Consider the following 56078-nt stretch of genomic DNA (forward strand, 5'->3'; position numbering starts at 1 on the left):
GAGTTGGCACTCTCGTTCAATCAACCAAAGGAATCCCTCACGACACCCGAAGATGCCGCTGGGGGTTTGTTACTTGGCACTGACTTTCGGCACGCTGTTGAGTTCTCAAGGAGCGGACGCGCACGTTCCCCGACCAATTTCTTGGCCGTTCTCCGTGGCGGCTTGTCCCACAGTACGCTGAGCACGGCTCGCTGTCACACCCTGGGGGTCTGACCTCGCGGCTCCCGGCCCTTCCGGCCCGGTCTCGCTCGGCGCAAAGAGAAAGTTACGCGGCGGGGAACGGGCCGTCAAGCCGGTCGGGGCGACCGGACCCCCGATTCGACCGTCCCGCGCGGTCCCGGAGCACGAAACCGCACGTCAGACCAGTTCGGCGCCTACGAAATTGCGGCGCAGGTCACGTGAATGCGGGGTGTCCGGACGCCTCAGCAGTCACACGAGCCCCACCTGTCACAGGCTCACAGGCCGAGCAGGCCCTCGATGCCGAGTGTCAGCCCCGGGCGTCGGCCGATCTCCCGTACGGCCAGCAGCACTCCCGGCATGAACGAGGCCCGGTCGTAGGAGTCGTGCCGGAGGGTGAGGGTCTCCCCCGCTGCCCCCATGAGCACCTCCTGGTGGGCGACCAGTCCGCTGAGCCGGACGGCGTGCACCGGGATGCCGTCGACGTCGGCACCGCGGGCACCCGGCAGCGAGTCCTCCTCGCGGGTGGCGTCGGGCGCTGCCGGCAGGCCGGCTTCCCGCCGCGCCTCGGCGACGAGCCGGGCGGTGCGTGCGGCGGTCCCGGACGGGGCGTCGACCTTGTTCGGGTGGTGCAGCTCGACGATCTCCACCGAGGGGAAGAACCGCGCCGCCTCCTGGGCGAAGCGCATCAGGAGGACCGCACCGATCCCGAAGTTGGGGGCGATGAGCACACCGACGTCCGGCTTGGGCTCGAGCCACTGGGCGATCGTCGCCAGCCGCTCCTCGTCGAACCCCGTCGTCCCGACGACGCAGTGGATGTTCTGGTCGATGCAGAAGCGGATGTTCTCCATGACGGAGTCGGGCCGGGTGAAGTCCACGACCACCTGCGCGCCGGCGTCGGCGACGTTGAACAGCCAGTCCCGCTCGTCGACCATCGCGACCAGCTCGAGGTCGTCCGCTGCGTCGACCGCGCGGCAGACCTCGGCGCCCATGCGGCCGCGGGCCCCGAGCACCCCCACGGAGATGAGCGGAGAGTCCCCGGTCGCGGTGCCGGAGGGAGCGGGGACGGCGGTCGTGGAGCTGGTGGTCATGCCGCGATGCTCAGCGAGGACGCGAGCGGATGCAAGGGCAGGACCCCGGGCGGGTCAGCGCGTCGCGCGTCGCCGGGTGATCACGGCGTAGAGGGCGAGGCCGGCGAGCACCCCGACGGAGTCGGCGACCCAGTCGAGGAGCTCAGCGTCCCGACCGACCAGGTAGGTGCCCTGGAGCACCTCGCTGACCGCGGCGTAGACCAGCAGGGAGACGGCGGCCACCTGCCGCCCGACCCCGGCCCACCGGGCGGTGAGGGCCAGGGCCAGGAAGAGCGACAGGTGGACCACCTTGTCCACGCCCGGGGGCGCCGACGGCACGTCCGACGGCGGGGCGAAGAGCACCGCCAGCGACACGAGGACGGCGACGGCGAAGGACCCGCGGGCCAGGACGCCGTGCTGTGCGGACCGGGACGTCATGCGGTCAGGCGGCGAGGAGCCGCTCGAGGTCGCGCTCCCGGTAGGGACCGACGACCGCCAGGCACGTGGGCCGGGTGAACAGGTCGCCCGCGACCGCCCGCACCTGGGCCTCGTCGACACCGTCGAGCAGGTCGAGCACCGCCCGCACGGGCAGGTACTCCCCGAAGGACAGCTCGCTCTTGCCCAGCCGGCTCATCCGGGAGCCGGTGTCCTCCAGCCCCAGGACCAGGCCGCCCTTGAGCTGGCCCTTCGCGCGGGCCACCTCCTCGGGGGTCAGTCCGGTGTCGGCCACCTCGGCCAGGCCCTCGCGCACCAGCCGCAGGACCTCGGGCACACGCTTGGGCGAGCAGCCGGCGTAGACGGAGAAGCTGCCCGCGCCGGCGTAGTGGGTCAGCGAGGACCCCACGCTGTAGACCAGGCCCCGCTTCTCCCGGATCTCCTGGAACAGCCGTGAGCTCATGCCCCCACCGACCGCGGCGTCGAGCACCGCGGCGGCGTACCGCCGCTCGTCCAGCCGGCCCATGCCCAGGCTGCCCAGCAGCAGGTGGGTCTGCTCGGTCGTCCGGCGGATGAGCCCGCCCGGCCGGGCCGGTGCGGTGAGGGCGACGTCCTCCCCCCGTCGCAGCGGGTCGGGTCGTGCGTCGCCGGACAGCCGGTCGCCGAAGGCCGCGGTGACCAGGTCGAGCACCTGCTGGTGGTCGACCCGCCCCGCGGCGGAGACGACGATCGAGGGCACCGCGTAGCGCTCGCGGTACCAGCCGTCGACGTCGTCCCGGGTGAGCGCCTCGATCGAGGCGACCGTGCCGAGCACCGACCGCCCCAGCGGGGTGTCGCCGAACAGCGTCTCGGCGAACAGGTCGTGCACGGCGTCGGCGGGCTCGTCGTCGCGCATCGCGATCTCCTCGAGCACCACCGTGCGCTCGGACTCCAGGTCCGGCGCGGTGTTCAGCGCCTCGGTGACCAGGTCACCCAGGAGCGTCACCGCCAGCGGCAGGTCGCTGGCGAGCACGTTCGCGTAGTAGCAGGTGTGCTCCTTGGCGGTGAAGGCGTTCATCTCACCGCCCACGGCGTCCATCGCGGTGGCGATCTCCAGCGCGCTGCGGCTGCGCGTCCCCTTGAACAGCAGGTGCTCGAGGAAGTGCGAGGATCCGCCCACCGCCGGGCTCTCGTCCCGGGAACCGACGCCCACCCAGATCCCCAGGGTCGCCGACAGCACCCCGGGCATCGTCTCGGTGATCACGCGCAGGCCGCCGGGCAGCTCGGTGCGCTCCACCCGACCGCCGACCTCGTCGACGTCGAGCACCGCCGTGGTGCCGACCGGGGCCGGGACGGACGCCGCAGCGCCCACCCCGGCCCCGGTCAGGCCGTACGACGTGGTCACGCCTCCGCGGGAGCGGTGGCGTCGGCCGGGGCGGCGTCGCCGGCAGCGGCGGCCTCGCCCTCGACCACGGGCACCAGGCTGATCTTGCCGCGGGCGTCGATGTCGGTGATCTCGACCTGCAGCTTGTCGCCGACGTTGGCGACGTCCTCGACCTTGGCGATCCGCTTGCCGTTGCCCAGCTTGCTGATGTGCACCAGGCCGTCGCGGCCGGGCAGCAGCGAGACGAAGGCACCGAAGGCGGTCGTCTTCACCACGGTGCCGAGGAACCGCTCGCCGACCTTGGGCAGCGTCGGGTTGGCGATGGCGTTGATCCGGTCCACCGCCGCCTGGGCCGAGGGGCCGTCGGAGGCGCCGACGTAGATCGTGCCGTCGTCCTCGATGGTGATGTCGGCGCCGGTCTCGTCCTGGATGGCGTTGATCATCTGGCCCTTCGGGCCGATGACCGCGCCGATCTTGTCGACCGGGATGCGCACCGTGGTCACCCGGGGGGCGAACGGGCTCATCTCGTCGGGGCCGTCGATCGCCTCGAGCATGACGTCGAGGATGTGGAGCCGGGCCGCGCGGGCCTGGGTCAGCGCACCGGCGAGGACGTCGGAGGGGATGCCGTCGAGCTTGGTGTCCAGCTGGAGGGCCGTGACGAAGTCCTTGGTGCCGGCGACCTTGAAGTCCATGTCACCGAAGGCGTCCTCCGCACCGAGGATGTCGGTCAGCGCGACGTACTCGGTCTTGCCGTCGACCTCGTCGGAGACCAGGCCCATGGCGATGCCGGCGACCGGGGCCTTCAGCGGCACACCGGCGTTGAGCAGGGCCAGCGTCGAGGCGCAGACCGAGCCCATCGAGGTGGACCCGTTGGAGCCGAGGGCCTCGGACACCTGACGGATCGCGTAGGGGAACTCCTCGCGGTCGGGCAGCACCGGCAGCAGGGCCCGCTCGGCGAGTGCGCCGTGGCCGATCTCGCGGCGCTTGGGCGAGCCCACGCGGCCGGTCTCACCCGTGGAGTACGGCGGGAAGTTGTAGTTGTGCATGTAGCGCTTGCGGGTGACCGGGTTCAGCGTGTCCAGCTGCTGCTCCATGCGGAGCATGTTCAGCGTGGTGACGCCCATGATCTGGGTCTCGCCGCGCTCGAACAGCGCCGAGCCGTGCACCCGGGGCAGGACCTCGACCTCGGCCGACAGCGGCCGGATGTCGGTCAGGCCGCGACCGTCGATGCGGATCTTGTCGCGGAGGATGCGCTGGCGGACGACCTTCTTGGTGACCGCGCGGAAGGCTCCGGAGATCTCCTTCTCGCGGCCCTCGAACTGGCCGGCGAGGGCGGCCTTGACCTCGTCCTTGAGGGCGTCGGTCGCCTCCTCGCGCTCCTGCTTGCCGGCGATGGCCTGGGCCACGGTCAGCTTCTCGGTGGCGTGCGCCTCGACGGCGGCGTAGACGTCGTCCTGGTAGTCGAGGAAGCGGGGGAAGTGCGCCTCGGGCTTGGCGGCCTTGCCGGCCAGCTCGGCCTGCGCCTGGCACAGGGCCTTGATGAACGGCTTGGCGGCCTCGAGGCCCTGGGCCACGACCTCCTCGGTCGGGGCGGTGGCGCCACCGGCGACGAGCTCGATCGTCTTCTCGGTGGCCTCGGCCTCGACCATCATGATCGCGACGTCGCCGTCGGGCAGGACCCGGCCGGCCACGACCATGTCGAAGACGGCGTCCTCGAGCTCGGCGTGGGTCGGGAAGCCGACCCACTGGCCGTTGATCAGCGCGACACGGGTGCCGCCGACCGGACCGGAGAACGGCAGGCCGGACAGCTGGGTCGAGGCCGATGCGGCGTTGATCGCGAGCACGTCGTAGACGTGGTCGGGGTCCAGCGACAGGACGGTGATGACGACCTGGACCTCGTTGCGCAGGCCCTTGGCGAAGGTCGGGCGCAGCGGGCGGTCGATCAGGCGGCAGGTGAGGATCGCGTCCTCGGAGGGCCGGCCCTCGCGGCGGAAGAACGAACCGGGGATCTTCCCGATCGCGTACATCCGCTCCTCGACGTCGACCGTCAGCGGGAAGAAGTCGAACTGGTCCTTGGGCTGGCGGCCGGCCGTGGTGGCCGACAGCAGCGTGGTGTCGCCCATGGTGGCGACGACGGAGCCGGCGGCCTGCTTGGCCAGCCGGCCGGTCTCGAAGGTGACGGTGCGGGACCCGAGGGCCCCGTTGTCGATCACCGCGGAGGCGGTGAAGACGCCGTCCTCGGCGTCGAAGTCGGTGGTGTCGGTGCTGGGTGAAGACATCGTGTCCTCTTCCTACGTCGCATGCGGCGACGTCCTCTTCGCGGCGGGTGCGCCGTCGGCGTCCGGGGCGACCGGTGCTCGATCGAAGCCCTCGGGGCGCGGGGTCCTGCGTTCAGGCTCGCTGTCCCGGGGGCCACTACCGAGGACCGGCCCACGCGGGGCGGGCGGTGCGGTCTCGCCGGTGGTCCCGTGCGGCGGGCGCCGCACGAGTGAGGGGACCGGCCCGGCGTGCCGGAACGGTCCCCTCGGTGGTGCTAGCGGCGCAGGCCGAGCCGCTCGATGAGCGAGCGGTACCGGTTGATGTCGGTCTTGGCCAGGTAGTTCAGCAGGCGGCGACGACGGCCCACCAGCAGGAGCAGGCCCCGCCGGCTGTGGTGGTCGTGCTTGTGCATCTTGAGGTGCTCGGTCAGGTCACTGATCCGTCGGGTCAGCATCGCGACCTGCACCTCGGGGGAACCGGTGTCGCCCTCGACCGTCGCGTACTCGGTCATGATCTGCTTCTTCGTCGCGCTCTCGAGCGCCATTCTTGCCTCCAGGGCAGGTCACGTGTGGCCCCCGGTCTGTGTCACGGGGGCAGCAAGCACACACGTCGGTCACCCGACGCCACTGCCGAGATTACACGGACCTGCCGGGGAGCCGGTGCGCCGAGTCGCCCGCGGACGGCGACGCGCGGTTCACAGCCCCAGCAGGACCCGGGTGCGCGCGACGTCGTCGGCCATCGCGACCAGCAGCTCCGGGATGCCGGGGAACGTCGTCATCGGCCGCAGCCGCTCGACGAACTCCACCCCGACGTGCTCGCCGTAGAGGTCACCGTCGAAGTCGAGCAGGAACGCCTCGACCGTGCGCCGGGCGCCGGAGAAGGTGGGGTTGCTGCCGACCGAGATCGCTGCCGGGTGCCGGCTGCGGGTGACGCCGCGGTGGTCGCGCAGCACCAGGTGGCCGGCGTAGACGCCGTCGGCGGGGACCGCGGTGTACCGCGGGCTCTCGACGTTGGCCGTCGGGTAGCCGAGCTCGCGGCCGCGGCGGTCGCCGCGCACCACGATGCCGTCGACCCGGTGCGGGCGGCCCAGGGCCAGCGCCGCCGAGGCCATGTCGCCGGCGGCCACGCAGGCGCGGATGTAGGTCGAGGAGATGGTGACCTCGCCGTCGCCGGTCAGGTCGGGGGCCGAGCCGACGCTGGTGAGGTCGACGCCCTCGACGCCGAAGCCGAAGCGCCGGCCCTCGTCCGTGAGGGTCCCGACGTCTCCCTCGGCCCGGTGCCCGTAGGTGAAGTTGCGCCCGACCACGACCTGGGCCGCGTGCAGGTGCTCGACCAGGACGGTGTGCGTGAACTCGCCCGGGGTCAGCCGGCTGAACGCCGGGGTGAACGGCAGCACGCACATCGCGTCGACGCCGAGGGAGGCGACCAGCTCGGCCTTGCGGTCGGCCGCGGTGAGGATCGCCGGGTGCGAGCCGGGGCGGACGACCTCGGCCGGGTGCGGGTCGAAGGTCAGCAGCAGCGCCGGACGGCGCATCGCCCGGGCCCGGGCCACCGCGGCACCGATGAGGTGCTGGTGGCCGCGGTGGACCCCGTCGTACATGCCGATGGTGACGACCGCCCGGCCCAGGTCACCCGGGGCGGCGTCCAACCCACGCCAGCGCAGCACTCGACTCCCCTGCCGGCCGACGGCTCAGGAGGCCGGGACGACGCGGTGCAGCCAGCCGTGCGGGTCGGCGACCCGGCCGTGCTGGACGTCGAGCAGGTGCTCCCGCAGCTGCATGGTCAGCGGCCCGGGCTCCCCGTCGCCGACCGTGAAGTCGCCGGTGCGCGCCTTGACCGAGCCGACGGGGGTGATGACCGCGGCGGTGCCGCAGGCGAAGGTCTCGGTGACCGTGCCGTCGGCGACGCCGGCCCGCCACTCCTCGACGCTGAACTTCCGCTCGGTCACCCGGTGCCCCAGCTCGCGGGCCACGGTGATCAGCGAGTCGCGGGTGATGCCGGGCAGCAGCGTGCCGGTGAGCTCGGGGGTGACCAGCTCGGCGTCCGCGCCGGAACCGAGGACGAAGAACAGGTTCATCCCGCCCATCTCCTCGACGTACTTCTTCTCCACCGCGTCGAGCCAGACCACCTGGTCGCAGCCGGCGGCGATGGCCTGCTCCTGGGCCAGCAGGCTGGCGGCGTAGTTGCCGGCGCACTTGACGTCGCCGGTGCCGCCGGGAGCCGCCCGGATGTAGTCCTCGGAGAGGTAGACCGACACCGGGTGGACGCCGCGCGGGAAGTAGGCGCCGGCCGGGCTGGCGATGACGACGAAGAGGTACTCGTGCGCCGGCCGCACGCCCAGGAACGGCTCGACCGCCAGCTGGTAGGGCCGGATGTAGAGGGTCTGGTCGGGGCCGGTGGGCACCCAGTCGCGGTCGGCGTCGACGAGGGCGTCGACGGCGGTGAGGAACGCCTCCTCGGGCACCGGCGGCATGGCCAGCCGCCGGGCGCCGCGGGCGAAACGCGCGGCGTTGGCCTCGGGGCGGAAGGTGGCCACCGTGCCGTCGGGCTGCGCGTAGGCCTTGAGGCCCTCGAAGATCGACTGTGCGTAGTGCAGCGCGGCCGCGCTGGGGTCCATCTGCAGCGGCGCGTAGCGGGTGAGCCGGGCGTCGACCCAGCCCTCCCCGGCGCGGTACCGCGCGAGGAACATCGAGTCGGTGAAGTAGCGGCCGAAGCCCGGGTCCGCCAGCTGCTCGGCGCGCTCGGTGACCGAGCGGCGCGGCACGTCCTCCACGACCAGCGGCACGCCCTCGACGAACGTCCGGGAGGAGGTGCGGCTGTCGTTGAGCGTGTCGGTCATGGCTCCCACCTGAGGTGCTGGTGCTGGCGTCCCGGCGGGTGCCGGTCTGCAGCAGGAGCCTAGCCCGCGCCCGGGGCCGCCCCCGGGCGCGGGCGGGGCGTCAGCTCTTCTCGCCGTGCGGGCCCGAGGACTGCACGACCTCGTAGCTCTCCAGGTGGTTCTGCGACCGCTCGGCGGCCGGGGCCAGGGTGTCGCCCCCGCCGTCGTGGGCCCGGTCGAAGTCCTGCCCGCTCTGCCAGGCGTCGTAGGCCTCCTGGCTCTCCCAGCGGGTGTAGACGAGGTAGCGGTCGGTGCCCTCGGCCGGGCGGAGCAGCTCGAACCACTCGAAGCCCGGGGTGGTCTCCACGGCACCGGCACGGCCACGGAACCGCTCCTCGAACCGCTCACGCTTGTCCGCCGGCACGGTCACTGAGTTGATCTTCACGACGCTCATGGGCCCTCCCTGCCCAGCCGGGGCGGCGGTGACACAGGCGTCAGGCCTGGGGGAAGCCGACGACCACCTTGGCCATCGGGCCGGCGTCCTCCACCAGGGCGACCAGCCGGCCGTCGGGGGCGATCGCCGCGTGCAGCCCGGCCGCGCCGGTGGCCGGCACCCGCTGACCGAAACCGAGCGCCACGGCGTCGGCGGCGGTGAGCTCGCGGGCCGGGAAGACCGCGCGGGCGGCGTCGGCCAGGGCCACCACGCCGGGCCCGCTGCCGGGGCCGGCCAGCGCGGCGGCGGCGTCCTCCACCGGGCGGGCCTGCTCGGTGCCGAACGGGCCCGAGGACGTACGGCGCAGCGCGGTCAGGTGCCCGCCGACGCCCAGCGCCGTCCCGGCGTCCCGGGCGATGGCCCGGACGTAGGTGCCGGTGCTGCAGGAGACGGTGACGTCGACGTCGACCACGTCGGGCGTGGGCCGGGCGATGCGGTGGACGTCGATCGCGTGCACGGTGACCGAGCGGGCGGCCAGCTCGAACTCCTCGCCGGCCCGCACCCGGTCGTAGGAGCGCTTGCCATCGACCTTGACCGCGCTCACCGAGGACGGCACCTGCTGCAGCGGCCCGACCTGCGCGGCCAGGGCGGTCCGGACGGCGTCCTCGGTGACCTCCGCGGCCGACGTGGTCGCGGTGACCTCGCCCTCCCGGTCGTCGGTCACCGTGCGCTGGCCCAGCCGGATGGTGGCCTCGTAGGTCTTGTCCGAGCCGGAGAGGTACCCGAGCAGCCGGGTGGCCGCGCCGACGCCGAGCACCAGCAGGCCGGTGGCCATCGGGTCCAGGGTGCCGGCGTGCCCGACCTTGCGCACGCCCATCACCCGCCGGGCGATCGCGACGACGTCGTGCGAGGTCATGCCGCCGGGCTTGTCGACCAGCAGCAGGGACGGCGGGACGTCGGCGTCGGGCTTCTTCGGGCTCATCCGACCTCCTCGCCGGCGCTCGTCGGCCGGCTTCGCCGGGCTGCTGTGCTCATCGTCCCGCTCGCAAGCTCGCTCACGGGCTCACGCTCTCACCCAGCCACGCGCTCCCCCGCACCCGCTGCCCGACCGCCACCAGCCGGAGCACGATGAACAGGGTCAGCCCGGTCCAGACGCCCGGCAGACCCCAGTCCAGCCAGCCGGACAGCAGCGACAGCGGCAGGAAGCCCAGCAGCGCCGCCCCCAGGGTCACCGTGCGCAGGTACGCGACGTCGCCGGCGCCCATCAGCACGCCGTCCAGGGCGAAGACCACCCCGGCCAGCGGCTGCATCAGGGCCAGGAACCACCAGACGACGCCGGCCTGGGCGAGCACCGCGGGGTCGTCGGTGAAGAGCCCGGGCAGCACCGGCCGCAGCGCCAGCAGGACGACGGCGACCAGCAGGCCGGTGCCCAGCCCCCAGCGGACCACCCGGACGGCGGTGTGCCGGGCGTCGTCGGGCCGGCGGGCGCCCAGGGCGGTGCCGACCAGGGTCTGCGCGGCGATGGCGTAGGCGTCGAGCACCAGGGCCAGGAAGAGCCACAGCTGCAGCGCGACCTGGTGGGCGCCCAGCTGTGCGGTGCTGGCGCGGGCGACCACCGCAGCGGCCACGGCGAACGCCACCTGCAGCACCGCGGCCCGCACCAGGAGGTCCCGGCCGAGCACGAGCTGCGCGCGCAGCGCGGGCAGCCGCGGCCGCCAGGCGATGCCCGAGCCGGCGAGCTCGCCGGCCAGGGTGCGGGCGAAGAGGGCCGCCGAGACGGCCTGGCCGACCAGGTTGGCCACCGCCGAGCCCACCAGCCCGAGCCCCGCGGTGTGCACCAGCAGCGGGCACAGCACCAGGCTGACCAGGCTGCCGGCGAGCACGAACACCATCGGGCGGCGCAGCTCCTGCACGCCGCGCAGCCAGCCGTTGCCGGCCAGCGCCACCAGCAGCAGCGGCAGGCCCAGGCTCGCCACGCGCAGCCACTCCTCCGCGGCCGCGGCGACCGGCCCGGGGCCACCGGCCATCAGCCGGGTCAGCGGACCGGCCAGCACCTGGAACACCGCGGCGAGCAGCACGCCGAGCCCCACGGCCAGCCAGGTCGCCTGGACGCCCTCGGCGACGGCCCCGGCGCGGTCGCCGGCGCCGGCGCGGCGGGCGGCGCGGGCCGTGGTGCCGTAGGCCAGGAAGTTGAGCAGGGCGGCGACGTAGGCCAGCAGCCCCCCACCGACGGCCAGCCCACCCAGGGACGTGGTGCCCAGGTTGCCGACGACGGCGGTGTCGACGAGCAGGTACAGCGGCTCGGCGGCCAGGACGACGAGCGCCGGTGCGGCCAGCGCCGGGATCGACCGGCTCAGCGGGAGAGCTCCGCGCGCAGTCGCGCGATCGTCCCGTCGCGGTCCAGGGTGGAGGTGTAGCCGGCGGCGGCCCGGTGCCCGCCGCCGCCCAGGCGCATGGCCACCGCGGCCACGTCGGTGGCGCCCCGCGAGCGCATCGACACCACCCAGGAGCCGTCGTCGGCGCCCTTGAGGACGGCGGCGACGTCGGCCTCCGCTGTCGACCGGACGACGTCGACGAGCGCCTCGAGCTGGTCGGGCGCCAGCCCGTGCTCGCGCGCCTCGGCCGCGGTGGACCAGGTCAGCACCAGCCCGGCGCCCACGTCGGGCTCCAGCACGGCCCGGCCGGCGACCGCGGACAGCAGCCCGAGCCAGCCGAACGGGGCGGTGTCGAACAACCGCTGGCTGATCGCCGCGTGGTCGATGCCGGTGCGCAGCAGCCGGGCGGCGAGCTCGTGCGTGCCCGGGGCGGTGTTGCCGAAGCGGAAGGAGCCGGTGTCGGCCGACAGCCCGGCGTACAGGCAGGTCGCCAGCTGCTCGTCGAGCTCGACCCCCAGGCCGTCCAGGAGGTCGGCGACGAGCACCACGGTCGCAGCGGCGTGCGGGTCGACCAGCCGGACCTCGCCGAAGCCGGGGTTGCTGGCGTGGTGGTCGACGACGATCGACCGGTCGGCGGAGTCCAGCAGACCGGCCAGCTCACCGAGGCGTCCGGGTGAGGCGGCGTCCAGGCTGACGAACAGGTCGGCGTCGGCCGGCACCGTGCCCGGGGGCACGAGCTGCTCGGCACCGGGCAGCCAGCCCAGCGACCAGGGCAGCACGAACGGCTCGGGGAAGGTCGTGACCACCCGGGCGCCGCGGCGGCGGAGCCCCTCGGCGAGCGCGAGCGTGCTGCCCAGCGCGTCGGCGTCGGGCTGGACGTGGCCGGAGAGAACCACCGTCCCGCCGGCCGCCGCCGTCGCGGCCAGCAGGTCGACGGCGGATGCCAACGGCAGGGCGGTCGCCGTCACGAGGTGATGCCGGTGCTCGGGTCCGCCCCCGGCGGCTGCTGCGGCTCGGGGTCGGTGTTGCCACCACCGACCGGGTAGTGCGAGCCGTCCTCGGGCTCGTCGGCGGCGATGCTGTCGACCTCGCCGACCTGGCCCTGCTTGCCTCCGGCGGTCGGGTCACCCGTCCCCGGTTCGGCGCGTCCCCCGAAGGTCACGCCCTGGTGCTCACCGGCCAGGTCGGTCGGGTCGGGATCCGATGCCTCGGTCACGAGGCGCTCCGCTGGGCAGCGGCGGAGGGGCGCTCGTCGGCGAAGTCGTCGGTGCGCCCGGCATCGGCCTGGGCCGGCACCTCGGCGTCGTCGTCCTCGGAGTCGTCCTCGTCGGTCTCGACGGCGGGCTTGCGGTAGGGGTCGGCGTCGCCGGCGTACTCGGCGCCCTCGCGGGCGCGGGCCAGCTCGGCGTCGGCGTGCCGGACCCGCTCCAGCGCCTGCTCGAGCTCGCGGGCGGTGTCGGGGACGATGTCGGCGACGAAGGTCAGCGTCGGCACGAACTTGATGCCGGTCTGCTTGCCCACCGTCGAGCGCAGCACGCCGGTGGCGCTGGCCAGTGCCCGCGCGGAGTCCTCGATCTCGGTCGCGTCCCCGTAGACGGTGTAGAAGACCGTCGCCTCGCGGAGGTCGCTGGTGACCCGCGCGTCGGTGATGGTGACCATCCCCAGCCGCGGGTCCTTGATCTGCGTCTCGATCGTGGCGGAGACGATCTGACGGATGCGCACCGCCAGCCGGCGTGCCCGGGCGGGATCGGCCATCTCAGCTGCTCCTTCACAGTTGGGCAGGCGTCTGCGCCTGCCCGGTTCAGTCGTCGGTGTCGCTGATCAACTGCCGGTGTGTGGACAGCAGCGTCACCTCGGGGCGTTCGGCCAGCAACCGCTCGCACGCGTCCAGGACGTCGGTCACCTGCGCGGGGTCGCCGGCGACGGTGGCGACCCCGATCTGCACGCGGCGGTGCAGGTCCAGGTCGCCGGCCTCGGCTGCGGCCACCGCGAACCGGCGCCGCAGCTCGGCCACGATCGGCCGGACGACGGCGCGCTTCTCCTTGAGCGAGTGGACGTCGCCCAGCAGCAGGTCGGCGCTCAGCGTCCCGGTGAACACGCGGACCCCCTCCTCCCCACTGCTCGCGAACTCGCAGCCGGCCCCTGGAGGGGGCCGACCCGCGAGCGGTGTCCGTCCGGCCTCCCCCACCCGGCGGACCGGGGCGGGAGGGACGGGCGGTCCCGTCCGCCCCGCCCGAACGTGCTCGGGCGGGGCGGACGGGTTCCTCGATCAGGCGCGCGGCTTCTCGCGCAGCTCGAAGGTCTGGATGACGTCCTCGGGCTTGATGTCGTTGAACGACCCCAGCCCGATGCCGCACTCGTAGCCCTCGCGGACCTCGGTCGCGTCGTCCTTGAAGCGACGCAGCGACTCGACGGTCAGGTTGTCCGCCACCACGGCGCCGTCCCGGATGAGACGGGCCTTGGAGTTGCGGACGATCGTGCCGCTGCGGACCAGCGAGCCGGCGACGTTGCCGATCTTCGGCACCCGGAAGACCTCGCGGACCTCCGCCGTGCCGAGCTGGACCTCCTCGTACTCGGGCTTGAGCATGCCCTTGAGCGCGGCCTCGATCTCCTCGATGGCCTGGTAGATGACCGTGTAGTACCGGACGTCCACGCCCTCGCGGTTGGCGAGCTCGGTGGCCTGCCCCTCGGCCCGGACGTTGAAGCCCAGGACGATGACGTCGTCGGCCAGCGCCAGGTCGATGTCGCTCTTGGTGATGCCACCGACGCCGCGGTGGATGACCCGCAGCGAGATGTCGTCGCTCACCTCGATCTTCATCAGCGCCTCTTCGAGCGCCTCGACGGTGCCCGAGTTGTCGCCCTTGATGATCAGGTTGAGCTGACGGTTCTCCTTGAGCGCCGCGTCGAGGTCCTCCAGGCTGATCCGCTTCCGCATCGACGCGTTCTGCGCGTTGCGGATCCGGGCCTGGCGGCGGTCGGCGATCTGGCGGGCGATCCGGTCCTCCTCGACGACGAGGAAGGTGTCACCGGCGCGCGGCACCGAGGTCAGGCCGACGACCTGGACCGGACGGGCCGGCAGGGCCTCCTTGAGCTTGGTGCCGTGCTCGTCGAGCAGCGACCGGACGCGCCCGTAGGCGTCTCCGGCCACGATCGAGTCGCCGACGCGGAGGATGCCGCGCTGGACCAGCACCGTGGCGACGGGGCCGCGGCCCTTGTCCAGCTTGCCCTCGATGACGACACCCTGCGGGTCCTGGCCGATGTTGGCGCGCAGGTCCAGCGAGGCGTCGGCGGTGAGCAGCACCGCCGCGAGCAGGTCGTCGAGACCCTGACGGGTGGTCGCGGAGACGTCGACGAACATCGTGTCGCCGCCGTACTCCTCGGCCACCAGCCCGTACTCGGTGAGCTGCTGGCGGATCTTGGCGGGGTTGGCCCCCTCCTTGTCGATCTTGTTCACCGCGACCACGATCGGCACGTTGGCCGCCTGGGCGTGGTTGAGCGCCTCGACCGTCTGCGGCATGACGCCGTCGTCGGCAGCGACCACCAGCACGACGATGTCGGTGACCTTCGCGCCACGGGCACGCATCGCGGTGAACGACTCGTGACCCGGGGTGTCGATGAAGGTGACCGGGCGCTCGTTGCCCTCCAGCTCGGTGACGATCTGGTAGGCGCCGATGTGCTGGGTGATCCCACCGGCCTCCTTGCCCGCCACGTTGGCGTGCCGGAGCGCGTCGAGCAGCTTGGTCTTGCCGTGGTCGACGTGACCCATGACGGTGACGACCGGCGGACGGATGTCCCAGTCGTCCTCGTCGCCGCTCTCCTCGTCGCCGAAGGTGAGGTCGAAGGTCTCGAGGAGCTCGCGGTCCTCGTCCTCGGGGCTGACGACCTGGATGACCCAGCCGATCTCGGCACCGAGCAGCTGCAGCGTCTCGTCGTTGACCGACTGCGTCGCGGTGATCATCTCGCCCAGGTGGAACAGGGCGGTGACCAGCGCGGCGGGCTCGGCGTTGATGCGCTCGGCCAGGTCGGTCAGGGACGCGCCGCGCGGCAGGCGGACGGTCTGCCCGTTGCCACGGGGCAGGCTGACGCCGCCCATCGACGGCGCCGCCATGGAGTCGAACTCCTGACGCCGCTGCTTCTTGCTCTTGCGCCCGCGGACCGGACCGCGACCACCCGGACGCCCGAAGGCACCCGCCGTGCCCGCACCGGAGCCACCGCGGCCGCGGCCACGACCGCCACCGCCGCCACCGGGACGGAAGCCACCGGCCGGGGCACCGCCACCGCCACCGGGACCACCGGGACCGCCGCCACCGGGACGGAAGCCACCGCCACCGCCGCCGCCGGGACCACCGGGACGGCCGCGGCCGGCACCCGGGCCACCGGCACCGCCGGGACCACCCGGACGACCGCCACCGGCGGGCCGGGGCGGCATCATGCCGGGGCTCGGACGCTGCGGCATCATGCCCGGGTTGGGACGCGGCCCACCGGGACCGGCGGCCGGACGCGGGCCGCCGGGGCCCGACGCGGGACGGGGACCGCCCGCACCGGGACCGGGACGGGGACCGCCCGGAGCCGGACGGGGACCGCCCGGGCCGGCCTGGTTCGGCGCACCGGGAGCCGGCGCCGGACGCGGACCGGCGGCCGCCGGACGCGGGGCGCTGCTGAAGGGGTTGTTGCCCGGCCGCGGGGCCGGACGGGGACCGGGCCGCGGGCCGGAGCCGACCGGACGCGGGCCGGGGGTGGCACCACCCTGACCGGGCGCGCCACCGGGAGCACCGGCGGGACGCGGACCGGGGGCGGCCGGGGCCGCGGGGGCCGACGGCTGCTGGGTCGGCGCGCTGGCCGCCGGGGCCTGCGGGGCGGCCGGACGGGCCTGCGGGGCCGGGCGGGGGCCGGGACGCGGGCCCGGGGTCGCCGGACGTGCGGGAGCCGCGGCCGACGCGGCGGCCGGAGCCGGGGTCGGGGCGGCAGCCGCGGGGGCCTGGGGAGCGGCCGGGGCCGGGGGTGCGGACGGCGCGACCGGGGTCACCGGCGCTGCGGGGGCCGCGGCCACCGGAGCGGACGGGCGCGGTGCGGCCGGGCGCGGGCCGGGGCCGGGACGGGCGCCGGAGGCGCCGTTGCCGCTGCTGGACGATCCAGCACCGGGGAACGCCTCACGGAGCCGCCGGGCCACGGGGGCCTCGACGGTGGAGGACGCGGACTTCACGAACTCGCCCTGCTCCTTGAGCTTGGCGAGCACTGCCTTGCTGTCGATACCGAGCTCTTTCGCGAGCTCGTGTACGCGGGCCTTGCCTGGCACGGGTCTCCTCTGGTGAGGCCGGCGGCTGGCCCGCTCGACCTCGTGATTAGTGGTGGTGCATGGTCATCGTGGCGACTTCACGGGTTGCTCATCCGAGGTCGTCCTGCTCTCGTAGTGGACCGGCCGGTTGCCGGTCCGACGGTGTCTCTCGCGCGGTGCTGCACCCCGGGGCGCCGTCCTGGCCGGTCACGAGGACCGGCCGGAGACGAGCTCCTCGAGCGCACCGAGCTCCAGTGTGGCGCTGCTGCGCAGCGCACGCGGGAAGGCCCGGCGCCGGACTGCTGCCTGCAGGCACTCCGCGGTGGGGTGCAGGGACGCACCCCGGCCGGGGAGCCGCCGCCGCGGGTCGGGGGTCAGACCCCCGCCACGGACGACGACACGCAACAGCTCGGTGACCGGTGCACGTCTCCGGCAGCCCACACAGGTGCGCACCGGGGTAGACGGATCGGCCATCCCCGAGTCTAGCGCGCCGAGGAGCCGGGGTGTTCCGCCCGCCGCACCGGAGTGCGGGCACCCCCCTGCGGGCCACGGCCGGTGGGCCGCCCGCCCGGGCCGCCGGGGCCGGTGGGCCGCAGCGGGGCCCGCCCCACCCCCGGCGACGCGGGCGTGTCGCCGTCGACGGGCTGGGCGTCGCTGCGGATGTCGATCCGGCAGCCGGTGAGGCGGGCGGCGAGCCGGGCGTTCTGGCCCTCCTTGCCGATCGCCAGCGACAGCTGGTAGTCGGGCACGACGACCTGGACGGCGCGTGCGGCGGCGTCGACGACCCGGGCGCTGGTCACCCGCGCCGGCGAGAGCGCCGAGGCGACGAAGGTGGCGTCGTCGTCGGAGAAGTCGACGATGTCGATCTTCTCGTCGTGCAGCTCGCGCATCACGTTGCGGACCCGCTGCCCCATCGGGCCGATGCACGCGCCCTTGGCGTTGAGGCCCGGCACCGAGGTGCGGACGGCGATCTTGGACCGGTGTCCGGCCTCGCGGGCGACCGCCACGATCTCCACGCTGCCGTCGGCGACCTCGGGGGCCTCCAGGGCGAAGAGCTTGCGCACCAGGTTGGGGTGGGTGCGCGACAGGGTGACCTGCGGGCCGCGGGGCGTGCGGGCGACCGAGACCACGTAGGCCTTCACCCGGCTGCCGTGCTCGTACACCTCGCCGGGCACCTGCTCGGCCTGGGGCAGCTGGGCCTCGACCTTGCCGATGTCGACCAGCACCAGGCCCTGGGTGTTGCGGCGGGCGTCGGCCTGCACGACGCCGCTGACGATGTCGCCCTCGGTGCCGGCGTACTCGCCGAAGGTCTGCTCGTTCTCCGCGTCCCGCAGCCGCTGGACGATGACCTGCCGGGCGGTGCTGGCCGCGATCCGGCCGAAGTCGCTCGGGGTGTCGTCGAACTCGTGCACGACCTCGCCGTCGGGGCCCAGCTCCTGGGCCAGGACGGCGACGTCACCGGTCTTCCGGTCGATCTGCACCCGCACGTGCTGGGCCGAGCCCTCGGCCTGCCGGTAGGCGGTGACCAGTGCGCTCTCGATCGCGTGCAGCACGGTGTCGGCGGGGATGTCCTTGTCCCGCTCGATCGCCGCGAGGGCGGTCAGGTCGATCTTCACTTCTCTGCCTCCTGGTCGCGACCGGGTGCCCCGCGGCGCGCGGCGGGGTCCCGGTCGCCCGGCCCTCCCGCTGCACCGGCCGCGGGGGCCCCGGTCGGGTCGTGCTGGTCGTCGGTGCCCTCGGGCCCGTCCTGCTCGTCGTCGAGCTCGTCGTCCGACAGGTCGTCGTCGTCGAGCTCGTCGTCGGTGTCCGTGTCGTCCTCGTGCTCGTCGTCCTCGTGCTCGTCGGCCTCGTGCTCGTCGGCCTCGTGCTCGTCGGCCTCGTAGACCAGTGCGGCGTCGCGGTGGCCGGCCGGGCGGGTGAACTCGACCTGCACCCGCGCCTCGCCCAGCTCCGCCCAGGGCACGGTGCGCTCCCCGACGGTGCGGCGCGGCTGGCCCTTCTTGGTGCCGCCCTTCTCCACGGTCAGCACGACGCCGTCGTCCTCGACCCGCAGCACGCGGGAGGTGACCTGCTCGCGCGCCTTCTCCGGGCCGACCGCGACGGTGACCAGCCGGCCGACGTTGCGCCGCCAGTGCCGGGGCAGGGTCAGCAGCCGGTCGACGCCGGGGCTGGTGACCTCCAGCACGTAGGGCGAGCGACCCAGGGCCTCGTCCTCGGCGTCGAGGACCTCCGACAGCGCGCGGCTGACCTGCGCCACGTCGTCGAGGCTGACGCCGGAGTCGCGGTCGACGACCACCCGGACCACCGAGCGCTGGCCCGCCGGGCGGACGACGAGCTCCTCGAGGTCGTAGCCGGCGGCGGCGACGACGGGCTCGATCCAGCCGGTGAGCCGGGTGGTCACCTCGTCACCGGCGCCTGCACCTCGCGTGGACACCGGTTGCCTCCTGTTGTGTTGGGTCCGCGACAGGCACCGGACGGAGTCCCCCGATGACCACCGGGGGCACTGCCGTTCCCCGGCGCACTGCGCGTGGACCGTCAGGTTACCGCCCGCACCTCCCGTCCCACCCGTCACGCGGGGGTGAGCTGCGCCGCCACCGCCACCGCCACCGCCACCGCTGCCACCGTCCCCGCGCGCCGCCCGCCGGGCTGCCAGGATGGACGGCGATGTCCGGTCCGCTGTCGTCCTCCCCCGCCGCCGGCGCCTTCAGCCGCCGCAGCCTGCTGCTCGGCACGCTCGCCGGCGCGGCCGCGCTGGCGACGGGGTGCACGGGTGAGCCGGTGGAGACCTCCGACGCCGTCACCCCGGCCCAGGTCGACCAGCTCGCCGCCCAGGTGCAGGTTCAGGAGGAGCTGGTGGCCGCCTACGACCGGGCACTGGCCGCCGCCCCCGACCTGACCGCGACCGCGACCGGGCTGGCCGCCCAGGCCCGTGCGCAGCTCGACCGGCTCCGGGCCGCCGCACCGGGCGCCGGCGCCAGCAGCAGCGCACCGCCGTCCCCCGGCGCCCCCGCGACCGGCCCGGACGCCGCGCCGGACGCCGCGGGCGCCCGCGCGTGGCTGCGCACCCGGGTGACCACCACCGCCGACGCCCACGCCGCGGCCTGCCCGGCGTTCGCGGGTGGGCGGGCGGCGCTGCTGGGCAGCATCGCCGCCGGCCTGCGGGGCCAGGCCGGGCAGCTGGCGTGACCGGTTCCGCCCCCTCCCGGAGAGGCCAGCACCGTGCCTGAGGACCCGAGCACCGCTCCCTCCCCCACCGCCGCCGAGGACGCCGCCCTGCAGAGCGCGCTGGCCGCAGCGCACACCGCCGTCTGGGGCTACGCGGTGGTGGGCGCCGCGCTGCCGCCGGAGCAGCGCGAGCCGGCCGGCGCCGCGCGCCAGGCCCATCGCGACCTGCGCGACCGGCTGGCCGAGCTGCTCACCTCCCGCGGCGTCGACCCGGTGGGCGCCGCGGGCGGGTACACGCTGCCGTCCCCGGTGCTGTCGCCGGTGGACGCCGCCGCGCTCGCGGTCGCCCTCGAGGACGGGACGTCGTCGGCCTGGACGTGGGTCCTGGACCAGGCCACCGAGACCGCCACCCGCGAGTTCGGCGTCACGGCGCTCACCGCGGCGGAGCTGCGGGCGGTCGGCTGGCGGTCGGCGGCCGGCCGTACACCGGTGACCACCCCGTTCCCGGGCCTCCCCGACCAGTAGCCGCCGCCGCGCTGCTGCGTCGGCTCCACCACGGCAACGATCAGGTCACCTGATCGTGCGTGCTCCTGGCTCACGCCCCATGGTGAGCCAGGAGCACGCACCATGAGCCCGGACGACGGCCCCTCGTGCCAGCCGTTCAGCCCAGGTTGCCGAGGAAGGCGTCGGTGACGTCGACGGCGAGCTTGCTGGTCTGGCCGGCCTCCACCAGGACGGCGAACGCCAGGTCGCCCTGCGGCCCGCCCTGCTGCCAGCCCATGAACCAGCCGTGGGAGTCCGGCGGGGTGTTGGTGCCGAACTCGGCCGTGCCGGTCTTGCCGAACACCTCGCCCCGGTCGGCCACCCCGTTCGCGGTCCCGGTGAGCACGACCTGGCGCATCATCGGCCGCAGCGCGTCGAGGACCTGCTGGCCGGGTCCGGCCGGCGCCGGGCCCGCCGGCTCGGCGCCGCGCACCTCGACCGGGGCGGCCGGCGTGCCGCTGGCGATGCCCGCCGCGACCAGCGCCAGCTGAGCCGGGCTCATCAGCACCTGGCCCTGGCCGATCTGGTCGGCGGCCTTGGTGGTGCCGGTGGCGTCCGCGGGGACGTCGCCGCTGAAGACCCCCACCGGCAGCTGCCAGTCACTGCCCACCCCGTAGGAGGCGGCGGCCGCGGCCAGGGCGTCGTCGGGCAGCTGCATGCCCTGCTCGATGAAGGTGGTGTTGCAGGACTCGGCGAACGCCTCGGTCAGCGGGACGGTGCCCAGGTCGAACTGGTCCTCGTTCTCGAACTCGCGGCCCTCGACGACCGTCGTCCCGGGGCAGGGCACCGCCGAGTCGGGGGTGAGCGTGCCGGCCGACAGCAGCGCCGTCGCCGTCATCGTCTTCATGCTCGACCCGGGCGGGAACTGCCCGGACAGCGCGTTGGTCGGGTTGGCGGCCTCGTTGGAGCTGACCGCCAGGACCTCCCCGGTGCCCGGGCGCACCACCACGAGGTGGGTGGCCAGCGGCTGGGCGGCGACCGCGGCGTCGGCGGCGTCCTGCACGGCCGGCAGCAGCGTCGTCTGCACCGGGGTGCCGGGGACGGGGGCGACGGCGGCGACCTCTCGGCCGGCGTCCTCGACGGCCTCGTCGGTGCTCTCGACCGAGACGGTGAACCCGGGCGTGCCGGCCAGCTGCTGCTGGTAGGCCAGCTGGAGCCCGGACAGGCCCAGCTGGTCGCCGGGGGCGTAGACGGGCTCGCCGTCCTCCCCGACGGTGCCGGACAGGACGTCGGCGGTGGCGTCCCCGACGCGGCCCAGCAGGGCCAGCCCGAACCGCGAGCTGGGCGCCAGCAGCCGGGTACTGGTCGGGAAGACGGCGCCGGGCAGGTCGAACACCTGGCTCCGGATCTCCTCGAAGTCCGGTCGGCGCAGGGTGATGACCGGGACGAACTGGCCCTCGCCCGCGGCGTCCACGTCGGCGGTGATCTCCTCGGCGGCGACCCCGGTGGCCGCGGCGAGCCCGGCGGCCAGCGCGGGCAGGTCGGTGACCTGGGCCTTGTCGACCCCGACGTTGACGACCTCGGTCGGGGCGAACAGCGGGGCGCCGGCGCCGTCGGTGATCGCGGCCCGCTCGGGCAGCGCGCGGGTCAGCTCCAGGTGCTGCCCGGCGCCCAGCTCGGGGTGGACGACGGTCGGTGCGGCCACGACCTGCCAGGCGTCGTCGGCCTCGCGCAGCTGCAGCGTGGCGTCGTACTGCCAGTCGGGGGCGGCGGCGAGGTCCCAGGTCGCCTGCCAGGCGACGGTGGCCGTCTCGTCGGTGACCGTGACCGCGCCCACGGCGGGGGTGAGGGTGGCCTCGGGCAGGTCGGTGGCCGTCTGCTGGAGCAGCGTGGTGACCGCGGCCGGGTCGGTGGTGCGGCCCGCGGCGGCGTCGGTCCGGCTCGCCGCCCAGTCGTCGAGGAAGGCCTGCGCCGCGGCGCGGACGTCGTTCGTGGGGTCGCTGGAGCAGCCGGCCAGCAGCGGGGCCAGGACGAGCACGGCCGCACCGCCCGCCGTCGTCACCCGGCGGGCGGACCCGCGCCTGTTCCCGGAACGTGATCGGCTGCGCACGGCGTCCACCCTGGCAGACGCAGCCCGCTCGACCGAGCACCCCGCCCGGAGAGCCATCGCACGCCGGCCCCCCGCCGGGGGCGAGGGAGCGCCTTCAGAACAGGACGGAGGCGTACGTGCCGACCTGGGTGAAGCCCACGCGCTGGTAGGCCGCCCGCGCGGCGGTGTTGTAGTCGTTGACGTAGAGGCTCACGACGGGCGCGATCGCCGTCCGGGCGTACTCGACGACGGCGGCGGTGCCGCGCTGGCCGATGCCCTGGCCGCGGTGCTGCGGGGAGACCCAGACGCCCTGCACCTGGCAGGCGGCCCGGGAGACCGCGCCCACGTCGGCCTTGAACAGCACCTCGCCGTCGCGGATCCAGGCCAGCGACTGCCCGGCCCGCACGAGGTCGGACACCCGCGCCCGGTAGCCGGCGCCGCCGTCGACGCGCAGCGGGCTGACCCCGACCTCCTCGGTGAACATCGCGATCGCCGCGGGGAACAGCAGGTCGAGCTCGCCCGGCCGCACCGGGCGGACGGCGGGCTCGGCCGGGATCGCCGGGGGTCCCGCGATGGCCAGCAGCGGCTGCCGGGCGCGGACCTCGCGGGCCGGCCCCCAGGAGGGCTCGAGCAGCTCCCACAGCGGCAGCACCGAGGCCGCCGGGCCCACGATCGTGGAGCACCGGCGGCCGGCCCGCCGCGCCCGGTCGGCGAAGGCGGCGGCGGCGGCGCGCTCGCTGCCCGGCCGGGCGAACGGGATCAGGTTCGCCCCGGCCAGGCAGACGGCGTCCAGCCGCCGTCCGGTGGACAGCCCCCACAACGGGGCGCCCAGCGTCGCCGTCGCCGTCCCGTGGGTCTCGATCCGGCCGGCGAGCATGCAGGCCGCGACCGGGTCGGTGTCCAGCAGCTCGCGGACGGCCAGCTCGTCGTCGGCGTCGAGCACCCGGGCGGCAACGGAACGCAGCACCTGGACCTCCGCCCTCGACCGGCTCAGCTGGCGGAGGTCAGGAGACGGTGACGACGGGCGAGCCGCCGGCGGCCTGGACCTCGTCGGCGGTCATCGCGGCGGCCAGCCGGTTGGCCTCCTCGATGAGGGTCTGCACGATCAGCTCCTCGGGCACGGTCTTGACGACCTCGCCCTTGACGAAGATCTGGCCCTTGCCGTTGCCGGACGCCACGCCGAGGTCGGCCTCGCGGGCCTCGCCCGGGCCGTTGACGACGCAGCCCATGACGGCCACCCGCAGCGGCACCTCCATGCCCTCGAGGCCGGCGGTGACGTCGTTGGCCAACGTGTAGACGTCGACCTGGGCGCGGCCGCAGGAGGGGCAGCTGACGATCTCCAGCCCGCGCTGGCGCAGGTTCAGCGACTCGAGGATCTGGTTGCCCACCTTGACCTCCTCCGCCGGCGGGGCGGAGAGGGAGACGCGGATGGTGTCGCCGATGCCCTGGGACAGCAGCGCACCGAACGCGACGGCGGACTTGATCGTGCCCTGGAAGGCCGGCCCGGCCTCGGTGACGCCCAGGTGCAGCGGGTAGTCGCACTGCTGGGCGAGCAGCTCGTAGGCCCGGACCATGACCACCGGGTCGTTGTGCTTGACCGAGATCTTGATGTCCTGGAAGTCGTGCTCCTCGAACAGCGAGGCCTCCCACAGCGCGGACTCGACCAGCGCCTCGGGGGTGGCCTTGCCGTACTTCTCCAGCAGCCGCTTGTCCAGCGACCCGGCGTTGACGCCGATGCGGATCGGGGTGCCGGCGTACTTGGCGGCCCGGGCGATCTCGCCGACCTTGTCGTCGAACTTCTTGATGTTGCCCGGGTTCACCCGCACCGCGGCGCAGCCGGCGTCGATCGCGGCGAACACGTAGCGGGGCTGGAAGTGGATGTCGGCGATGACCGGGATCTGCGACTTCTTGGCGATGATCGGCAGCGCCTCGACGTCGTCGGTGTCCGGGACGGCGACCCGCACGATCTGGCACCCGGAGGCGGTCAGCTCGGCGATCTGCTGCAGCGTCGCGTTGATGTCGGCGGTCTTGGTGGTGGTCATCGACTGCACGCTCACCGGGAAGTCGCTGCCCACGCCGACGCCGCCGACGTCGAGCTGGCGGGTCTTGCGACGGGGAGCGAGGACGGGAGGGGGCGCAGCCGGCATGCCGAGACTGACGGGGATCGCCATGCCGACCAGTATCTACCGCCCGGGCGGGGAGGTGGTGGCGGCACCGCTGTGAGCTGCCCCGGCGCCGCCGGGCCCCCGCGCCGGGTCCCGGCGCGAGGCACGAGGTGCGGGAGGTCCTTCCTCAGCCCAACGTGATGGGGTTGACCAGGTCGGCGACGAGCAGCAGGCCCGACAGCACCAGGAACAGCCCGGCGACCACGTAGGCCACCGGCATCAGGCGGGCGATGTCGAACGGGCCGGGATCGGGCCGGCCGCGCCAGCGGGCGACGGTGGCGCGGGCCTTCTCGTACAGCGCCCCGGCCACGTGCCCGCCGTCCAGCGGGTAGATCGGCAGCAGGTTGAACAGGAACAGCACCATGTTCACGCTGGCCAGCAGGCTGAGGAAGAAGGAGAACTTCTGCAGCGCGCCGACCTCGGTGAGCGCGAAGTACTCCCCCGACAGCCGGCCGACCCCGACCACGCCGATCGGCCCGTTCTCGTCGCGCTCCTCGCCGAGGAACGCCGCCCGGAACAGCTGCGGCACCCGCTCGGGGATCTGCACCAGCTTCTGCACCGACTGCGACACGACCATGCCGAAGTAGCCGGGCACCTCGCTGATCGACTGCCGGGCGAACCCGGGCGCCGGGGCGATGCCGACGTACCCGGCGGTCGTCGTCTCCTCGCCGGTCAGGTCGGTGTAGACGGTGTTCGGGATGGGAGTGACGGTCAGGTCGAGCTGCTGGCCGTCCCGGTCGACGGTCAGCGCGACCGGCTGGCCGGGGTGGCTGCGGATCTCGTCCTGGACCGTCGTCCAGCTGTCGTGGGCGGTCGGGTCGACCTGCCGGCCCGCGATGCCCACGATGGTGTCGCCGGGCTGCAGGCCGGCGGCGGCGGCCGGGCTCTGCGGCTGGCCCTCGCATGCGGTGTCGACGTCGGTGGCGACGGTGCCGGCGGGCAGCACGCAGGCCGGCATCGAGTCGATCTGGGTGGTGATGACGCTGGTGCCCAGGCCGACGAGGACGACGGTGAAGAAGACGACGGCCAGGACCAGGTTGTGCACCGGCCCCGCGGCCATCACGATCACCCGCTGCCACCACGGCTTCTTGTAGAACACCCGGTCGCCGTCGGAGGGCCGGACGTCGTTGAGCGCCTGGCCACGGACCTCGGCGATGAAGCTGCGCATCCGGGTGGCGCGCTTGCTCTCGTTCTCCTCGGCCGGCGGGATCATGCCGACGATGCGGATGAAGCCGCCCAGCGGCACCGCCTTGATGCCGAACTCGGTCTCGCCGAAGCGGCGGGAGAACACCGTGGGGCCGAAGCCGACGAAGAACTGCGGCACCCGCATGCCGAACTTCCGGGCCCAGTGGAAGTGGCCGTACTCGTGGAAGCCGATGCTGAACAGCAGCCCGACGGCGAAGGCGACGATCCCGAGGACCGTCAGCAGGAACCCGCTCAGCTCTAGCTCCGTCTCAGGTCGTCCGCGGCGATGGCGGCGCGAGCGTGCTCCCGGGCCCACTTCTCAGCGGCCAGCACGTCCTCGACGCTGGTGGGTGCGCCGAGGTCCGGCGCGGCGTCGAGGGTACGCGCGATGACCTGCACGATCCCTGGGAACGACAGGTGTCCGGCGGTGAACGCCGCGACCGCCTCCTCGTTGGCCGCGTTGTACAGCGCCGGGACGACGCCACCGGCCTCGCCCGCCTCCCGGGCGAGCCGCACCGCCGGGAAGACCTCGGAGTCCAGTGGCTGGAACTCCCAGGTGCTCGCCGTCGACCAGTCCAGCGCCGGCTGCACCACGGGCAGCCGGTCGGGCCAGGCCAGGGCCAGCGCGATGGGCAGCCGCATGTCCGGCGGGCTGGCCTGGGCGATGGTGGCGCCGTCGGTGAAGGTCACCATCGAGTGCACGATCGACTGCGGGTGCACCACCACGTCGATGTCGGCGTACGGGACGCCGAAGAGCAGGTGCGCCTCGATCAGCTCCAGGCCCTTGTTGACCAGGGTGGCGGAGTTGATGGTGACGACCGGCCCCATGTCCCAGGTGGGGTGGGCCAGCGCCTGCTCGCGGGTGACGCCGGCCAGCTGCTCGGCGGTGCGGCCGCGGAACGGGCCGCCGCTGGCGGTGAGCACCAGCCGGGCGACCTCCCCGCGGGCACCGCCGCGCAGGCACTGGGCCAGCGCCGAGTGCTCGGAGTCGACCGGGACCAGCTGCCCCGGCGCGGCCGCCGCGGTGACCAGCGCGCCGCCGGCCACCAGCGACTCCTTGTTGGCCAGCGCGACCGTGCGCCCGGCGGCGAGCGCCGACAGGGTGGGCCGCAGCCCGATCGACCCGGTGATGCCGTTGAGGACGACGTCGGCCGGGCGTGCCGCCAGCTCCTCGGCCGCTCGGGGACCGGCCAGGATCTCCGGCAGCGCGTAGTTGCCCTGCGCCCAGCCGCGCTGCTGGGCGGCGGCGTAGAAGGCCAGCTGCAGGTCCTGCGCGGCGGTGGCCCGGGCGACGGCGACGGTGCGGACACCGAGCGAGAGCGCCTGCTCGGCCAGCAGCGCGACATCACCGCCCCCAGCGGCCAGGCCGGTGATCTGCAGCCGGCCGGGGTTCTGCCGGGCGACCGCGATCGCCTGCCGGCCGATCGACCCGGTCGAACCCAGCACCGTGATCTCGCGCGGCTCGCTCATGTGCACTCCTCGCTGCCCTCGTCGGCGGCGGTCGCCGGTGCCGTGTCCGCCGGCGTCCCATCCTCGCAAGGCGCGTCCCCCGGCCCGTCAGGTGCGGGCTCCCCGGGCCTGTCATCATGGGCGGGTACGCGGCACGTCCGCGCACCCACGACACCAGCAACGCCGCCGACGCGGCAACGAGCGCCAGCGAGGATGCCAACGTGAGCGATGCGACCGGCCGGGGACAGGGCCACCAGACCAGCGCGAAGGTGGTCGAGCAGTCCAGCCGCGAGGAGGGCATCGTCCGCGCGGGCGAGACCCCGGTCATGCACGAGCGGCCCGAGGACTGGGGCTGGCACGGCGAGGCGGGCAAGACCGGCCGGATCGCGGGCTGGCTGCTGGCCCTCGCCCTGCTGACCATGCTGGTGGGCAACCACGAGGGCCGGGTCGAGGACATCTACCTGGTGCTGGCCGCCGGCACGATCGTCGTCACCCTGCTGTGGGACATCCGCCGCCGCAAGAACTCTTGGCGCGCCCGCTGACCTCCGCGCACCCGTCGTGACGGGCCCGCTCCCCACCCGGGGAGCGGGCCCGTTCGTCGTCCTGGGTCCGGGCGCCACGCCGGGCGGCCGCACCCGGACCGCCGGCGCGCGCCGCGTGGAGATCCGCCCCGTCCGAGGGGCTCCCGGCCGCGAGCCGGTCTGCCGCGCGCCCAGGGGCTGCGCCCACCCCCGCTCGCCTTTGGCACTTGTCCACCGCGCTGATCCGGCAGGAAACGTTCGCCTGGACCGCCACCGACCCCCTCGATGGCAACTTCTCAGCCATCTCAGCCCGATCAACACAAGAGTTGCTCACTCGTAGGTGTTGCCTGTGTGACTGATGTGAAGTCTTGTGGCGACTTCCCACGTGTCGCTGTGCATTCCTTCAGTTCGGACGCGTCCGTGCCGATAGACATTGCACAGCAGGCCGGGACGCCCGAGCCGCCCAGACTTCACGGAGGACAAGATGAGCCGCACGTCCCGCCCCCGCGCCGCTGTTGCAGCCGGCCTGACCCTCGGCGCCACCGCCGCCAGCATCTTCCTGGCGCCGACCGCCTTCGCCGCCGGCACGCTCCCGGCCCTCGACGTCCCGGAGAGCGCCGCCGCCGGCTCGACGGTGACCTTCTCCGGTGAGGAGTGCTTCGCGGGCTCCCCCGAGGCCCCGGCCAACGTCGTCGTCTACGTCGGCCCGACCGAGGCCGAGAGCGAGGACGAGGTCCTCAAGATCGCCGGCAAGCCCGACGCGGACGGCAAGTGGAGCGCGTTCGTCGAGCTCGCCGCCGACGCGCCGCTCGGTGAGTGGACGATCGACGCGGTCTGCGAGCCCTACGTCGACTCCGAGGCCTACGCCGAGTACGACCTGGCCATGTTCCAGGTCACGGCCGCCACCCCGGCTGGCTCCACCCCCGCGCCCAGCACGACCCCGGCCCCGACTGCCACCCCGAGCGCCACCCCGGCCCCGGCCGCGGCCTTCAAGCCGGGCGCGATCCCGAACACCCCGGGCGTCTCCAGCACCACCACGGACAAGACCACCGGCGCCGCTGCGGCCCCGGGCCAGAAGGTCGTCAAGGTCCTCAAGGGCTTCAAGCCCTTCGAAAAGGTCACCGTGGTCCTGCACTCGGCCCCGGTCGTCCTCGGTGAGTTCACCGCCGACGCCAACGGCGTCGTGACCGTCGAGTTCACCGTCCCCGCCGGCACCCCGCTGGGCAACCACACCCTCGCCTACGACGGCAACATGGGCACCCACTTCGAGGAGCCCCTGCAGCTGACCGCCGACGGCAAGGCCCTGGCCTACACCGGTGCCAGCATCGCCATGCCGCTCATCGGTGGCAGCGTCCTGCTGGCCGCCGGCGCCGGCGCCATGGTCGTCGGCCGTCGCCGCCGCTCCGCTGGGGCTGCGCAGGCCTGAGCATGACCTCCAGCACCACGGCGGACGCCGGCCAGGGACTCCCTGGCCGGCGTTCGGCGCGTCCGGGTCCGTCGCGACGCCGGCTGGTCCGGGTCGTCCTGCTCGTCGCCGTGCTCGTCGTGGTGGCCGCACTGGCCGACCTGACCGTGCTGGCCCGTCGCGTGGACCACATCGACGTCGACCTCAGCGGCGGCGCGGGAGACGCCGACGGACGCACCTGGGTCCTCGTCGGGCTCGACTCACGGGAGGACCTGCCCGAGGGCGCGGACGTGGCCGACTTCGGCACCCCGACCGACGTGCCCGGCGCGCGTGCGGACGTCGTCCTGGTCGTGCACCAGACCGACGCGGGCTCCAGCGTGCTCAGCGTCCCCCGCGACGTTGTCGTCCGGACCGGCGGGCGACCTGGGCGGCTGGCGCTGACCTGGGAACGGGGTCCGCAGGCCACCGTCGCGGCACTGTGCTCCCTGGGCATCCCCACCGACCACCTGGTGACCGTCGACCTGAGGGGGTTCGCCGACGTCGTCGACGCCGCGGGCGGCCTGGACGTGGACGTCCCGCTGCCGGTACGCGACCCGGGAGCGGGGCTGGAGCTGACCCGTCAGGGCAGACAGCACGTCGACGGCGCCACCGCGCTCGCGCTCGTACGCTCACGCCACCCCGAGCACCTCGTCGACGGCCGGTGGGAGCCGGCGCAGGTGGACCCGGACGGACGGGCCACCGCCGCGGCCACCGCGCTGTCCGCGCTGGTCGAGGAGCTGCAGGGCGCCTGGCTGCGACCCTGGCGGCTGCAGGGCGTCGCCTGGGCCGGCTCGGCGGCCGTCGCGGTCGACCCGGACACCTCGTTCCCCGAGCTCGCGGCCCTGGCACGGTCGGACCTCGGCCCGGTGCAGGTGCTGCCCGTCGGGCCCCCGGCCAACGACACGATCATCCGGTTCACCACCCCGGAGACCACCGCCGCCACCGCCGCCATGGGGCTGTCCTGCACCCGCTGACCGGTCAGCCGGTGCCGACGCCGATCGCGCTGCCGATCAGGTAGGTGGCGGCCGCCGCGACCGCGCCGAACACCAACTGCCGCAGCCCCGCCGACCACCACGGGCGCGGCGTGAACCGCGCCGACAACGCGCCGGCCGCGACCAGCCCGACGCCACCGCAGAGCAGCGCCAGCCACAGCACCGGAGCGCCCAGCAGGTAGGGCAGCAGCGGGATCAGCGCTCCCACCGCGAAGCAGGCGAACGACGACACCGCGGCGACCATCGGCGAGGGCTTGTCCTCGGGGTCCAGCCCCAGCTCGTTGAGCGTGTGCACCCGCAGCGCCTGCTCCGGGTCCCGGGACAGCTGCGCGGCGACCGCCTCGGCGAGGTCGGGCTCCAGCCCCCGGTCGCGCCACAGCTGGGCGAGCTCGGCCTGCTCCCCCACCGGGTTGGTGGCCAGCTCGCGCCGCTCCTTGGCGACCTCGAGGTCCAGCTGCTCGTTCTGCGTGCTCACCGACGTGTACTCGCCCAGCGCCATCGAGATCGCCCCGGCGGCCAGCCCGGCCACCCCGGACAGGACGACGGCGTGGTCGCTGACGCCACCGCCACCGACCCCGGCGACGAGCGCGGTGTTGGTCACCAGCCCGTCCATCCCACCGAAGACGGCGGCGCGCAGCCACCCGCCGGAGACGTCGGCATGGGTGTGCTCGTGCAGCTCGGCCTCGGGCTGGGCGCTCACCCCTGGTCCGACTCGGCCCCGAGGGCCACGCCCTCCTCGATCCCGGGGACCGGCACCGCGATGCTGGGGACCCCCTCGACCTGATCGGCGGCGGCGAGCTGGCCGCAGGCGCCGTCGATGTCCGAGCCGCGGGTGTCGCGCACCGTCGTCGGCACGCCGGCGGCCCGCAGCCGGGCCACGAACTCCCGCTGCGCCGGCAAGGGGCTGGCGTCCCACTTGCTGCCCGGCGTCGGGTTGAGCGGGATGAGGTTGACGTGCGCGAGCCGCTTGGCCAGCAGCCGGCCGAGCAGGTCGGCCCGGAACGGCTGGTCGTTCACGTCCCGGATCAGCGCGTACTCGATGGAGTACCGGCGGCCGGTGCGGCGCGCGAAGTCGTCGGCGGCGCTGAGCACCTCCTCGACGTTGAAGCGCGTGTTGATCGGCACCAGGGTGTCGCGCAGCTCGTCGTCGGGGGCGTGCAGGCTCACCGCGAGGGTGACGTTGAGCCCCTCCTCGGTCAGCTTGCGGATCGCCGGGACGACGCCGACGGTCGACACGGTCACCGAACGCTGCGCCAGGCCCAGCCCGTGCGGCGCCGGGGTGAGCAGCGCGTCGAGGGTCTTGCGCACCCGGGCGTAGTTGGCCAGCGGCTCGCCCATGCCCATGAAGACGACGTTGGACAGCCGGCCGGGGCCACCGGGGATCTCACCGTTGGCCATGGCCGCGGCCGCGGCGACCGCCTGGCCGATGATCTCGGCCGCGGACAGGTTGCGGGTCAGACCGCTCTGACCGGTGGCGCAGAACGGGCAGGCCATGCCGCAGCCGGCCTGGCTGGAGATGCAGACGGTGGCGCGCTCGGGATAGCGCATGAGGACGCTCTCCACGAGGGCACCGTCGTGCAGCCGCCACAGGGTCTTGCGGGTGCGCCCGCCGTCGGCGGACTGGTGACGCACGGGGGTCAGCAGCCCCGGCAGCAGCGCCGCGGTGAGGTCGTCGCGGGCGGCCGCCGGCAGGTCGGTCATCAGCGCCGGGTCGGTGACGCCGGCGAAGTAGTGCCGGGCCAGCTGGTCGGCCCGGAAGGCCGGCTGACCGAGCTCGGTGACCGCCGCGCGTGCCTCCTCGCGGGTCAGGTCGGCGAGGTGCCGGGGCGGCTTGGTGCGGCGGGGGGCGTCGAAGACCAGGGGCAGGACAGTCATGGCGAGGTCCATGCTCCCACCACCTGGGCGTCCGGGGCGCCGGGCGGAGCGTGAGATGCCTCCCGGCGGACCGGGTCAGCCCTCGACGGCGGTCGGCGCCTCGGTCGACGGCGGAGTCGGGACGGCGGTGGGTGCCGGGTCCGTCGCGTCGCCAGGGGCGGGGGTCGGCGTGGCCACCGGGACCGGGGACGGCGTCGGCGTCGGCGGCGGCGGCGTGGTCGGGTCCGACGGCGGTGCGGGGTCCGTCGGGAGCGGGGTCACCGGACCGGGCGTCTCGGTCACCGGGGGTCCGTCTGCGGGGCCGCAGGGGGCAGCGGGAGCCCCGCCCGCGGGGTCGCAGCCGTCGGCGTCGCCCGCCCCGTCGTCGGGGTCAGGGGCGGGACCGAGGTCGGGGTCGCCGACGGGCGGCGGGGTCGTGCCCGACGCCGGGGTGGTGGCCGGGCGTCCGCCGCCCCGCCCGGACACGAAGCCACCCACGCTCTCCCCGGGAGCCGGTGCGGGGGTGGGCAGCACAGCGGGCGGACCCGCGGCCTCGGGCTCGGCCGGGACGGCGGGTGCAGCCGGGACGTCGGGCTGGGCGACGACCGGCGCGCCGACCGCGACCGGCGCGGCCGTCACCGGGGAGGGGGGCGCGGGCCGGGCCGCGCTCGTCGTCGGTGCGGCGGGCCCTGCGGGCACCGGGACCGGGGGGACGGACGGAGCCGGCACCGGGGTGGTGACCGGCACGGTCGGCAGGGCGCCCGGCGCGCGCATCGGCGGGGCCACCGTCGAGGCGGCGGGGCTGCGCTGCGCGGCGGCCTCGGCGGGCCGCTCGCTGACGGACCGTCCCGGGACGACGAACCCGGCGATGACGGCGGCCGCCGCGAGCACGGCCAGCGGCAGCAGGACCCGCGCCCGGCGGGTGCCTCGCTCGTCGGCCGCGGCAGGCGCGGGCCCGGCGCCGGCGAGGTCGCGAGCGCCGTCGGTCGGCTCCGGAGCGGACCAGGCCGCCCCTTGCTCGGCCGCGAACTGCTCGGCGAGCGACTGCTCGGCCGCGAGCCGCTCCGGAAGCGCCTGCTCGACCGGGAACTGCCCACGCGGCGACTCATCGACCAGGAGTTGATCGGGTGGCGACTCGTCGAGGCCGACCTGCTCGGCGGCCGCCGGGGCGATGACGAGCGGCTCGGGCCGGGTCGGCTCGGTGGCACTCGGCTCCGGGCGGTCGTCGGCCCAGGCCGGCTCGACCGGCACGGCACCGGCCGCGGACCGTCGTGTGGCGGCGACGTCGTCCCACGCCGGCGGCGCCCCGGTCGGCAACGGCCAGCCGGGCTCGGAGCTCGGGGCGCGGGACGCCGGCTCGGCCGGCGGGTGGGTCGCGGTGGGCACCGGCCGCAGCGCGGACGGGACGGCGACGGGCGGGGTCATGTAGGGCGGGGTGACGGCCGGCGGGGCCTCGGCCTCGCTGTCCAGCTCGGCGATGAGGGCTGCGATCGCAGCGGCCTCGATCTCCCACGCCGAGAGCCGAGGCGCCTCCGTCAGGCCCGCATCCCCCGGCAGGTCGGCGACCGCCGGGCCGTCGGCGGCATCGGTCGGCGCAGGGCTCCCGGGTGCTGCGGCCCAGGTGGGCAGCCACGCCTCGTCCCACGGCTCACCCGCTGCCCGGGCCGGCGTCACCTCGTCGTCGGTCGAGCCGGACGCGCTGTCCGGGTGCCGGTGCGTCCGGGCGGCGTCGGCGGGGAGGTGCTCGTCCGGGGCCGGGCCGTCGTGCTGCGTTCCCGACACGACGGCCACTCCTCCCCGGCCCGCCGTCCTCCCGGCCACCCGTGCGGCCGGGCCCAGGAGACGGACCCGCTCGGCCATCGTGCCGCAGGTGGCGGCCTCCGGCGGGTAGGCGCGGCGTCACTGGTCCATCACACTCCGCTGAGGCCCGCCGGTGATCAGTGGTCGAACGGGCCGGCGTGCTGGCGGATCCAACCGTGCATCGCGATCCCCGCGGCCACCCCGGCGTTGAGCGAGCGGGTCGACCCGAACTGGGCGATGGACACCGTCAGCGCCGCACCGGCGCGGGCCTCCGGCGTGAGCCCGGGCCCCTCCTGGCCGAACAGCAGCAGCGACCGCCGCGGCAGGTCGGCGGTCTCCAGCGGCACCGAGCCCGGGCCGGTGTCGACGGCGACCACCACCAGCTCCTGAGCGGCTGCGAAGTCCAGCAGGCCGGTGACGTCGGGGTGGTGCCGCAGGTGCTGGTACCGGTCGGTGACCATCGCGCCGCGGCGGTTCCACCGGCGGCGGCCGACGACGTGCACCTCGGCGGCCAGGAACGCGTTGGCGGTGCGCACGACCGTCCCGATGTTCAGGTCGTGCGCGAAGTTCTCGATCGCGACGTGGAAGGGGTGCCGCCGGGTGTCCAGGTCGGCGACGATCGCCTCGAGGGTCCAGTAGCGGTAGCGGTCGGCCACGTTGCGCCGGTCGCCGTCGGCGAGCAGCTGCCGGTCGTAGCGCGCGTCGGCAGGCCACGGCCCGGGCCACGGGCCCACCCCCACGGACCCTCCCCACTCGGTGGGTCCGGCTGCCTCGTCGTCCGGCGCGGGCGGGCTCGTCATCGCCGGGCATGGTGTCACGGCCCGGCGGGCAGGTCCCCCGGGTGACCGCCCCGATCGCAGGACCGCTGCTGCACCTGACCACCCCCGCCGCCTGGCGGGCGGCGCTGGCGACCGGCGCGCTCACCCCGCCGTCGCTGGCCGAGGTGGGCTTCGTGCACCTGTCCTCCCCCGCGCAGGTGCACCTGCCGGCCGAGCGGCTCTTCCCCGGACGCCGCGACGTCGTCCTGCTGGTCGTGGACCCGGAGCGGCTGGCCGACCCGGTGCGGTGGGAACCGGGGGTGCCCGGCGACCCGGCGAGCATGCGCTTCCCGCACCTGTTCGGACCGCTGCCCACCTCCGCGGTGGTCGCCGTCCTCCCGTGGCGGCCGGGAGCGGCGCCGGTGCCGCCGGGCCCGGCCGACGCCCTCGGCCGGGCCCGGGCCATGGACGTCTCGCTGCGCACCCGGCGGGCGGCCCGCGTGGTCGACCTGCCCGGCTGCTGGGCCGTCGCGGACCCGGCGTTCCCGCACTCCCGCGACGACAACCGGCTGCTGGTCACCGGTCCCCTGTCCGCCGCCGAGGTCGAGGCGCGCGCCACCGAGCTGGCCGCTGCCCTCGGCTGGCCCGTCCCGGCGGTGACCCTGCTGCACCCGGACGCCGGGCCGGTGGCCGCCGAGCTGTCCCAGCGGGGCTGGGTCGTGGCCGCGACCGTGCTGATGGCCCACCGGGGACCCTTCCCCGCTGCGCCCGGTGGGCGGGCGGAGGTCGTGCCGCAGTCCGACGTGCACCCGCTGTGGGAGCGCTCCTGGCGCGCCGAGCTGGGGCCGGGCACCCCCGACCTCGACGAGGTCGTGCGGCAGCTGGTGGCCCGCGAGCACCGCAACGACGGCGTCGTCCGGGTGGTCGACGTCGCGGTCCGCGAGCACGGCGAGGTGGTCGCCGCCGCGCAGCTGCGCGTGGACGGCGCGACCGCGTCGCTGGAGTCGGTGGTCACCGACCCGGCGGTGCGGCGGCGCGGGCACGGCGACGCCGTCCTCGACCTGGCGCTGGCCACCGCGGGACGGGCCGGCTGCGACCTGGTCGTCCTGGACGCCGCGACGGACGACTGGCCGCAGCACTGGTACGCCCGCCGCGGCTTCACCGACGCGGGCCGCACCTGGGACGCCGTCCGCCGCTGAGGCCCGTCCGGCCCCCTCTCCGGGGCCCGTCGCGAGCGGGCGAGCGGTGAAGATCCTCCGTCAGACCGGGACGACGGCGGAGAGCACCAACCAGGCGACCGCTGCCGAGGGCAGCAGGGAGTCCATCCGGTCCATCAGGCCACCGTGGCCGGGCAGCAGGTCGCCCATGTCCTTGATGCCCAGGTCGCGCTTGATCAGCGACTCCCCCAGGTCACCGAGGGTGGCGGTGAGCGCGATGGCCACGCCGAACAGCACGCCGCCCCACCAGGGGCCGTGGAAGGTGAGGGTCATCAGCAGCACCCCGATGGCCACGCAGGCGGTGACCGACCCGGCCAGCCCCTCCCAGGACTTCTTGGGGCTGACCGTGGGCGCCATCGCGTGCTTGCCGAACAGCACGCCGGCCGCGAACCCGCCGACGTCGCTGCACACCACCGTGGCGATGAAGGCCAGCACCCGGGCGACACCGTCGTCGGGGACCAGCAGCAGCACCGCGAAGCCGGCGAGCAGCGGCACGTAGAGGGCGACGAAGACCCCGGCGGAGGCATCGCGCAGGTACCCCAGCGGGCCGTCGCCCAGCCGCCACAGCAGGACGGCGAAGACGGTGAGCAGGAAGGCGACGACCAGACCGGAGGGGCCGCGGGTCCAGGCCAGGGCGACCATGGCGAGCGCGCCGACGAGCACCGGTGCCCGCGGCGGCTGGTGCCCGCCCTTCCGCAGCGCGCCGGTCAGCTCCACGATGCTGATGCCCACGGCGACGGTGAGCACCAGCAGGAAGGCCGGACGCCAGAACAGCAGCGAGGCGAGCACCGCCACACCGAGGCCGGCGCCGACCCCGATGGCCGCGGCCATGTCCCGCCCGGCCCGGCCGGTCACCCGCGGTGCGCCGCTGGGGGTGTCCGCAGGCGCCTCGCCGGTCACCTCGTTGCCCAGGGCGTCCGGGACGGCGGTGAGCGGCGGGGCGCCGTCCGGGTCGTCATCGGGCACCTCGCTCGCCGCGCCGGCCCCGGCGTCGTCGGGGTCCTCGGCGTCCCAGCGCAGCCCGATCGTGCCCGGGCCCTCCACCGGGTCCGGCCGGACGGCCGGACGGGGCGGCAGCGGGGGCAGCGGTGGCTGACCCGCCCGGACCGCGGGCCCGCCGCCCTCCCCCGGCCGCGGGAGCGGCCCGATGCCGGTGGTCGCCGGACCGTCGGCCACACCGGCCCGGCCACGGGCAGGCTCCCGCTCCGGGCCGGGGGGCTCGGGGCGGTGCGGCTGGGAGGTCATGCGCAGGGTCCGGGTCCGGAGGGTCAGACGTCGAGCAGCTCGGTCTCCTTGTTCTTCATCGCCTCGTCGATGCTGGCGACGTGGGCGGCGGTGAGGTCGTCGAGCTCCTTCTCCGCGCGGCGCACCTCGTCCTCGCCGGCCTCGCCGTCCTTGGCGATGCGGTCGAGCTCCTCCTTGGCCCGGCGCCGCACGTTGCGGATCGCGACCTTGGCGTCCTCGCCCTTGGACCGGGCCTGCTTGACCAGATCCCGGCGGCGCTCCTCGGTCAGCTGCGGGAAGTTGACCCGGATCAGCTGGCCGTCGTTGGTCGGGTTGACGCCCAGGTCGGAGTTGCGGATCGACTTCTCGATCGCGTTGAGCTGGGAGGCGTCGTAGGGCTTGATGACCGCCATCCGCGCCTCGGGCACGGTGATCGAGGCCATCTGGGGCACCGGGGTCATGGCGCCGTAGTACTCGACGACGATCTTGTTGAACATCGACGGGGCGGCGCGGCCGGTGCGGACGGAGCCGAGGTCCTCGCGGGCGACCGACAGGGCCTTGTCCATCCGCTCCTCGGCATCGAGCAGGGTGTCGTCGATCACGGGGTTCTCTCCTCCTGCGGCTTCCGCCGCCGTGCTGGCCGTGGGATGTGCGGTGTCCGAGCGGGACGGCGCCCGGCGTCTGCCGTCCCGCTCACGTGCGACCGGTCAGGACTGGTCGCTGATCAGCGTGCCGATCCTCTCACCCGCGGACGCGCGCGCGATGTTGCCGTCCTCGAGCAGGTTGAACACCACGATCGGCATGCTGTTGTCCATGGACAGGCTGATGGCGGTGGCGTCGGCCACCTTGAGCTGCTTGGCCAGGACCGTGGCGTAGTCGAGGTCGGTGTACATCGTCGCCGCGGGGTTGGTGCGCGGGTCGTCGTCGTAGACGCCGTCGACGCCGTTCTTGGCCATCAGCAGGACCTGGCAGCCGATCTCCAGGGCGCGCTGGGCGGCGACGGTGTCGGTGGAGAAGTAGGGCATGCCGGCGCCGGCACCGAAGATGACCAGCCGGCCCTTCTCCATGTGCCGCACGGCCTTGCGCGGGATGTAGGGCTCGGCGACCTGGCCCATGGTGATGGCGGTCTGCACCCGGGTCTCCAGACCCACCTGCTCGCAGAAGCCCTGCAGGGCGAGGGCGTTCATGACCGTGCCGAGCATGCCCATGTAGTCGGCGTGCCGGCGGTCGATGCCGGTGTTCTGCAGCTCCGCGCCGCGGAAGAAGTTGCCCCCACCGACGACGACGGCGACCTGGGTGCCCCCGTGCACCACCTCGGCGAGCTGCTCGGCGATGTTGCGCACGATGCCGCCGTCCACGCCGACGCTGCCGCCGCCGAAGGCCTCACCGGAGAGCTTGAGGAGCACGCGCCGGTAGCCGCGCCCGTCGGTGGGGGCGGAGGAGGCGGGCGCGAAGAGCAGCCCTTCGGGGTTGCCGGCAGGTCGCGAGTCGGTCACGTGGGTCCTTGTCCTTCGGGGAGTGGTGTGGATCGATCCTGCCGCATGACGGCTCCGGGGCGCCCGGCGTCGTCACCCGGACAGGCCACCGGCCCCGCCCCGAGGAGGGACGGGGCCGGTGTCGGCCCCTTCGCAGGGTCCCGCGCCGCGCGGAGCGTGGCGTGGGGGGGCGAAGGGGTCCCTGCATCAGGCCTGGCCGACCTCGAACCGGGCGAACCGGTCGACGGTCAGGCCGGCGTCGGCGATGACCTGCTGCACGGTGCGCTTCGGCTCGGTGATGGAGGGCTGCTCGAGGAGGACGAAGTCCTTGTAGTAGGCGTTGACCCGGCCCTCGACGATCTTGCTGATCGCCTGCTCGGGCTTGCCCTCCTCCTTCGCCGTCTGCTCGGCGACCCGGCGCTCGGTCTCCACCGCGTCGGCGGGGACCTCCTCGCGGCTGAGGTAGCGCGGACGGGCGGCGGCGATGTGCATCGCCAGCGACCGGGCGGCGTCCTCGGAGCCACCGGAGTACTGCACCGCGACACCGATGGCCGGGGGCAGGTCCGTGGCGCGCTTGTGCAGGTAGACGGCGGTCGTGCCGTCGAACAGGGCGACCTTGGACAGCACCAGCTTCTCGCCGATGCGGGCCGACTCGCCCTCGATCAGCTTCTCGACGGTCTGGCCGTCGACCTCGGTGGCCAGCAGAGCCGCCGCGTCGGCCGGCCGGGTGTCCAGCGCGATGCCCAGCAGCCGCTCGGCCAGGGCGACGAAGTCGGCGTTCTTGGCGACGAAGTCGGTCTCGCAGTCGAGCTCGAGCAGCGCGCCGTCGCGGCTGACGACGATGCCGTTGGTGGTGGAGCGCTCCAGGCGCTTGCCCACGTCCTTGGCGCCCTTGATGCGGAGCAGCTCGATGGCCTTGTCGTACTCGCCATCGGCCTCGGTGAGGGCCTTCTTGGCGTCCATCATGCCGGCGCCGGTGGCGTCACGGAGACGCTTCACGTCGGCTGCGGTGAAGGCAGGCATGTCACTTCCTCTGTTCGTGGTGGAGTGCGGGGCTCGGCGCCCCTGGCGGTGCGGGGGGTCGGCGGTGCAGGACCCGGAGGTGCGACGCGCGCCCGGCCGGACCGGGCATGCAGCGGCGCCGCCCCTCACCGCCGGAGCGGGAGGGGCGGCGCCGATGGGTCAGCCGTTCTGGGCGCCCTGGGTGCCGGTCTCCTGGCTGCCGGTGGCCGGCACGCCGGCGACCGGGGCGACCTCGGTGGCCGTGACCGCCGGCGGCTCGGCCGGGGTCTCGGGCAGCGGGGTGGCGGTGGCGTCGGCGGCCGGGGCCGCAGCGGCGTCGCCGCCGGTGAGCAGCTCGCGCTCCCAGTCGGCCAGCGGCTCGGCGGCGGCCGGGGCGGCGCCGTCCTCGGTGCGGCCGGCGTTGGCCTGCGCGGCCGAGCGGGCCTGCAGGCCCTCGGCGACCGCGTCGGCGATGACGCGGGTCAGCAGCGCGGTGCTGCGGATGGCGTCGTCGTTGCCCGGGATCTTGTAGTCGACCTCGTCGGGGTCGCAGTTGGTGTCGAGGATCGCGACGACCGGGATGTTGAGCTTGCGAGCCTCGCCGACGGCGATGTGCTCCTTCTTGGTGTCCACGATCCAGACGGCGCTGGGCACCTTCTTCATGTCGCGGATGCCGCCGAGGGAGCGCTCGAGCTTGGCCTTCTCGCGGGAGAGGACCAACTGCTCCTTCTTGGAGAGGCTGACCAGCGCGCCGGTCTGCTCGAGGTCCTCGAGCTCCTTGAGGCGCTCCAGGCGCTTGAAGACGGTCTGGAAGTTGGTCAGCATGCCGCCCAGCCAGCGCTGGTTCACGTAGGGCATGCCGACGCGGGTCGCCTGCTCGGCGATGACCTCCTGCGCCTGGCGCTTGGTCCCGATGAACATGATCGAACCGCCGTGGGCGACGGTCTGCTTCACGAACTCGTAGGCCTGGTCGATGTAACCCAGCGTCTGCTGGATGTCGATGATGTAGATGCCGTTGCGCTCGGTGAAGATGAAGCGCTTCATCTTCGGGTTCCAGCGACGGGTCTGGTGCCCGAAGTGGACCCCGCTGTCGAGCAGGTTCTTCATGCTGACGACTGCCACGTGGCGCCGCCTTCCTTCTCGTGCGCGGCCGACCGGGGCCGGTCCGCGCTGCTCGGTTGTCGCGGGCACCGTGTGGTGCGCCGCCCTGGTGCCCGCACCGCGCCACCGAACCCGTTCCGGGGAACGGGACCGAGGTGGCGACCGGCCCGCTGCAGCAGCGGGAGGCGGACACGCGAAGTCGATCCGCCGGAGGCGGACCGCACCGGCGATCATACGCGGTGTCAAGCAGCCCTTCGACCAGGTCGTCCCCAGCCGGCCCGCTCGTCCACAGCCCCGCTCCGGCACGGTCCCCAGCACGGCGTCCGCGGGGAGGCTGGGCGGCGTGCCCGTCCCCCGCCTGCTGGTGGTGCTCGCCGTGCTGGCGCTGGCCCTGTCCGGGGCACCTGCCGCCTCCGCCGCTCCCGTCGTCGCGCCGTGGGCGTGGCCGCTGCCGGGCGTGCCCGGGGTGACCCGGCCGTTCGCGCCCCCGCCGACCCCGTACGCGGCCGGGCACCGCGGGGTCGACCTCGCGGGCGCCCCCGGCGCGCCCGTGCTCGCCGCCGGGGCGGGCACGGTCGCCTTCGCCGGGCTGGTCGCCGGCCGGCCGGTGGTGAGCGTCGAGCACCCCGGTGGTCTGCGGACGACCTACGAGCCGGTCAGCCCCGCCGTCGCCGCCGGCCAGGCCGTCGGGCCCGGGACGCCGCTGGGCGAGCTGGTCACCGGGCACGCCGGCTGCCCGGCCGCGGCCTGTCTGCACTGGGGGCTGCGCCGCGGCGGGACCTACCTGGACCCGCTGTCCCTGCTCCGCCCGCCCCGGGTCCGGCTGCTGCCGTGGGACTGAGCCGCCGGGACCGTCGAGACCGGCCGCGCGCCCGGATACGGTCCAGGGGTGCGATTCCGACGCAAGCCCAAGCCGGCCCCTGCGACCCCTGCCCCCGCGGGCACCCCCGGGACGGACGCGGCGCAGGACCAGACGGCCGAGCAGGTGCGGCGCGACCTGCAGCGGGTCATCGACCGCTTCGGCTGGGCGGTGCTGCACGGCGGGGGCAACCCCGGCGACCCGAGGTACTCCACGACCGTCGGGCTGACCGCCCTGGGCCACCCCGAGGTCATCGTCCTCGGCCTGCCGTTCGAGGCCGGTGAGAAGTACCTGAACCTGGTCGGCGAGGCCGTGCGGGGCGGCGCCCGCTTCAGCCCCGGTGTCGCGACGACGGCGCTGACCGACGCCAGCTCCCCCGTGGTCTTCCTGGCGGTGGACGGCGACCCGCGGACGTCGGTCGCCGAGCAGTTCCACGGCTCGATCGAGGTCCTGCAGCTGGTCTGGCCCGACTCCACCGGGAAGCTGCCCTGGGAGGAGGGCCACCGCAACCCGCCGCACGCCCAGCCACTGCTCGGCCCGCCGCCGGTCGGCTGACCCGGCGGCGGCCGGCCGCCGCGGTCAGGCGATGTCGGCGAGCTTGGTGCGCAGGTGCAGGACGGCCTTGGTGTGCAGCTGGCAGATCCGACTCTCGGTCACCCCGAGGACGCGGCCGATGTCGGCCAGGGTCAGGCCCTCGAAGTAGTAGAGGCTGACGACGACCTTCTCGCGTTCGGGCAGCTGCTCGACGGCGCGGGCCAGCAGCTGGCGGGCCTCGCCGTGCTCGGCCATCGCCTGCGGGTCCAGCGCACTGGTGTCCTTGAGCGTGTCGACCAGGCGCGGGGCCGAGCCGTCGTCGTCCACGAGGAGCTCGTCGAGGGCGACGACGTTGACCAGGGAGAGCTGGCCGAGGAACTTGCGGACGTCCTCGACGTCCATCTCCATCTCCTCGGCGATCTCCTCCTCGGTGGGGTTCCGCTGGAACTTCGCCTCGAGCGCGGCGACCGTGCGCTCGAACTGACGCGCCTTCATCCGCACCGAACGCGGGATCCAGTCGGTCGAGCGCAGTTCGTCGATGATCGCGCCGCGGATGCGGGCCATCGCGTAGCTCTCGAACTTGATCTCCCGGGACGGCTCGAACCGGGTGATGGCGTCGATGAGCCCGAAGGTGCCGTAGGAGACCAGGTCGGCCTGCTCGACGTGCGCGGGCAGACCGCTGCCGACCCGGCCGGCGACGTACTTCACCAGCGGGGCGTAGTGCAGGATCAGCCGGTCGCGCAGCCCGGTCTCCCGGTCGACGACGTAGCGCGCCCACAGCTCGGCGATGCCGGCGTCGGGGTCCTCGCTCCGCTCGACCTGCTGCGCCGTTGCCTCAGACACCCGCACTCCCCCGCTCGACCGTTGCTGCCGTGTTCACCGCTGCGCTCCTCACGCTCGGGGGTGGGCACGGGCGTGGACCGCCCGGAGCCGCTCGACCGTCACGTGCGTGTAGACCTGCGTGGTCGCGAGGCTAGCGTGACCCAACAGCTCCTGGACGCTGCGGAGGTCAGCACCGCCCTCCAGGACGTGCGTGGCCGCCGAGTGGCGCAGCCCGTGGGGCCCGACGTCCGGGGCGCCCGGGGTCGATGCGATCGCAGCGTGCACGAGCCGGCGGGCCTCCCGCGGGTCCAGCCGCCCGCCGCGGACGCCGAGCAGCAGCGCCGGCCCGCTGGCCGCGGTGGCCAGCACCGGGCGTCCTCGGGTCAGCCACGCCTCGAGGGCCTCGGCCGCCGGGACGCCGAAGGGGACGCTGCGCTCCTTGCGGCCCTTGCCCAGCACCCGCAGCAGCTGCCGTCCGCGGTCGACGTCGTCGACGTCCAGGCCGACGAGCTCACCGACCCGGATGCCGCTGGCGTAGAGCAGCTCGACGACCAGCACGTTGCGCAGCCGCAGCGCCGTGTCCGCCGGGCTCTCGTCCTCGGCCGGGGGATGCGCCGCGGAGTCCAGCACCGCGCGCGCCTGGTCGGCGGCGAGCACCCCGGGCAGCGTGCGGTGGGCCTTGGGGCTGGACAGCCGCAGGCCGACGTCCTCGGCGGTCTGCCCGCTGCGCCGCAGGTGGGCGGTGAACGAGCGGGCCGAGGCGGCGCGGCGCGCGGTCGTCGACCGGCTGTCGCCGCGGGTGCGGCCCAGGGCGAGCCAGCTGCGCAGCGCCGCCAGGTCGAGGTCGGCGACGGTCGCCCCGCCGCGCCGGACCAGGTGGTCCAGCAGCGACACGACGTCACCGACGTAACCGCGCACGGTGTGCTCGGACAGGTCCCGCTGCAGGCTGAGGTGCTCCTGCCAGCCCTCGAGCGACTCGACCAGCGCGGGGGGCAGCGCCGCACGCAGCGCAGCTGTCCCGGTGGTGGCCATGGTGGGAGCGTCCGTCGGCGGGGACGGCCGGTCAACCTGCCGCGCCGGGCGACGGACGCGGTGCCGCGCCCGGAGGGGTGGCGGTGGGGCCGCCCGGTGCGCTGCACTGACCGCACCGCCGGTCGTCAGCCGGCCCGTGCCGAGGAGACGTCATGCCCGTGGAGCTGGTCAACCCCGCCGGACTGCCGGTGCCCGAGTTCTACGCCCAGCTGGCCGTCGCCACCGGCAGCCGGACGGTCTACCTGTCCGGGCAGGTCGCCCGGGACGCCGACGGGCAGCCGGTCGGCGCCGGCGACCTGGCCGCCCAGGTCGAGCAGGCACTGCTCAACGTCGCCACCGGCCTGGCCGCCGTGGGCGGGAGCTTCGACGACGTCGCGAAGCTGACGCTCTACGTCGTGGACTGGACGCCGGACAAGCTGGCCGCCCTCGGCGAGGGCGTCGGCCGGGCCGCGGCCCGGCTCGGTGTCGACCCGACCAAGGCGGTGACCCTGATCAGCGTGGCCGGTCTCGGTGAGCCGGACCTGCTGGTGGAGGTGGACGCGACCGCCGTGCTCGCCTGAGACCGCGGGCGTCACCGCCGCGGGGGCGGGGCGACCCGCCAGCCGGTGCCGGTCCACTCGACCAGGCCGTGGAGCTCCAGCGCCGGCAGCACCCGCAGGACGTCGAGCACCTCGCAGCCGGCCACCGTCGCCAGCCGCTCCGGCGAGACGCCCACCCGCACCGGGCAGGCGTCCAGCACGCGGCGGGCGACGTCGGACAACGTGTCCCGCGCCGATCCCGGCCGCTCCGCCGGTGGCACGAGGTCCTCCCCCAGCCGGCCCACGGTCTCCACGACCTCGGCGGCCGAGGTGACCAGCGTGGCGCCGCGCTCGCGGTCGCGCAGCAGCTCGTGGCACCCCACGCTCATCGCGCTGGTCACCGGGCCCGGCACGGCCATCACCGACCTGCCCAGGTCGCGCGCCCGGTGGGCGGTGGCCTGCGCTCCGGAGCGGGCGGCCGCCTCGACCACGACCGTGCCCCGGGTGAGGGCGGCGATCAGCCGGTTGCGCACCAGGAAGCGATGGCGCAGTGGGGCGCAGCCCGGTGGCCATTCGCTGACGAGTGCCCCGTGGTCGAGCACGCGGGCGAACAGCGCCGAGTGCCCGCTCGGGTAGGCCCGCTCGACCCCGCAGGCGAGGACGACGACGGTCGGCGCCTCCACGGCCAGCGATCCACGGTGGGCGGCGGCGTCGATGCCGAACGCCCCACCCGAGACCGTGGTCCACCCGCGCTCACCCAGCCCGGAGGCGAGCTCGGCGGCCACGTGCTCGCCGTAGGCGGTCGACGCCCGGGAACCGACCAGCGCGACCGAGCGGTCGACCAGCTCGTCGAGCGCTCGGTCGCCCCGCACCCACAGCGCCAGCGGCGGCACCAGGGACGTCGTCCGGTCGCGGTGGCGGTGGCGGTCGCCCTCCTCGGCCTGCTGCTGGAGCGCCCCCAACGTCAGGCAGTGCAGCGCCGCGGCCGGCCACTCGGCGTCCTCGGGGACGACCAGGCGTCCGCCGCTGCGCTGCACGCGGGCGAGGTCGTCGAGGCCCTGGTCCTCCTGCGCCCGGGTGCCGACCAGCGCCTGCACCGCCTGCGGGGCGCGACCCGCGCGCAGGGCCGCCGCGGCCGCGACCGGCCCGGCCTCGGTGACGAAGCGCCACATGGCGACCGAGCCGGGCTCGACCGCGCGCGACAGCCAGGCCCGCGCCAGGCGGACCTCGGCGGGCACCCCGCCCTGGTCGACCGTCACGCCGCCACCCGCTGCAGCCGCATGCCGAGGGCCTCGGCGACCTGGTCGGGACCAGGGGCGACCAGGCCGGCCAGGTCGGCGAGGGTCCAGGACACCCGCAGCACGCGGTCGAGACCGCGCACCGACAGCGAGCCGCGCTCCAGCGCCCGCTCGGCCAGCGCCAGCGAGCCGCGGGAGGGCTTCCAGCGCTCGCGGAGCAGCCGGCCCGGCACCTGGCTGTTGAGCGACAGCCCGGTGCCGGCCATCCGCTCGGCGGCGACCGCCCGCGCCCGGCGCACCCGCTCGGCCACCGCTGCGGTCGCCTCGGGGGTGCCCAGGCCGTCGAGCCAGGCCGCCCGGGTCACCGGGGGCAGGGTGACCCGCAGGTCGATGCGGTCCAGCAGCGGGCCGGACAGCCGGGACTGGTAGCGCCGCCGCTCCAGCGGGCTGCACGTGCACGCGGTGTCGCCGGCCGCACTGGCGCACGGGCACGGGTTGGCCGCCAGCACCAGCTGGGTCCGGCAGGGGAAGGTGGCCGAGCCACCGGCCCGGTGGATGCTGACCTGCCCGCGCTCCAGCGGCTGCCGCATCGTGTCCAGGACCGTGCGCGCGAACTCCGGGGCCTCGTCCAGGAAGAGCACGCCCAGGTGGGCCCGGGACAGGGCGCCGGGGCGGATCTGCCCGGAACCACCGCCGACCAGCGAGGCCATGGTCGCCGAGTGGTGCGGGGCCTCGAAGGGCGGCCTGGTCACCAGCGGCGCCCCCGGCGGCAGCGTGCCGGCGATCGACGCGATGGCGGTGACCTCCAGCGCCGCCCGCTCGTCCAGCGGCGGCAGCAGCCCGGGCAGCCGCTCGGCCAGCATGGTCTTGCCCGCCCCCGGCGGCCCGGCCAGGAACAGGTGGTGCCCACCCGCGGCCGCCACCTCCACCGCACGCCGTCCGGCCGTCTGCCCGACGACGTCGGCGAGGTCGGGTCCCGGCGGTGGCGGCGCCACGGCCGACCGCTCGTGCGGCGGCAGCTCGGCGCGGCCGGCGAGGTGCGCCACGACCTCGCCGAGGCTGCCGGCGGCCAGCACGTCGATGCCGGCGACCAGCCCGGCCTCGTCGGCGTTGTCCCGCGGGACCACCACCTGGCGGTGCCCGGCGGCCGCGGCGGCCAGGACGGCCGGCAGCACACCCCGGACGGCGCGCAGCGACCCGTCCAGGCCCAGTTCGCCGAGGAGCACCAGGTCCCCGACCCGCCCCGCGGGCAGCACCTTCGCGGCGGCGAGCACCGCGACGGCCAGCGCCAGGTCGAAGCCGCTGCCCTGCTTGGGCATCGCCGCCGGGGACAGCCCGATGGTCACCCGGCGCAACGGGAACTCGTGGCCGCTGTTGACCACCGCCGCGCGCACCCGGTCGACCGACTGGCGCACCACGGCGTCGGGCAGCCCCACCAGGACCACCGTCGGCACCCCGGCCGCCAGGTCGACCTCCACCTCGACCAGGGCGCCCTGCACGCCGACCAGCCCGACCGACCACGTCCGTGCCAGGCTCATCAGAACGCGTTCCGCAGGTGCGTGACCTGCGGCCGGCCGGTGGCGGGGACGACGATCCCCACCACGTCGAAGCGCAGGTCGGGCGCGTGGTGGTCGTGGGCGGCCAGCCAGGCGCTGGCCAGCGCCCGCAGCCGGCGGCGCTTGACCGGGGTGACCGCCTCGGCCGGGGAGCCGAAGCCGCTGCCCGTCCTGGTCTTGACCTCGCAGAAGACGAGCGCGTCGCCGTCGCGGGCGACCAGGTCGAGCTCACCGTCGCGGCAGCGCCAGTTGCGGTCGAGCACCGTCAGCCCGGCGTCGGTGAGGGCGCGCACGGCCACCCGCTCGCCGTACGCGCCGAGCGCGGCGCGGGAGCCGGGCCGCGGGGATCTGTCTGGAGTGGGCACCCCTGGACCGTGGCCGGTGGGCGTCCCGCGCCGCCAGGGCCTCCAGCGAGCTGTGGACAGCGGCCCTCGGTGTGGACAGCGGCGCGCGACCGCCGGTCAGCGGGAGGCAGCCTGACCCGGTGGAGCAGGGGTCAGGGCAGGCGCGGGTTGTCGGGCAGCTCGAGGTCGGGCTTGTCCAGCTCCTCGACGTTGACGTCCTTGAACGTCACGACCCGCACGTTCTTCACGAACCGGGCGGGGCGGTACATGTCCCACACCCAGGCGTCGGAGAGCGTGAGCTCGAAGAACACCTCTCCGCCGGCGTCGCGGACCTGGAGGTCGACGCTGTTGGCCAGGTAGAAGCGCCGCTCGGTCTCCACCACGTAGGAGAACTGGCGGACGATGTCCTTGTACTCGCGATAGAGCTGCAGCTCCATCTCGGTCTCGTACTTCTCGAGGTCCTCGGTGCTCATCGCGCGTGCTCCATCGGTGCCGGGGACGTCAGTGCCGCAGCCGGGGACCCGGGCGGCACCGCTCCATCATCGTGCATGGCGGCCGGCGCCGACACCGACCCCGTGCGCGCGGCGTGCGCGTCCCGGGCCCGGGCCACGTTCACGAAGCGCATCCGGTGTTCCACGCAGGGGCCGTGGCGGTCGAGGGCGGCGCTGTGCACGTCGGTGATGTAGCCCTTGTGCTCGGCGAAGCCGTACTCGGGGAACCGCCCGTCGAGCTCGACCATGACCCGGTCCCGGGTGACCTTGGCCAGCACCGAGGCCGCGGCGACGCAGGCCGCCACCCGGTCGCCCTTCCAGACCGCCAGCGAGGGCTGGGACAGGCCGCTGACGGGGAACCCGTCGCTGAGCACGTAGTCGGGCCCCGGCTGCAGGGCGCGCACGGCCCGGCGCAGCGCCTCGATGTTGGTCACGTGCATCCCGCGGGCGTCGAGCTCCCCGACGGGGACCGACACCACCGACCAGGCCAGCGCCCGGTCGACCACCTCGGCGTAGACCTCCTCGCGCGTGGCGGGGTTGAGCAGCTTGGAGTCCGCCAGCCCGGGCACCTTCCCCCGCCGACCGGCGGGGAGCACGCAGGCGGCGGCGACCAGCGGTCCGGCGCAGGCGCCACGGCCGGCCTCGTCGGTCCCGGCGATGGCCTCGAACCCGCGGCGACGCAGCCGGCGTTCCATCGCCCAGAGGTCGTCGCGGGCGTCGTCCGCCGCCGTCCGGCGCGGGCGTGGTCCGGCGGGGAGAGGTCGAGCGGCCATCGCCTGCCGACAGTACGTCGGCCCTCCGGGTCCGTCGGTGTCCGGTCGGACACCCCGTCACCGGAGGCACCGCGGGCCGGTCCCCGGGGGAACGGGGACCGGCCCGTGGCCTCCGGCCGGACCCGGCGTCGGCCGGGCCGGCCGGTGGCGGGGACGAGACCGTCCCCGCCGGCTCGGGGCCCGGACGCCGCACCGGCGGCCGGGCACGGTGCGGCGGGTCAGCCGCCCGTGGAGTCCAGGGAGTGGGCTCCGCAGGTGCAGCCGGGGATCCGCGCGGACAGCACCAGGGAGACCGCGTGCGCCCGGTCGCGGGCACCGAGCTTGCGCAGGATGGCCTTGACGTGGGACTTCACGGTGTCCTCGGAGATGAAGAGGTTCTTGCCGATCACCCGGTTGGTCTGCCCCTGCACCAGCTCGTCGAGGACGTCGGCCTCCCGGCGGGTGAGCGGGGCCTCGAGGGTGAGCTCGCGGGCCTGCGGCTCGGCCTCGGCCTCCCCGCGGCGGACCTGCGGGTCGACGACGGTGCGCCCGGCGCGGGCGGCCAGCACGGCCCAGCCCAGCAGGGTCGGCGAGGTGTTCATCAGCAGGTAGCCGCGGACCCCGGCGGCCAGCGCCTCGTTGACCGCCCCGGGCTCGTCGGAGGCGGCCAGGGCCACCACGGCCACGTGCGGGTGCCGGCGCCGCAGGTCCCGGACGGCGTTGAGCGCGGCGGCGCGCCCGATGCCGAGCTCGACGACCACGGCGTCCGGCCGGGCCGCGTCGGCCAGGGCGCCGGCGCGGCGGAGCTCCCCCGGTGCACCCACGACCTGCAGCCCGGCGGTCTCGTCGAGCATCCCGCTCAGGCCACGGCGCAGGACCGGCGCATCGGCGAGCACCAGCACGCGGGTGACGCCGCGGAACGGGCTCGGCACAGGGGTGGACACAGCAGTTCTCCGCTCGGGAAGGGGCTCTCCCCCCGTGCATCGGACGGCCCGGCGGCGTCCTTGAGCGGCGACGCCCAGGACGGGTGACTCAGCGGGGGTCCGGCTCCCGGCCCGGTCGGGTCTGTGCCGGGCGCCGGACCCGCCGCCACCCGGTGCGGGGCGGACGGCGGGAGGGGCCGGTGAGCCGAGCGCGCCGGGACCGCAGCCGACGGCGGGCGGCCGTGAGCGGCACCGCCCCGGCCAGCCCGAGCACGTAGGGCACCGCGAGCGCCGCTGCGCCCTGCACCGGCCGCTGGACGTCGTCGACGCCCGGCACGGACTGGCCCTGGGCCTGCTGCGGCTGGATGTCGGGGGCGTGCAGCACGCCGAAGCGGTCGACCGGCCAGACGATCAGCGCGGCCTTGCCGATCACGTCGTCCACGCCGATCGTGCCGGCGTACTGGTCCTGCATGTGCGCCTTGGAGTCCGCCGACGCCGAGCGGTGGTCGCCCATCACCCACAGCCGGCCCTCGGGGACGACGACCGGGCTGAACTCGCGCCCGGTCTGCCCACCCGCGCCCAGCGGGGAGTCCTGGTAGATGTACGGCTCGTCCAGGGGCTGGCCGTCGACCAGGACCCGGCCCTGCGGGTCGCAGCACTCGACGGTCTGGCCGCCGGTGGCGATCACCCGCTTGACGTAGTCGTCCTCGCTCGGCGGCGCGACGCCGATGGCGCGGCCCAGCGTGAGCAGCGCACCGGAGACCCAGTTGCCGGGCTCGGCGACGGTGATCTCCGGGGACCAGGTGTCCGGGCCGCGGAAGACGACGATGTCGCCGGGCTCGGGCTCGCCGAACCAGTAGGGCACCTTGTTGACCAGCACCCGGTCGCCGGTGCACCCGGTGCAGCCGTGCAGCGTCTGCTCCATCGACCCCGAGGGGATGAAGAAGGCCTGCACGAGGAACGTCTTGACCACCAGGGCCAGGACGAACGCGATCACCAGCAGCACGGGCAGCTCGCGGAGCAGGGAGCCCTTCTTGACCGCCGCGTGGCCTCCGCGACCGCTCGCGCTCGCCGCCGGACCCGCGACCGGGTCGGTGGGCTCGCCGGGACGGGGGTCGGCCGGCTCGTCAGGCCCGTGCGTGCTCATCACGACCCAGCGTACGGTCCGCCGCCCCGCGTCACCGGCGACCCGCCCACCCGGCCGGACCGCACCGGGCCCGGCAGACGCGACCGGCCCGGCTGCCGTGGGCAGCCGGGCCGGTCGGGACGTGCAGTGGGTCAGCGGGAGACGATCTCGCGCTTCTCCTTGATCTTGGCGGCCTTGCCGCGCAGCTCGCGCAGGTAGTAGAGCTTGGCCCGGCGGACGTCACCGCGGGTCAGCACCTCGATCTTCTCGACCACGGGGGTGTGCACCGGGAAGGTGCGCTCCACGCCGACGCCGAAGCTGACCTTGCGCACGGTGAAGGTCTCGCGGATGCCGCCGCCCTGGCGCCGGATGATGACGCCCTGGAAGACCTGCACACGAGAGCGGTTGCCCTCGATGACCCGCACGTGCACCTTCACGGTGTCCCCGGGCCGGAAGTCGGGGATGTCGTCGCGCAGCGACGCGGAGTCGAGGGCGTCCAGGGTGTTCATCGCAGCAGTCCTCAGTTCTAGCGGATCGTCGTGGTACGGGCAGCGGTGTCCCGGTGCCTCAGTACCGGGTGGCTGCGCTCCACCGCCCGCTACGGGGGCGGAGCCACCACCGGAGTGGACCCGGCGGCCTGCAGCAGCTCTCTACTGTGCCACATCTTCAGTCGACGATGCGTGGCGGCCCTGCCCAGGGACCCTCCAGCACCTCCGCCAGCGCCCCGGCCAGCGTGCGCGGCGCGAAGGACTCGCCACTGGCGGCGAGCTCGGCGACCGACCACCAGCGGTGCGGCTGGTCGGCGGCCAGCTCCTCGGCGGTGCGCCCGCTGACGTCGACGGTGTGGACGACGCCCCGCAGCGCGAAGTACGTCTCCCGCGAGTCGACGACGGTCTCCCCCCACGGCCACACGTGCCGGCGCAGCCAGACGGGGCCCTCCAGCGCGGACGCCTCGACGACCAGGCCCAGCTCCTCGGCCAACTCGCGGACGGCGGCGGTGCGGAGGTCCTCGCCGTCCTCGACGCCGCCTCCGGGGGTGTACCAGAACCGGACCGGCGACCCGGGCTCCGGCGCAGCTCCCCGGGAACCGAGCAGCAGCACCCTCCCCTGCGGGTCGATGACCAGCACCCGGCTGGCCGGCCGCACCCAGGGCGCAGCGGTCACGCCCGGCCCGGCGGGTCCGCGTCGAGCGCGGCCCGGTCGGTGGCGTCCAGCGCGCCGTCGGGCAGCGCGGCCAGCAGGTCGGGACGACGGTCGGCGGTGCGGCGCAGCGACTGGCCGCGGCGCCACCGGGCGATCGCGGCGTGGTCACCGGACAGCAGCACCGGCGGGACGTCGAGGCCGCGCCAGGAGGCGGGGCGGGTGTAGGCCGGGCCCTCGAGCAGGCCGTCGGCGTGCGAGTCGAACTCGACGGACTCGGCGTTGCCGACGACGCCGGGGATCAGCCGGGTGACCGCCTCGACCATCACCAGCACCGCGGACTCGCCGCCGGCCAGCACGTAGTCGCCGATGGAGACCTCCGACACCGGCCCGGAGCCGGCGGCCCAGTCGGCGACGCGCTGGTCGATGCCCTCGTACCGGCCGCAGGCGAACACCAGCCCGGGCTCGGTGGCCCACCGCGCCGCCACGGCCTGGGTGAAGGGGCGTCCGGCCGGGGTGGGCACGACCAGGCGGGTGCCCGGGGGGCGGACGGCCTCCAGGGCACGACCCCACGGCTCGGGCCGCATGACCATCCCGGGCCCGCCGCCGTACGGGGAGTCGTCGACCGTGCGGTGGACGTCGTCGGTCCACTGCCGCAGGTCGTGCACGCCGATGTCGACGAGCCCGCGCTGGGCAGCCTTGCCCAGCAGCGACTGGCCCAGCGGGGCGAGGTACTCGGGGAAGATCGTCAGGACGTCGATCCGGAACGCCGTCACAGGTCGAGGAGCCCCTCGGGCGGGTCGACGACCAGTCGCCCCGCTGGCAGGTCGACGGTGGGCACGATGGCGCTGACGAAGGGCACCAGCAGCTCGCCGCCGCCGGTGCGGGTCAGCACGAGCAGCTCGGTGCCCTCGTGCCGCACGCCGGTCACCTCGCCGATCGGTGACCCGTCGGGCAGCACCGCGGCCAGCCCGACCAGCTGGTGGTCGTAGAAGGAGTCCGGGTCCTCCAGCGGCGGCAGCTCCGAGACCGGGACCAGCAGCTGGGTGTTGCGCAGTGCGTCGGCCGCCTCCCGGTCGGTCACGACGGTGCCGTCGGGCAGGGCGAGCGTCAGCAGCAGCGTGCCGCTGTGCCAGCGGGCGGCCTCGACGGTCAGCGGGCCGCGCCCGGCCGGATCGGTGAGCAGCGTCGTCCCGGGGGCGAAGCGCAGGTCGGGGTCGTCGGTGCGGACCTCGACGGTCACCTGACCACGGACACCGTGGGGCCGGCCGATGCGGCCGACCACCACGGTGTCGGTGTTCTGCGGGGTGGCGCCCGGGGCGCCGGGAGTGCTCAGCGCCCGTCGGTGTCGACGACGTCGACCCGCAGGCCGCGTCCCCCGACACCGGTCATGACCTGACGCAGCGCCTTGGCGGTGCGTCCGCCGCGGCCGATGACCTTCCCGAGGTCCTCGGGGTGGACCCGGACCTCGAGGGTCTTGCCGCGCCGGCCGTTGACCAGGTCGACCACGACGTCGTCGGGGTTGTCGACGATGCCCTTGACCAGGTGCTCGAGCGCCTCTTCCAGCACGTCTTACTCGGCGGGCGTCTCGGCGGCGGCAGCCGGCTCGGCCGCGGCCGGCTCGGCGGCAGCAGCCGGGGCGTCGGCGGCCGGGGCCGCGTCGGCCTTGGGAGCGGCCTTCTTCTTCGGGGTGGTGGCGTCGGCGGCCGGCTCACCCATGGCGGCGCGGGCGGCCTCCTCGTAGATGGCCTTCTTGTCGGCCTTCGGCTCGGCGACGCGCATGGGGGCCGGAGCCGGCTCGCCCTTGAACTTCTGCCAGTCGCCGGTCACCCGGAGGATGGCCCGCACGGCCTCGGTCGGCTGGGCGCCGACACCCAGCCAGTAGGCGGCGCGCTCGCCGTCGACCTCGATGAAGGAGGGCTCCTCCTTGGGGTGGTACTTGCCGATCGTCTCGATCGAACGACCGTCACGCTTGGTGCGGGCGTCGGCGACGACGATGCGGTAGTACGGCGCGCGCATCTTGCCCAGGCGCATGAGCTTGATCTTGGTGGCCACGAGTGTGGTGTGCTCCTCGAACGTGTGTGGTTGCTCGCCGGACGTACGCGTGGGGGTACGCACGGGGCGGAGCGATGGACACGGGCGGGAACGGTGAGAGGGCCGCCACCGCCGTGTTCGACCGACCATGATGCCAGACGTGGCGACCCACGCTCGACCCGAGGCCGGACTGCTGCACCACATCGAGCTGTGGGTGCCCGACCTGGCCCGGGCCGAGGCGTCGTGGGGCTGGCTGCTGACCCGCCTGGGCGCCGAGCCGTTCCAGCGCTGGGAGCACGGCCGCTCGTGGCGGTCCGGGTCGACGTACGTCGTGCTGGAGGAGTCACCGGCGCTGACCGGCGACCGGCACGACCGCCGCTCCCCCGGACTCAACCACCTGGCGTTCTGGGTCCCTGAACGGCTCCGTCCCGAGGCTCGCGGCGAGCGTATGAGTCGTGAGGAGGACGGGGTCCTCCCACTCGACGCCCTGGTCTCGGAGGCGCCCGCGCACGGCTGGACCCTGCTGTTCCCCGACCGGCACCCGTTCGCCGGCGGCCCGGACCACCGGGCCGCCTACCTCGAGGACGCCGACGGCTACGAGGTGGAACTGGTCGCCCGGGGTGCAGCCGGCTGACCGACCGTCCCGCCGGTGCGGGACAGGGCGGGACGGTCGGCCAGGTGGCTGGAGTGCCTCAGCCCCGGACGGCGGCGAGGACGGCGGCGGCTGCCTCGGCGACCGGCACCTCCGCGCGCTCGCCGGTCGCCCGGTCGCGCACCTCGATGACGCCGTCGGTCAGGCCGCGGCCGACCGTGACGATCGTCGGCATGCCCAGCAGCTCGGCGTCCTTGAACTTGACCCCGGGGCTGACCTTGGGCCGGTCGTCGAAGAGCACGGTCAGCCCGGCGGCGACCAGCTCACCGGCGAGGGTCTCGGCGAACTCGGACACCGCGGCGTCCTTGCCGGTGGCGACCAGGTGCACGTCGGCCGGGGCGACCGACCGCGGCCACACCAGGCCCAGCTCGTCGTGGGTGGACTCGGCGATCGCGGCGACCGCGCGGGACACCCCGATGCCGTAGGAGCCCATGGTCACCGTGACCAGCTTGCCGTTCTCGTCGAGGACCTTGAGGTCGAGCGCCTCGGCGTACTTGCGGCCCAGCGCGAAGATGTGGCCCATCTCCACGCCGCGGGCCAGCTCCAGCGGGCCGGAGCCGTCGGGCGCGGGGTCGCCGGCGAGCACCTCGGCCGCCTCGATCACGCCGTCCCAGGTGAAGTCGCGGCCGGCGACCAGGTCGAACACGTGCTTGCCGGCCTCGTTGGCACCGGTGATCCACCGGCTGCCCGGGACGACGCGCGGGTCGACCAGGTAGCGGATGCCGGTCGCGCTCTCAGCGCCCAGGGCCTGCGGCCCGATGTAGCCGCGGACCAGGCCGGGGTGGGCGGCGAAGTCGGTGAACGGCTCGATCTCGGCCGGGGAGACCTGGGCCTCCAGGCGCTTGGCGTCGACCTCCCGGTCGCCGGGCAGGCCGACGACCAGCGGCTCACGCGTGCCGTCGGGGTGCACCAGCGTGACCACGACGTTCTTGAGCGTGTGCGCCGCGGTGTAGCCGGCGTCGGGGAACCGCTCGTTCGCCACGGCCACCAGCGACTCGATGGTCGGGGTGTCGGGGGTGTCCTCGACATGGGCCGCGGGCAGCCCGTCGAACGGGACCGACGCGGGCACGACCGTGGTCACGGCCTCGACGTTGGCCGCGTAGCCACCGGGCGAGCGGACGAACGTGTCCTCGCCGATGGAGGTCGGGTGCAGGAACTCCTCGCTGCGCGAGCCGCCCATCGCCCCGGACATCGCCGAGACGATCACGTACTCGAGCCCGAGCCGCTCGAAGATCTTGATGTACGCCTCGCGGTGGGCCGCGTAGGAGGCGTCCAGCCCGGCGTCGTCCACGTCGAAGGAGTAGCTGTCCTTCATGGTGAACTCGCGGCCGCGGAACAGCCCGGCGCGGGGCCGCGCCTCGTCCCGGTACTTGGTCTGGATCTGGTAGAGCGAGACCGGCAGGTCCTTGTAGGAGCCGTAGAGGTCCTTCACCAGGAGCGTGAACATCTCCTCGTGGGTGGGCCCGAGCAGGAAGTCGTTGCCCCGCCGGTCCTGGAGCCGGAAGAGGTTGTCGCCGTACTCGGTCCAGCGGCCGGTGGCCTCGTAGGGCTCACGCGGCAGCAGCGCGGGGAAGTGCACCTCCTGCGCGCCCATCGCGTCCATCTCCTCGCGGACGATGCGCTCGACGTTCCGGAACACCCGCCAGCCCAGCGGCAGCCAGGTGAAGCCGCCCGGCGCGGCCCGCCGGATGTAGCCGCCCCGGGCGAGCAGGCGGTGGCTGGGGACCTCGGCGTCGGCCGGGTCGTCGCGCAGGGTGCGCAGGAACAGGGAGGACATCCGAAGGAGCACGGGTGGAGTCTCCCAGGCGACCCGCGACGAACGCCCACGGGTTTCGGCGGGCCGCCCGGGAGGCGCCGGGTCAGGCGGGCTCGGGGACCCCGCCGGGGTCGCCGCCCGGGTCGTCGGGCGTGGGCTCGACCGGCGCCGG

At 74.9% G+C, this 56078-nt stretch carries 59 protein-coding genes and 1 pseudogene (1 of these 60 running past the window's edge); 10 read left to right on the forward strand and 50 right to left on the reverse strand.

Annotation, left to right across the window (positions count from 1 at the left end; genetic code table 11):
• Positions 1-455 precede the first annotated feature (455 nt).
• The 19 genes and pseudogenes from dapB to rimP form a co-directional block, all read right to left on the reverse strand.
• Positions 456-1268: a 4-hydroxy-tetrahydrodipicolinate reductase gene (dapB, locus tag ACGBYP_RS05285; RefSeq protein ID WP_411582234.1), complete on the reverse strand. Its 813-nt coding sequence runs from the start codon at positions 1266-1268 to the stop codon at positions 456-458.
• Positions 1269-1322: 54 nt separating this feature from the next.
• A complete protein-coding gene (locus ACGBYP_RS05290) occupies positions 1323-1685 on the reverse strand; it encodes a VanZ family protein (protein ID WP_411582235.1) in 363 nt (120 codons plus the stop codon).
• Positions 1686-1689: 4 nt separating this feature from the next.
• Positions 1690-3066 carry a M16 family metallopeptidase gene (locus ACGBYP_RS05295; RefSeq protein WP_411582236.1) on the reverse strand — a complete coding sequence of 459 codons (1377 nt, stop codon included), beginning with the start codon at positions 3064-3066 and terminating at the stop codon, positions 1690-1692.
• A complete protein-coding gene (locus tag ACGBYP_RS05300) occupies positions 3063-5324 on the reverse strand; it encodes a polyribonucleotide nucleotidyltransferase (RefSeq protein ID WP_411582237.1) in 2262 nt (753 codons plus the stop codon). The genes ACGBYP_RS05295 and ACGBYP_RS05300 overlap by 4 nt, the downstream gene beginning before the upstream one ends.
• Positions 5325-5578: 254 nt before the next feature.
• A complete protein-coding gene (rpsO, locus tag ACGBYP_RS05305; RefSeq protein ID WP_056287976.1) occupies positions 5579-5848 on the reverse strand; it encodes a 30S ribosomal protein S15 in 270 nt (89 codons plus the stop codon).
• 150 nt (positions 5849-5998) lie between these two features.
• On the reverse strand, positions 5999-6970 hold the full coding sequence (locus ACGBYP_RS05310; protein WP_411582238.1) for a bifunctional riboflavin kinase/FAD synthetase: 972 nt from the start codon (positions 6968-6970) through the stop codon (positions 5999-6001).
• Positions 6971-6994: 24 nt separating this feature from the next.
• Positions 6995-8143, reverse strand: a complete 1149-nt coding sequence (locus tag ACGBYP_RS05315; protein ID WP_411582239.1) for a branched-chain amino acid aminotransferase — start codon at positions 8141-8143, stop codon at positions 6995-6997.
• A gap of 100 nt (positions 8144-8243) precedes the next feature.
• The gene (locus ACGBYP_RS05320; RefSeq protein WP_411582240.1) at positions 8244-8576 is read right to left on the reverse strand and encodes an antibiotic biosynthesis monooxygenase family protein; all 333 of its coding nucleotides are present in this window, start codon (positions 8574-8576) and stop codon (positions 8244-8246) included.
• A 40-nt stretch (positions 8577-8616) separates the two neighbouring features.
• Positions 8617-9537, reverse strand: a complete 921-nt coding sequence (truB, locus tag ACGBYP_RS05325; RefSeq protein WP_411582241.1) for a tRNA pseudouridine(55) synthase TruB — start codon at positions 9535-9537, stop codon at positions 8617-8619.
• A gap of 73 nt (positions 9538-9610) precedes the next feature.
• Positions 9611-10912 (reverse strand): MATE family efflux transporter, encoded by a 1302-nt coding sequence (locus ACGBYP_RS05330; RefSeq protein WP_411583661.1) that lies wholly within the window; start codon positions 10910-10912, stop codon positions 9611-9613.
• Entirely contained in the window at positions 10909-11898 is a 990-nt protein-coding gene (locus tag ACGBYP_RS05335) for a DHH family phosphoesterase (protein WP_411582242.1), read from the reverse strand. The genes ACGBYP_RS05330 and ACGBYP_RS05335 overlap by 4 nt, the downstream gene beginning before the upstream one ends.
• A complete protein-coding gene (locus ACGBYP_RS05340; RefSeq protein WP_411582243.1) occupies positions 11895-12146 on the reverse strand; it encodes a hypothetical protein in 252 nt (83 codons plus the stop codon). Before ACGBYP_RS05340 ends, ACGBYP_RS05335 begins: the two co-directional genes overlap by 4 nt.
• A complete protein-coding gene (gene rbfA / locus ACGBYP_RS05345) occupies positions 12143-12685 on the reverse strand; it encodes a 30S ribosome-binding factor RbfA (protein WP_411582244.1) in 543 nt (180 codons plus the stop codon). The genes ACGBYP_RS05340 and rbfA overlap by 4 nt, the downstream gene beginning before the upstream one ends.
• A 46-nt stretch (positions 12686-12731) precedes the next feature.
• The gene (locus ACGBYP_RS05350; RefSeq protein ID WP_411582245.1) at positions 12732-13028 is read right to left on the reverse strand and encodes a DUF503 domain-containing protein; all 297 of its coding nucleotides are present in this window, start codon (positions 13026-13028) and stop codon (positions 12732-12734) included.
• 171 nt (positions 13029-13199) lie between these two features.
• Positions 13200-15038 (reverse strand): translation initiation factor IF-2, encoded by a 1839-nt coding sequence (infB, locus tag ACGBYP_RS05355; protein WP_411583663.1) that lies wholly within the window; start codon positions 15036-15038, stop codon positions 13200-13202.
• Between the two features lie 1047 nt (positions 15039-16085).
• Positions 16086-16226 (reverse strand): annotated as a pseudogene (locus ACGBYP_RS05360) (translation initiation factor IF-2 N-terminal domain-containing protein); the annotation flags it as partial.
• A gap of 186 nt (positions 16227-16412) precedes the next feature.
• The gene (locus ACGBYP_RS05365) at positions 16413-16679 is read right to left on the reverse strand and encodes a YlxR family protein (protein WP_411582246.1); all 267 of its coding nucleotides are present in this window, start codon (positions 16677-16679) and stop codon (positions 16413-16415) included.
• Positions 16680-16687: 8 nt separating this feature from the next.
• Complete coding sequence (gene nusA, locus ACGBYP_RS05370) at positions 16688-17821, reverse strand: transcription termination factor NusA (RefSeq protein ID WP_411582247.1); 1134 nt, start codon at positions 17819-17821, stop codon at positions 16688-16690.
• The gene (gene rimP / locus ACGBYP_RS05375; RefSeq protein ID WP_411582248.1) at positions 17818-18639 is read right to left on the reverse strand and encodes a ribosome maturation factor RimP; all 822 of its coding nucleotides are present in this window, start codon (positions 18637-18639) and stop codon (positions 17818-17820) included. Before rimP ends, nusA begins: the two co-directional genes overlap by 4 nt.
• Before the next feature lie 230 nt (positions 18640-18869).
• Here rimP and ACGBYP_RS05380 point away from each other — a divergent pair, with 230 nt between their 5' ends.
• Positions 18870-19391 carry a hypothetical protein gene (locus ACGBYP_RS05380; RefSeq protein ID WP_411582249.1) on the forward strand — a complete coding sequence of 174 codons (522 nt, stop codon included), beginning with the start codon at positions 18870-18872 and terminating at the stop codon, positions 19389-19391.
• 33 nt (positions 19392-19424) lie between these two features.
• The gene (locus tag ACGBYP_RS05385) at positions 19425-19895 is read left to right on the forward strand and encodes a ferritin-like domain-containing protein (protein WP_411582250.1); all 471 of its coding nucleotides are present in this window, start codon (positions 19425-19427) and stop codon (positions 19893-19895) included.
• Between the two features lie 136 nt (positions 19896-20031).
• Here the strand turns inward: ACGBYP_RS05385 and ACGBYP_RS05390 are convergent, their stop codons facing one another.
• From ACGBYP_RS05390 to dxr, 5 genes are all read right to left on the reverse strand, one after another.
• Entirely contained in the window at positions 20032-21891 is a 1860-nt protein-coding gene (locus tag ACGBYP_RS05390) for a penicillin-binding transpeptidase domain-containing protein (protein WP_411582251.1), read from the reverse strand.
• A gap of 166 nt (positions 21892-22057) precedes the next feature.
• Positions 22058-22909 carry a GNAT family N-acetyltransferase gene (locus ACGBYP_RS05395; protein ID WP_411582252.1) on the reverse strand — a complete coding sequence of 284 codons (852 nt, stop codon included), beginning with the start codon at positions 22907-22909 and terminating at the stop codon, positions 22058-22060.
• Between the two features lie 37 nt (positions 22910-22946).
• On the reverse strand, positions 22947-24113 hold the full coding sequence (gene ispG, locus ACGBYP_RS05400) for a flavodoxin-dependent (E)-4-hydroxy-3-methylbut-2-enyl-diphosphate synthase (RefSeq protein WP_411582253.1): 1167 nt from the start codon (positions 24111-24113) through the stop codon (positions 22947-22949).
• A gap of 121 nt (positions 24114-24234) precedes the next feature.
• Positions 24235-25608: a M50 family metallopeptidase gene (locus ACGBYP_RS05405; protein ID WP_411582254.1), complete on the reverse strand. Its 1374-nt coding sequence runs from the start codon at positions 25606-25608 to the stop codon at positions 24235-24237.
• Positions 25551-26762 (reverse strand): 1-deoxy-D-xylulose-5-phosphate reductoisomerase, encoded by a 1212-nt coding sequence (dxr, locus tag ACGBYP_RS05410; protein WP_411582255.1) that lies wholly within the window; start codon positions 26760-26762, stop codon positions 25551-25553. The genes ACGBYP_RS05405 and dxr overlap by 58 nt, the downstream gene beginning before the upstream one ends.
• A gap of 200 nt (positions 26763-26962) precedes the next feature.
• On the opposite strand from dxr, the gene ACGBYP_RS05415 reads away from it, so the two are divergent.
• The 3 genes from ACGBYP_RS05415 to ACGBYP_RS05425 all read left to right on the forward strand — a co-directional run bounded on the left by ACGBYP_RS05415 (position 26963) and on the right by ACGBYP_RS05425 (position 29680).
• On the forward strand, positions 26963-27283 hold the full coding sequence (locus ACGBYP_RS05415) for a DUF2631 domain-containing protein (RefSeq protein WP_411582256.1): 321 nt from the start codon (positions 26963-26965) through the stop codon (positions 27281-27283).
• Positions 27284-27746: 463 nt separating this feature from the next.
• Positions 27747-28688: a hypothetical protein gene (locus ACGBYP_RS05420; protein ID WP_411582257.1), complete on the forward strand. Its 942-nt coding sequence runs from the start codon at positions 27747-27749 to the stop codon at positions 28686-28688.
• Between the two features lie 2 nt (positions 28689-28690).
• Positions 28691-29680 (forward strand): LCP family protein, encoded by a 990-nt coding sequence (locus ACGBYP_RS05425; protein ID WP_411582258.1) that lies wholly within the window; start codon positions 28691-28693, stop codon positions 29678-29680.
• Positions 29681-29684: 4 nt separating this feature from the next.
• On the opposite strand, the gene ACGBYP_RS05430 is transcribed toward ACGBYP_RS05425, so the two are convergent.
• The 4 genes from ACGBYP_RS05430 to ACGBYP_RS05445 all read right to left on the reverse strand — a co-directional run bounded on the left by ACGBYP_RS05430 (position 29685) and on the right by ACGBYP_RS05445 (position 34152).
• Entirely contained in the window at positions 29685-30398 is a 714-nt protein-coding gene (locus ACGBYP_RS05430; RefSeq protein WP_411582259.1) for a VIT1/CCC1 transporter family protein, read from the reverse strand.
• A complete protein-coding gene (gene rlmN, locus ACGBYP_RS05435) occupies positions 30395-31573 on the reverse strand; it encodes a 23S rRNA (adenine(2503)-C(2))-methyltransferase RlmN (RefSeq protein WP_411582260.1) in 1179 nt (392 codons plus the stop codon). The genes ACGBYP_RS05430 and rlmN overlap by 4 nt, the downstream gene beginning before the upstream one ends.
• A 75-nt stretch (positions 31574-31648) precedes the next feature.
• Positions 31649-33334 (reverse strand): hypothetical protein, encoded by a 1686-nt coding sequence (locus ACGBYP_RS05440; RefSeq protein ID WP_411582261.1) that lies wholly within the window; start codon positions 33332-33334, stop codon positions 31649-31651.
• Between the two features lie 155 nt (positions 33335-33489).
• Positions 33490-34152, reverse strand: coding sequence for a TrmH family RNA methyltransferase (locus ACGBYP_RS05445; protein WP_411582262.1), 663 nt, complete (start codon positions 34150-34152; stop codon positions 33490-33492).
• Between the two features lie 41 nt (positions 34153-34193).
• Between ACGBYP_RS05445 and ACGBYP_RS05450 the strand changes: the two genes are divergently transcribed.
• Entirely contained in the window at positions 34194-35309 is a 1116-nt protein-coding gene (locus ACGBYP_RS05450; RefSeq protein WP_411582263.1) for a GNAT family N-acetyltransferase, read from the forward strand.
• Between the two features lie 60 nt (positions 35310-35369).
• Here ACGBYP_RS05450 and ACGBYP_RS05455 read toward each other — a convergent pair whose 3' ends face one another.
• From ACGBYP_RS05455 to rpsB, 5 genes are all read right to left on the reverse strand, one after another.
• Complete coding sequence (locus ACGBYP_RS05455) at positions 35370-36572, reverse strand: phosphatidate cytidylyltransferase (RefSeq protein ID WP_411582264.1); 1203 nt, start codon at positions 36570-36572, stop codon at positions 35370-35372.
• 23 nt (positions 36573-36595) lie between these two features.
• A complete protein-coding gene (frr, locus tag ACGBYP_RS05460) occupies positions 36596-37153 on the reverse strand; it encodes a ribosome recycling factor (protein ID WP_411582265.1) in 558 nt (185 codons plus the stop codon).
• A gap of 105 nt (positions 37154-37258) precedes the next feature.
• Entirely contained in the window at positions 37259-38011 is a 753-nt protein-coding gene (gene pyrH / locus ACGBYP_RS05465; protein WP_411583665.1) for a UMP kinase, read from the reverse strand.
• A gap of 222 nt (positions 38012-38233) precedes the next feature.
• Positions 38234-39049, reverse strand: coding sequence for a translation elongation factor Ts (gene tsf / locus ACGBYP_RS05470; RefSeq protein WP_411582266.1), 816 nt, complete (start codon positions 39047-39049; stop codon positions 38234-38236).
• Positions 39050-39208: 159 nt separating this feature from the next.
• A complete protein-coding gene (gene rpsB / locus ACGBYP_RS05475; protein ID WP_411582267.1) occupies positions 39209-40150 on the reverse strand; it encodes a 30S ribosomal protein S2 in 942 nt (313 codons plus the stop codon).
• A 322-nt stretch (positions 40151-40472) separates the two neighbouring features.
• On the opposite strand from rpsB, the gene ACGBYP_RS05480 reads away from it, so the two are divergent.
• Complete coding sequence (locus ACGBYP_RS05480; RefSeq protein ID WP_411582268.1) at positions 40473-40970, forward strand: M23 family metallopeptidase; 498 nt, start codon at positions 40473-40475, stop codon at positions 40968-40970.
• A gap of 48 nt (positions 40971-41018) precedes the next feature.
• Entirely contained in the window at positions 41019-41543 is a 525-nt protein-coding gene (locus ACGBYP_RS05485) for a DUF4262 domain-containing protein (RefSeq protein ID WP_411582269.1), read from the forward strand.
• 24 nt (positions 41544-41567) lie between these two features.
• Here ACGBYP_RS05485 and whiG read toward each other — a convergent pair whose 3' ends face one another.
• Together whiG and ACGBYP_RS05495 are read right to left on the reverse strand one after the other, a co-directional pair.
• Positions 41568-42371: an RNA polymerase sigma factor WhiG gene (gene whiG, locus ACGBYP_RS05490; protein ID WP_411582270.1), complete on the reverse strand. Its 804-nt coding sequence runs from the start codon at positions 42369-42371 to the stop codon at positions 41568-41570.
• A gap of 42 nt (positions 42372-42413) precedes the next feature.
• Positions 42414-43376, reverse strand: a complete 963-nt coding sequence (locus tag ACGBYP_RS05495) for a tyrosine recombinase XerC (RefSeq protein ID WP_411582271.1) — start codon at positions 43374-43376, stop codon at positions 42414-42416.
• A gap of 152 nt (positions 43377-43528) precedes the next feature.
• Here ACGBYP_RS05495 and ACGBYP_RS05500 point away from each other — a divergent pair, with 152 nt between their 5' ends.
• A complete protein-coding gene (locus ACGBYP_RS05500) occupies positions 43529-43936 on the forward strand; it encodes a RidA family protein (RefSeq protein WP_411582272.1) in 408 nt (135 codons plus the stop codon).
• A gap of 11 nt (positions 43937-43947) precedes the next feature.
• Here the strand turns inward: ACGBYP_RS05500 and dprA are convergent, their stop codons facing one another.
• The 13 genes from dprA to rpsP all read right to left on the reverse strand — a co-directional run bounded on the left by dprA (position 43948) and on the right by rpsP (position 53519).
• On the reverse strand, positions 43948-45153 hold the full coding sequence (gene dprA, locus ACGBYP_RS05505; RefSeq protein ID WP_411582273.1) for a DNA-processing protein DprA: 1206 nt from the start codon (positions 45151-45153) through the stop codon (positions 43948-43950).
• Positions 45150-46670, reverse strand: a complete 1521-nt coding sequence (locus tag ACGBYP_RS05510; RefSeq protein WP_411582274.1) for a YifB family Mg chelatase-like AAA ATPase — start codon at positions 46668-46670, stop codon at positions 45150-45152. The genes dprA and ACGBYP_RS05510 overlap by 4 nt, the downstream gene beginning before the upstream one ends.
• Positions 46670-47053: a YraN family protein gene (locus ACGBYP_RS05515; protein WP_411582275.1), complete on the reverse strand. Its 384-nt coding sequence runs from the start codon at positions 47051-47053 to the stop codon at positions 46670-46672. Before ACGBYP_RS05515 ends, ACGBYP_RS05510 begins: the two co-directional genes overlap by 1 nt.
• Before the next feature lie 131 nt (positions 47054-47184).
• Positions 47185-47505 (reverse strand): DUF2469 domain-containing protein, encoded by a 321-nt coding sequence (locus ACGBYP_RS05520; protein ID WP_036339823.1) that lies wholly within the window; start codon positions 47503-47505, stop codon positions 47185-47187.
• The gene (locus tag ACGBYP_RS05525; RefSeq protein WP_411582276.1) at positions 47502-48296 is read right to left on the reverse strand and encodes a ribonuclease HII; all 795 of its coding nucleotides are present in this window, start codon (positions 48294-48296) and stop codon (positions 47502-47504) included. The genes ACGBYP_RS05520 and ACGBYP_RS05525 overlap by 4 nt, the downstream gene beginning before the upstream one ends.
• A gap of 218 nt (positions 48297-48514) precedes the next feature.
• Positions 48515-49219 (reverse strand): LuxR C-terminal-related transcriptional regulator, encoded by a 705-nt coding sequence (locus tag ACGBYP_RS05530; RefSeq protein WP_411582277.1) that lies wholly within the window; start codon positions 49217-49219, stop codon positions 48515-48517.
• A gap of 88 nt (positions 49220-49307) precedes the next feature.
• Positions 49308-50345 carry a signal peptidase I gene (gene lepB / locus ACGBYP_RS05535; protein WP_411582278.1) on the reverse strand — a complete coding sequence of 346 codons (1038 nt, stop codon included), beginning with the start codon at positions 50343-50345 and terminating at the stop codon, positions 49308-49310.
• A 131-nt stretch (positions 50346-50476) separates the two neighbouring features.
• Entirely contained in the window at positions 50477-50833 is a 357-nt protein-coding gene (gene rplS, locus ACGBYP_RS05540; RefSeq protein WP_411582279.1) for a 50S ribosomal protein L19, read from the reverse strand.
• 157 nt (positions 50834-50990) lie between these two features.
• A complete protein-coding gene (locus ACGBYP_RS05545) occupies positions 50991-51488 on the reverse strand; it encodes an NUDIX hydrolase (protein ID WP_411582280.1) in 498 nt (165 codons plus the stop codon).
• Positions 51485-52240, reverse strand: a complete 756-nt coding sequence (gene trmD / locus ACGBYP_RS05550; RefSeq protein ID WP_411582281.1) for a tRNA (guanosine(37)-N1)-methyltransferase TrmD — start codon at positions 52238-52240, stop codon at positions 51485-51487. Before trmD ends, ACGBYP_RS05545 begins: the two co-directional genes overlap by 4 nt.
• Positions 52237-52752, reverse strand: a complete 516-nt coding sequence (gene rimM / locus ACGBYP_RS05555) for a ribosome maturation factor RimM (protein ID WP_411582282.1) — start codon at positions 52750-52752, stop codon at positions 52237-52239. The genes trmD and rimM overlap by 4 nt, the downstream gene beginning before the upstream one ends.
• 44 nt (positions 52753-52796) lie before the next feature.
• Entirely contained in the window at positions 52797-53033 is a 237-nt protein-coding gene (locus ACGBYP_RS05560) for an RNA-binding protein (RefSeq protein WP_163612139.1), read from the reverse strand.
• A gap of 3 nt (positions 53034-53036) precedes the next feature.
• Positions 53037-53519, reverse strand: a complete 483-nt coding sequence (rpsP, locus tag ACGBYP_RS05565) for a 30S ribosomal protein S16 (protein ID WP_411582283.1) — start codon at positions 53517-53519, stop codon at positions 53037-53039.
• Between the two features lie 139 nt (positions 53520-53658).
• Here rpsP and ACGBYP_RS05570 point away from each other — a divergent pair, with 139 nt between their 5' ends.
• Positions 53659-54132 (forward strand): VOC family protein, encoded by a 474-nt coding sequence (locus ACGBYP_RS05570; RefSeq protein WP_411582284.1) that lies wholly within the window; start codon positions 53659-53661, stop codon positions 54130-54132.
• Positions 54133-54190: 58 nt separating this feature from the next.
• Here ACGBYP_RS05570 and ACGBYP_RS05575 read toward each other — a convergent pair whose 3' ends face one another.
• The gene (locus ACGBYP_RS05575; RefSeq protein ID WP_411582285.1) at positions 54191-55927 is read right to left on the reverse strand and encodes a proline--tRNA ligase; all 1737 of its coding nucleotides are present in this window, start codon (positions 55925-55927) and stop codon (positions 54191-54193) included.
• Positions 55928-56009: 82 nt separating this feature from the next.
• Positions 56010-56078: the final stretch of a hypothetical protein gene (locus tag ACGBYP_RS05580; protein ID WP_411582286.1), read on the reverse strand. The gene runs 102 nt beyond the window's last position; only the last 69 of its 171 coding nucleotides appear in the window; the start codon falls outside the window, past its right edge — the gene reads right to left on this strand; its stop codon occupies positions 56010-56012.

Source organism: Modestobacter sp. SSW1-42 (assembly GCF_046635825.1).
GTDB lineage: Bacteria > Actinomycetota > Actinomycetes > Mycobacteriales > Geodermatophilaceae > Modestobacter.

Coding starts and splice junctions, on each gene's coding strand:
- dapB (WP_411582234.1), bottom strand. CDS start 1,268: ATGACCACCAGCTCCACGACCGCCGTCCCCGCTCCCTCCGGCACCGCG.
- ACGBYP_RS05290 (WP_411582235.1), bottom strand. CDS start 1,685: ATGACGTCCCGGTCCGCACAGCACGGCGTCCTGGCCCGCGGGTCCTTC.
- ACGBYP_RS05300 (WP_411582237.1), bottom strand. CDS start 5,324: ATGTCTTCACCCAGCACCGACACCACCGACTTCGACGCCGAGGACGGC.
- rpsO (WP_056287976.1), bottom strand. CDS start 5,848: ATGGCGCTCGAGAGCGCGACGAAGAAGCAGATCATGACCGAGTACGCG.
- ACGBYP_RS05315 (WP_411582239.1), bottom strand. CDS start 8,143: ATGACCGACACGCTCAACGACAGCCGCACCTCCTCCCGGACGTTCGTC.
- ACGBYP_RS05320 (WP_411582240.1), bottom strand. CDS start 8,576: ATGAGCGTCGTGAAGATCAACTCAGTGACCGTGCCGGCGGACAAGCGT.
- truB (WP_411582241.1), bottom strand. CDS start 9,537: ATGAGCCCGAAGAAGCCCGACGCCGACGTCCCGCCGTCCCTGCTGCTG.
- rbfA (WP_411582244.1), bottom strand. CDS start 12,685: ATGGCCGATCCCGCCCGGGCACGCCGGCTGGCGGTGCGCATCCGTCAG.
- infB (WP_411583663.1), bottom strand. CDS start 15,038: ATGGCGGCGCCGTCGATGGGCGGCGTCAGCCTGCCCCGTGGCAACGGG.
- ACGBYP_RS05365 (WP_411582246.1), bottom strand. CDS start 16,679: ATGGCCGATCCGTCTACCCCGGTGCGCACCTGTGTGGGCTGCCGGAGA.
- ACGBYP_RS05380 (WP_411582249.1), top strand. CDS start 18,870: ATGTCCGGTCCGCTGTCGTCCTCCCCCGCCGCCGGCGCCTTCAGCCGC.
- ispG (WP_411582253.1), bottom strand. CDS start 24,113: ATGGCGATCCCCGTCAGTCTCGGCATGCCGGCTGCGCCCCCTCCCGTC.
- dxr (WP_411582255.1), bottom strand. CDS start 26,762: ATGAGCGAGCCGCGCGAGATCACGGTGCTGGGTTCGACCGGGTCGATC.
- ACGBYP_RS05420 (WP_411582257.1), top strand. CDS start 27,747: ATGAGCCGCACGTCCCGCCCCCGCGCCGCTGTTGCAGCCGGCCTGACC.
- ACGBYP_RS05425 (WP_411582258.1), top strand. CDS start 28,691: ATGACCTCCAGCACCACGGCGGACGCCGGCCAGGGACTCCCTGGCCGG.
- rlmN (WP_411582260.1), bottom strand. CDS start 31,573: ATGACTGTCCTGCCCCTGGTCTTCGACGCCCCCCGCCGCACCAAGCCG.
- ACGBYP_RS05445 (WP_411582262.1), bottom strand. CDS start 34,152: ATGACGAGCCCGCCCGCGCCGGACGACGAGGCAGCCGGACCCACCGAG.
- ACGBYP_RS05455 (WP_411582264.1), bottom strand. CDS start 36,572: ATGACCTCCCAGCCGCACCGCCCCGAGCCCCCCGGCCCGGAGCGGGAG.
- tsf (WP_411582266.1), bottom strand. CDS start 39,049: ATGCCTGCCTTCACCGCAGCCGACGTGAAGCGTCTCCGTGACGCCACC.
- ACGBYP_RS05495 (WP_411582271.1), bottom strand. CDS start 43,376: ATGGCCACCACCGGGACAGCTGCGCTGCGTGCGGCGCTGCCCCCCGCG.
- ACGBYP_RS05500 (WP_411582272.1), top strand. CDS start 43,529: ATGCCCGTGGAGCTGGTCAACCCCGCCGGACTGCCGGTGCCCGAGTTC.
- ACGBYP_RS05510 (WP_411582274.1), bottom strand. CDS start 46,670: ATGAGCCTGGCACGGACGTGGTCGGTCGGGCTGGTCGGCGTGCAGGGC.
- ACGBYP_RS05520 (WP_036339823.1), bottom strand. CDS start 47,505: ATGAGCACCGAGGACCTCGAGAAGTACGAGACCGAGATGGAGCTGCAG.
- ACGBYP_RS05525 (WP_411582276.1), bottom strand. CDS start 48,296: ATGGCCGCTCGACCTCTCCCCGCCGGACCACGCCCGCGCCGGACGGCG.
- lepB (WP_411582278.1), bottom strand. CDS start 50,345: ATGAGCACGCACGGGCCTGACGAGCCGGCCGACCCCCGTCCCGGCGAG.
- rplS (WP_411582279.1), bottom strand. CDS start 50,833: ATGAACACCCTGGACGCCCTCGACTCCGCGTCGCTGCGCGACGACATC.
- ACGBYP_RS05575 (WP_411582285.1), bottom strand. CDS start 55,927: ATGTCCTCCCTGTTCCTGCGCACCCTGCGCGACGACCCGGCCGACGCC.